This window comes from Desulfocurvus thunnarius (assembly GCF_055390965.1).
This window is the reverse complement of the sequence record NZ_AP042411.1, coordinates 3,252,501-3,308,000: the sequence shown is the minus strand read 5'-3', so window position 1 is coordinate 3,308,000 and position 55,500 is coordinate 3,252,501. Positions and strand designations below refer to the sequence as shown.

49 protein-coding genes and 1 tRNA gene (1 of these 50 cut by a window edge) are annotated in these 55,500 nt (G+C 67.7%); 19 read left to right on the top strand and 31 right to left on the bottom strand.

What is annotated here, in order from left to right; genetic code table 11:
- The 3 genes from ACZ5KV_RS14520 to ACZ5KV_RS14510 all read left to right on the top strand — a co-directional run.
- A protein-coding gene (locus ACZ5KV_RS14520) for a sigma-54 interaction domain-containing protein (protein WP_464240003.1) crosses the window boundary here: on the top strand, window positions 1–811 show its 3' portion. The gene continues 533 nt to the left of window position 1, outside the view; only the last 811 of its 1,344 coding nucleotides appear in the window; the start codon falls outside the window, past its left edge; the stop codon is at window positions 809–811.
- A gap of 220 nt (window positions 812–1,031) precedes the next feature.
- A complete protein-coding gene (locus tag ACZ5KV_RS14515) occupies window positions 1,032–1,742 on the top strand; it encodes a NifB/NifX family molybdenum-iron cluster-binding protein (protein WP_464240002.1) in 711 nt (236 codons plus the stop codon).
- 270 nt (window positions 1,743–2,012) lie between these two features.
- Entirely contained in the window at window positions 2,013–2,873 is an 861-nt protein-coding gene (locus tag ACZ5KV_RS14510) for a P-loop NTPase (RefSeq protein ID WP_464240001.1), read from the top strand.
- 120 nt (window positions 2,874–2,993) lie between these two features.
- On the opposite strand, the gene ACZ5KV_RS14505 is transcribed toward ACZ5KV_RS14510, so the two are convergent.
- From ACZ5KV_RS14505 to ACZ5KV_RS14480, 6 genes are all read right to left on the bottom strand, one after another.
- Window positions 2,994–3,200 carry a hypothetical protein gene (locus ACZ5KV_RS14505; RefSeq protein ID WP_464240000.1) on the bottom strand — a complete coding sequence of 69 codons (207 nt, stop codon included), beginning with the start codon at window positions 3,198–3,200 and terminating at the stop codon, window positions 2,994–2,996.
- A 187-nt stretch (window positions 3,201–3,387) separates the two neighbouring features.
- Window positions 3,388–4,398: a signal peptide peptidase SppA gene (sppA, locus tag ACZ5KV_RS14500; RefSeq protein ID WP_464239999.1), complete on the bottom strand. Its 1,011-nt coding sequence runs from the start codon at window positions 4,396–4,398 to the stop codon at window positions 3,388–3,390.
- A gap of 259 nt (window positions 4,399–4,657) precedes the next feature.
- On the bottom strand, window positions 4,658–5,428 hold the full coding sequence (locus ACZ5KV_RS14495; protein WP_464239998.1) for a FlgO family outer membrane protein: 771 nt from the start codon (window positions 5,426–5,428) through the stop codon (window positions 4,658–4,660).
- Entirely contained in the window at window positions 5,421–6,113 is a 693-nt protein-coding gene (locus tag ACZ5KV_RS14490) for a hypothetical protein (protein WP_464239997.1), read from the bottom strand. Before ACZ5KV_RS14490 ends, ACZ5KV_RS14495 begins: the two co-directional genes overlap by 8 nt.
- 241 nt (window positions 6,114–6,354) lie before the next feature.
- A complete protein-coding gene (locus ACZ5KV_RS14485) occupies window positions 6,355–6,780 on the bottom strand; it encodes a hypothetical protein (protein WP_464239996.1) in 426 nt (141 codons plus the stop codon).
- A 226-nt stretch (window positions 6,781–7,006) separates the two neighbouring features.
- Window positions 7,007–7,867, bottom strand: coding sequence for a glutaminyl-peptide cyclotransferase (locus ACZ5KV_RS14480; protein WP_464239995.1), 861 nt, complete (start codon window positions 7,865–7,867; stop codon window positions 7,007–7,009).
- A gap of 234 nt (window positions 7,868–8,101) precedes the next feature.
- Here ACZ5KV_RS14480 and ACZ5KV_RS14475 point away from each other — a divergent pair, with 234 nt between their 5' ends.
- On the top strand, window positions 8,102–8,371 hold the full coding sequence (locus tag ACZ5KV_RS14475; protein ID WP_464239994.1) for an RNA recognition motif domain-containing protein: 270 nt from the start codon (window positions 8,102–8,104) through the stop codon (window positions 8,369–8,371).
- A gap of 93 nt (window positions 8,372–8,464) precedes the next feature.
- On the opposite strand, the gene ACZ5KV_RS14470 is transcribed toward ACZ5KV_RS14475, so the two are convergent.
- On the bottom strand, window positions 8,465–8,935 hold the full coding sequence (locus ACZ5KV_RS14470; RefSeq protein WP_464239993.1) for a hypothetical protein: 471 nt from the start codon (window positions 8,933–8,935) through the stop codon (window positions 8,465–8,467).
- Window positions 8,932–9,468: a hypothetical protein gene (locus ACZ5KV_RS14465; protein ID WP_464239992.1), complete on the bottom strand. Its 537-nt coding sequence runs from the start codon at window positions 9,466–9,468 to the stop codon at window positions 8,932–8,934. Before ACZ5KV_RS14465 ends, ACZ5KV_RS14470 begins: the two co-directional genes overlap by 4 nt.
- A 221-nt stretch (window positions 9,469–9,689) precedes the next feature.
- On the opposite strand from ACZ5KV_RS14465, the gene ACZ5KV_RS14460 reads away from it, so the two are divergent.
- Window positions 9,690–10,694, top strand: coding sequence for a glycosyltransferase family protein (locus ACZ5KV_RS14460; RefSeq protein ID WP_464239991.1), 1,005 nt, complete (start codon window positions 9,690–9,692; stop codon window positions 10,692–10,694).
- Window positions 10,695–10,794: 100 nt separating this feature from the next.
- Complete coding sequence (locus ACZ5KV_RS14455) at window positions 10,795–11,301, top strand: peptidylprolyl isomerase (protein WP_464239990.1); 507 nt, start codon at window positions 10,795–10,797, stop codon at window positions 11,299–11,301.
- Window positions 11,302–11,614: 313 nt separating this feature from the next.
- Here the strand turns inward: ACZ5KV_RS14455 and ACZ5KV_RS14450 are convergent, their stop codons facing one another.
- From ACZ5KV_RS14450 to ACZ5KV_RS14440, 3 genes are all read right to left on the bottom strand, one after another.
- Complete coding sequence (locus ACZ5KV_RS14450; RefSeq protein WP_464239989.1) at window positions 11,615–12,376, bottom strand: class I SAM-dependent methyltransferase; 762 nt, start codon at window positions 12,374–12,376, stop codon at window positions 11,615–11,617.
- Window positions 12,377–12,625: 249 nt separating this feature from the next.
- Window positions 12,626–13,972 (bottom strand): aminoacetone oxidase family FAD-binding enzyme, encoded by a 1,347-nt coding sequence (locus ACZ5KV_RS14445; protein ID WP_464239988.1) that lies wholly within the window; start codon window positions 13,970–13,972, stop codon window positions 12,626–12,628.
- Between the two features lie 457 nt (window positions 13,973–14,429).
- Window positions 14,430–15,458: a phosphotransferase gene (locus tag ACZ5KV_RS14440; protein ID WP_464239987.1), complete on the bottom strand. Its 1,029-nt coding sequence runs from the start codon at window positions 15,456–15,458 to the stop codon at window positions 14,430–14,432.
- A gap of 487 nt (window positions 15,459–15,945) precedes the next feature.
- On the opposite strand from ACZ5KV_RS14440, the gene rarD reads away from it, so the two are divergent.
- Complete coding sequence (gene rarD / locus ACZ5KV_RS14435) at window positions 15,946–16,860, top strand: EamA family transporter RarD (protein ID WP_464239986.1); 915 nt, start codon at window positions 15,946–15,948, stop codon at window positions 16,858–16,860.
- 634 nt (window positions 16,861–17,494) lie between these two features.
- Here the strand turns inward: rarD and ACZ5KV_RS14430 are convergent.
- Complete coding sequence (locus tag ACZ5KV_RS14430; RefSeq protein ID WP_464239985.1) at window positions 17,495–18,340, bottom strand: GNAT family N-acetyltransferase; 846 nt, start codon at window positions 18,338–18,340, stop codon at window positions 17,495–17,497.
- Between the two features lie 326 nt (window positions 18,341–18,666).
- Here ACZ5KV_RS14430 and ACZ5KV_RS14425 point away from each other — a divergent pair, with 326 nt between their 5' ends.
- The 4 genes from ACZ5KV_RS14425 to ACZ5KV_RS14410 all read left to right on the top strand — a co-directional run bounded on the left by ACZ5KV_RS14425 (window position 18,667) and on the right by ACZ5KV_RS14410 (window position 22,515).
- A complete protein-coding gene (locus tag ACZ5KV_RS14425) occupies window positions 18,667–19,092 on the top strand; it encodes a DUF2784 domain-containing protein (RefSeq protein WP_464239984.1) in 426 nt (141 codons plus the stop codon).
- A 173-nt stretch (window positions 19,093–19,265) separates the two neighbouring features.
- A complete protein-coding gene (locus ACZ5KV_RS14420; RefSeq protein WP_464239983.1) occupies window positions 19,266–20,546 on the top strand; it encodes a DUF401 family protein in 1,281 nt (426 codons plus the stop codon).
- A gap of 116 nt (window positions 20,547–20,662) precedes the next feature.
- The gene (locus tag ACZ5KV_RS14415; protein ID WP_464239982.1) at window positions 20,663–22,024 is read left to right on the top strand and encodes a dihydrolipoyl dehydrogenase family protein; all 1,362 of its coding nucleotides are present in this window, start codon (window positions 20,663–20,665) and stop codon (window positions 22,022–22,024) included.
- Window positions 22,025–22,125: 101 nt separating this feature from the next.
- Window positions 22,126–22,515: a hypothetical protein gene (locus ACZ5KV_RS14410; protein WP_464239981.1), complete on the top strand. Its 390-nt coding sequence runs from the start codon at window positions 22,126–22,128 to the stop codon at window positions 22,513–22,515.
- A gap of 118 nt (window positions 22,516–22,633) precedes the next feature.
- On the opposite strand, the gene typA is transcribed toward ACZ5KV_RS14410, so the two are convergent.
- From typA to dgt, 3 genes are all read right to left on the bottom strand, one after another.
- A complete protein-coding gene (gene typA, locus ACZ5KV_RS14405) occupies window positions 22,634–24,475 on the bottom strand; it encodes a translational GTPase TypA (protein ID WP_464239980.1) in 1,842 nt (613 codons plus the stop codon).
- A gap of 162 nt (window positions 24,476–24,637) precedes the next feature.
- A complete protein-coding gene (locus ACZ5KV_RS14400) occupies window positions 24,638–25,618 on the bottom strand; it encodes a hypothetical protein (protein WP_464239979.1) in 981 nt (326 codons plus the stop codon).
- Between the two features lie 23 nt (window positions 25,619–25,641).
- Entirely contained in the window at window positions 25,642–26,997 is a 1,356-nt protein-coding gene (gene dgt, locus ACZ5KV_RS14395) for a dGTP triphosphohydrolase (RefSeq protein ID WP_464239978.1), read from the bottom strand.
- A 195-nt stretch (window positions 26,998–27,192) separates the two neighbouring features.
- On the opposite strand from dgt, the gene ACZ5KV_RS14390 reads away from it, so the two are divergent.
- A complete protein-coding gene (locus ACZ5KV_RS14390) occupies window positions 27,193–29,343 on the top strand; it encodes an adenylate/guanylate cyclase domain-containing protein (RefSeq protein ID WP_464239977.1) in 2,151 nt (716 codons plus the stop codon).
- Window positions 29,340–30,104, top strand: coding sequence for a substrate-binding periplasmic protein (locus tag ACZ5KV_RS14385; RefSeq protein ID WP_464239976.1), 765 nt, complete (start codon window positions 29,340–29,342; stop codon window positions 30,102–30,104). Before ACZ5KV_RS14390 ends, ACZ5KV_RS14385 begins: the two co-directional genes overlap by 4 nt.
- Window positions 30,105–30,201: 97 nt before the next feature.
- On the opposite strand, the gene ACZ5KV_RS14380 is transcribed toward ACZ5KV_RS14385, so the two are convergent.
- Window positions 30,202–31,809, bottom strand: coding sequence for a peptide chain release factor 3 (locus tag ACZ5KV_RS14380; RefSeq protein WP_464239975.1), 1,608 nt, complete (start codon window positions 31,807–31,809; stop codon window positions 30,202–30,204).
- A gap of 454 nt (window positions 31,810–32,263) precedes the next feature.
- Complete coding sequence (locus ACZ5KV_RS14375) at window positions 32,264–33,067, bottom strand: DODA-type extradiol aromatic ring-opening family dioxygenase (protein WP_464239974.1); 804 nt, start codon at window positions 33,065–33,067, stop codon at window positions 32,264–32,266.
- Between the two features lie 423 nt (window positions 33,068–33,490).
- Here ACZ5KV_RS14375 and ACZ5KV_RS14370 point away from each other — a divergent pair.
- Window positions 33,491–33,566: transfer RNA gene (locus tag ACZ5KV_RS14370), tRNA-Thr, on the top strand.
- Between the two features lie 115 nt (window positions 33,567–33,681).
- On the opposite strand, the gene ACZ5KV_RS14365 is transcribed toward ACZ5KV_RS14370, so the two are convergent.
- From ACZ5KV_RS14365 to ACZ5KV_RS14355, 3 genes are all read right to left on the bottom strand, one after another.
- Window positions 33,682–36,936, bottom strand: a complete 3,255-nt coding sequence (locus tag ACZ5KV_RS14365) for a DEAD/DEAH box helicase (RefSeq protein ID WP_464239973.1) — start codon at window positions 36,934–36,936, stop codon at window positions 33,682–33,684.
- Entirely contained in the window at window positions 36,936–37,622 is a 687-nt protein-coding gene (locus ACZ5KV_RS14360) for a hypothetical protein (RefSeq protein WP_464239972.1), read from the bottom strand. The genes ACZ5KV_RS14365 and ACZ5KV_RS14360 overlap by 1 nt, the downstream gene beginning before the upstream one ends.
- A 105-nt stretch (window positions 37,623–37,727) precedes the next feature.
- On the bottom strand, window positions 37,728–38,258 hold the full coding sequence (locus ACZ5KV_RS14355) for a hypothetical protein (RefSeq protein ID WP_464239971.1): 531 nt from the start codon (window positions 38,256–38,258) through the stop codon (window positions 37,728–37,730).
- Between the two features lie 1,055 nt (window positions 38,259–39,313).
- Here ACZ5KV_RS14355 and mobA point away from each other — a divergent pair.
- The 3 genes from mobA to ACZ5KV_RS14340 all read left to right on the top strand — a co-directional run bounded on the left by mobA (window position 39,314) and on the right by ACZ5KV_RS14340 (window position 42,084).
- Complete coding sequence (gene mobA / locus ACZ5KV_RS14350; protein WP_464239970.1) at window positions 39,314–39,940, top strand: molybdenum cofactor guanylyltransferase; 627 nt, start codon at window positions 39,314–39,316, stop codon at window positions 39,938–39,940.
- A gap of 270 nt (window positions 39,941–40,210) precedes the next feature.
- The gene (gene moaA, locus ACZ5KV_RS14345; RefSeq protein ID WP_464239969.1) at window positions 40,211–41,206 is read left to right on the top strand and encodes a GTP 3',8-cyclase MoaA; all 996 of its coding nucleotides are present in this window, start codon (window positions 40,211–40,213) and stop codon (window positions 41,204–41,206) included.
- An 8-nt stretch (window positions 41,207–41,214) separates the two neighbouring features.
- On the top strand, window positions 41,215–42,084 hold the full coding sequence (locus ACZ5KV_RS14340; RefSeq protein ID WP_464239968.1) for a transposase: 870 nt from the start codon (window positions 41,215–41,217) through the stop codon (window positions 42,082–42,084).
- Between the two features lie 81 nt (window positions 42,085–42,165).
- On the opposite strand, the gene murI is transcribed toward ACZ5KV_RS14340, so the two are convergent.
- On the bottom strand, window positions 42,166–43,017 hold the full coding sequence (gene murI, locus ACZ5KV_RS14335) for a glutamate racemase (protein ID WP_464239967.1): 852 nt from the start codon (window positions 43,015–43,017) through the stop codon (window positions 42,166–42,168).
- A gap of 200 nt (window positions 43,018–43,217) precedes the next feature.
- Here murI and ACZ5KV_RS14330 point away from each other — a divergent pair, with 200 nt between their 5' ends.
- Entirely contained in the window at window positions 43,218–43,427 is a 210-nt protein-coding gene (locus tag ACZ5KV_RS14330) for a TOBE domain-containing protein (RefSeq protein WP_464239966.1), read from the top strand.
- A 131-nt stretch (window positions 43,428–43,558) separates the two neighbouring features.
- Here ACZ5KV_RS14330 and ACZ5KV_RS14325 read toward each other — a convergent pair whose 3' ends face one another.
- From ACZ5KV_RS14325 to ACZ5KV_RS14310, 4 genes are all read right to left on the bottom strand, one after another.
- Window positions 43,559–44,275, bottom strand: a complete 717-nt coding sequence (locus tag ACZ5KV_RS14325) for an STAS domain-containing protein (RefSeq protein ID WP_464239965.1) — start codon at window positions 44,273–44,275, stop codon at window positions 43,559–43,561.
- Window positions 44,276–44,287: 12 nt separating this feature from the next.
- Window positions 44,288–46,306, bottom strand: coding sequence for an ATP-binding protein (locus ACZ5KV_RS14320; RefSeq protein WP_464239964.1), 2,019 nt, complete (start codon window positions 46,304–46,306; stop codon window positions 44,288–44,290).
- Window positions 46,307–46,315: 9 nt separating this feature from the next.
- On the bottom strand, window positions 46,316–47,644 hold the full coding sequence (locus tag ACZ5KV_RS14315) for an ABC transporter substrate-binding protein (protein WP_464241844.1): 1,329 nt from the start codon (window positions 47,642–47,644) through the stop codon (window positions 46,316–46,318).
- A 191-nt stretch (window positions 47,645–47,835) separates the two neighbouring features.
- Complete coding sequence (locus ACZ5KV_RS14310) at window positions 47,836–48,561, bottom strand: hypothetical protein (RefSeq protein ID WP_464239963.1); 726 nt, start codon at window positions 48,559–48,561, stop codon at window positions 47,836–47,838.
- Between the two features lie 375 nt (window positions 48,562–48,936).
- Between ACZ5KV_RS14310 and ACZ5KV_RS14305 the strand changes: the two genes are divergently transcribed.
- Window positions 48,937–50,112: a GAK system CofD-like protein gene (locus ACZ5KV_RS14305; protein WP_464239962.1), complete on the top strand. Its 1,176-nt coding sequence runs from the start codon at window positions 48,937–48,939 to the stop codon at window positions 50,110–50,112.
- Window positions 50,113–50,286: 174 nt separating this feature from the next.
- On the opposite strand, the gene ACZ5KV_RS14300 is transcribed toward ACZ5KV_RS14305, so the two are convergent.
- The 6 genes from ACZ5KV_RS14300 to ACZ5KV_RS14275 all read right to left on the bottom strand — a co-directional run bounded on the left by ACZ5KV_RS14300 (window position 50,287) and on the right by ACZ5KV_RS14275 (window position 54,850).
- The gene (locus ACZ5KV_RS14300; protein WP_464239961.1) at window positions 50,287–50,601 is read right to left on the bottom strand and encodes a hypothetical protein; all 315 of its coding nucleotides are present in this window, start codon (window positions 50,599–50,601) and stop codon (window positions 50,287–50,289) included.
- A 110-nt stretch (window positions 50,602–50,711) separates the two neighbouring features.
- A complete protein-coding gene (locus ACZ5KV_RS14295; RefSeq protein ID WP_464239960.1) occupies window positions 50,712–51,182 on the bottom strand; it encodes a hypothetical protein in 471 nt (156 codons plus the stop codon).
- 155 nt (window positions 51,183–51,337) lie between these two features.
- The gene (locus ACZ5KV_RS14290) at window positions 51,338–52,096 is read right to left on the bottom strand and encodes a hypothetical protein (RefSeq protein WP_464239959.1); all 759 of its coding nucleotides are present in this window, start codon (window positions 52,094–52,096) and stop codon (window positions 51,338–51,340) included.
- 393 nt (window positions 52,097–52,489) lie between these two features.
- Window positions 52,490–53,542 (bottom strand): OmpA family protein, encoded by a 1,053-nt coding sequence (locus tag ACZ5KV_RS14285; protein ID WP_464239958.1) that lies wholly within the window; start codon window positions 53,540–53,542, stop codon window positions 52,490–52,492.
- 88 nt (window positions 53,543–53,630) lie between these two features.
- Window positions 53,631–54,317: a TetR/AcrR family transcriptional regulator gene (locus ACZ5KV_RS14280; protein WP_464239957.1), complete on the bottom strand. Its 687-nt coding sequence runs from the start codon at window positions 54,315–54,317 to the stop codon at window positions 53,631–53,633.
- A gap of 149 nt (window positions 54,318–54,466) precedes the next feature.
- Window positions 54,467–54,850, bottom strand: coding sequence for a DUF3568 family protein (locus ACZ5KV_RS14275; RefSeq protein WP_464239956.1), 384 nt, complete (start codon window positions 54,848–54,850; stop codon window positions 54,467–54,469).
- Between the last annotated feature and the right edge of the window lie 650 nt (window positions 54,851–55,500).

Here is a 55,500-nt window from a genome sequence, read left to right as displayed (position 1 = left end):
GCACAACCTCTCCCCGCGCAAGGACGGGCCCTTCGTGGCCGTGAACTGCGGCGCCCTGCCCGAAACCCTGCTGGAATCCGAGCTCTTCGGCTACAAGGCCGGGGCCTTCACCGACGCCCGGCACGACAAACCGGGCCGCTTCGACGCCGCCGCCGGGGGCACCCTGTTCCTGGACGAAATCGGCGACATGCCCCCGGCCTTGCAGGTCAAGCTGCTGCGCGTGCTCCAGGACGGCACCTACCAGCCCCTGGGCGACACGGCCACGCGCCGGGCCGACGTGCGCGTCGTCGCGGCCACGAACCAGGACCTGGAAGGGCTGGTGGCCGCAGGGCGCTTCCGCAGCGATCTCTACTACCGCCTGGACGTGGCCCGGCTGCGCCTGCCGCCCCTGCGCGAGCGCCGCGAGGACATTCCCCTGCTGACCGCCCACTTCGTGCGCAAGTTCGCGGCCCTGCGCGGCAAGGCCATCCAGGGGGTGGACCGGCAGACCCTGGCCGTGCTGTTGCGCCACCCCTTCCCGGGCAACGTGCGCGAGCTCGAGAACGTCATCGAGTTCGCCTTCATCCTCTGCCCCGGCGGGCTCATCCAGCCCGGGCACCTGCCCGAGACCCTGCGCCCGGAGCCGCAGCCCGCGCCCGGCGCCTGCGCACCCGACGCCCCGCAGACCATGGAGCAGGCCAAATGCCTGGCCGCCCTGGGGGCCATGGAGCGCAACGCGGGACGGACCATGGCCGCCTGCCGCGAGCTTGCAATCTCCAAGGACACCCTGCGCCGCCTGCTGCACCGTGCGCAAGAACTGGGCTTAAAATAAGCCCATGAGCTTCTTTTGGGCGCTTTTCTAGCCTAAAACATTCCGTCCCACAGTTGCCATCCCCGCACAATACCGCGTTTTCATTCATCTTCATATTTCGGCCCTGTTCTTGCTTTCCCTGAGGCAGAACAGGCGCCCCGGGCGCACCAGCGCGCCATGCGCGCCGTGTCCGCATTCTTCCCCCTCCCCGAGGACGCGCCTGAAACCGGAGGTTTGCATCATGACTGTTTGTCTGGCTTGTTACGAAGACCGCTTGGCGTCGCTGTTCGAGAACGCGCCGTCCTTCCGACTGTTCGATGTGGACGACACGGGCGCCGCGGCCCGGGGCGAACTGGACGCCCCCCGGGGCGACGCCCTGGCCCTGGGCGCGGCCATGGCCGCCCGGGGCGTGGACACCCTGGTCTGCGGAGGTATTTCCGGCGCGTCCCGGCGCCTGCTGCTGCAACACGGCGTGACCGTGCAGCCCTGGATCAGCGGCACGGTGGATGAAGTGCTGGCCGCCCTGGGCCAGGGCACCCTGGCCGCGCTGGCCATGCCCGGCGTCCCCTGCGCGGGGGGCGGCATGGGCCTGGGGCGCGGCATGGGCGGAGGCCGGGGCATGGGCCTGGGCGGCGGCCGCGGCATGGGCACCGGGCGCGGCGCGGGCATGGGCGGCGGCGCGGGGCGCGGCATGGGCATGGGCGGCGGCGGTCGCAAGGCCACGGCCAGCGGCCCCGGCCTGCCCCCCGCCGCGGGCCTGGGGCTGGGCCTGGGCCCCTGCGGCCAGGGTCTGCGGCGCGGCCCCGCCGGGCGCGGCGCCGTTCCGCCTTCGGGAGCCCCGGACGTTCCCGCCGCACCGGGCTTCGGTCCGGGCTTCGGCCCGGGCCGGGGGGCGGGCTTGGGCTCCGGCATGAACCGGGGCCTGGGCCGGGGCGGCCGCCGGGGCCGTTGAGCCGGAGTTTTCCGGCCCGGCGGCCCACCTCCTGGCCCCGGGCCCGGGGCCGCAACTCCCCGGCCCCGTCCGGCGCCGGGGGCGGCAGCGCCTCATTGCCGCCCCCGGCCACCCCGGCAGCACAAATTGACATTGCCCGGAAAAGGGTTAACTGACTGTATCGGCGCCGCGCACGGTCCCCCGGGCCCTGCGCGGCGCCGCAACGCGGAACGGCCGGGCCTGCAAGCCCGGCAAAACAGGTCCCCATATCCCCGCAGCAAGGAGAATCCCATGAGCGACGCATGTGCAGGCTGCTCTTCCGCAGGCAGCGGCTGCAACCCCGAAACCTGCGGCACCAACCCGCAGGACGAAAAAATCAAGAAGACCCTGGGCCGCATCCGCCACAAGCTGGTGGTCATGTCCGGCAAGGGCGGCGTGGGCAAGTCCACCGTGGCGGCCAACATCGCCGTGGCCCTGGCCCTGGCGGGCAAGAAGGTCGGCCTGCTGGACGTGGACGTGCACGGCCCGAGCCTGCCGCGCCTGCTCTCCCTGGCGGGCACCCAGCCGCACATCGAGCGCGACTACATCGAACCCGTGGCCTACAACAACAACCTGCTGGTCATGTCCCTGGGCTTTTTGCTGCCCAGCCCCAAAGACGCCGTCATCTGGCGCGGCCCGGTGAAGACCGGCCTGATCCGCCAGTTCATTTCCGACGTGGCCTGGGGCGACCTGGACTACCTGATCCTCGACTGCCCCCCCGGCACGGGCGACGAGCCCCTCTCGGCCCTGCAGGAAATCGGCCCCGAAGCCCAGGCCATCATCGTGACCACGCCCCAGGGCGTGGCCGTCGACGACGTGCGCCGCTCGGTGACCTTCTGCGCCCAGGTGGGCAACAAGGTCTTCGGGCTGGTGGAGAACATGAGCGGCTACGCCTGCCCCAACTGCGGGCACGTGGAAAACATCTTCAGCACCGGCGGCGGCGAGGCCCTGGCCGGGGAAATGGGCGTGCCCTTCCTGGGGCGCATCCCGCTGGACCCCGAGGTCGCCCGCTCGGGCGACGAGGGCTACCCCATCGCCAAGCTCGGGCAGGACAACGCGACCTCCCGCGCCCTGGGTGAAATCATCAAGCCCATCCTGGCCCTGGCCGACTAGGCCCGGGCGCCCCGCCGGGGGCCGGACCATGACGAAAAGCCGGGGGCGCAAGCCTCCGGCTTTTCTCGTTGCTGCCCTTTCCGGCGTGCTCCCGGCGTGCTCCCGGGCGGGCAGCCGAGCCTAGAATTCGCCCGGGGTGCCCTCGAAATAGCTGATCAGCGCCCGGCTGATCTCCACGCGCACGCCGCCCTGCTCGTCCTTGACCAGCCGCACGTTGGCCTCGGGATACAGGGCGATGTCCTCGCACACGTCGCTCCAGCGCTTGAACTCGTGATAGGCCTCATCGTTGTAGTCGGGGTAGGTGCCCATGACCTTCCAGTCGTCCATGCCGTCCTCCTTGGGCCACGGCCCGCCGTGGCGTTAGCTGACTGTTGAAAAAATCAAAATCCGCAGGCCGTTCCCAGATGGTGCACTGCAAGGAGGCGGAAAAATCCAGGGCGCGCCGTGTATTTTGCAACACGAGCGGTCTGGATTTTGCCATCGGCGCGGCAGACCGCCGTTTCGGGACGACCCGTCAGCGGGGAGCCGCCCCGTACTCGGGAGCCCACAGGGCGTAGAACCCCGCGCGCGGCACCCCCAGCAGATGCGAAAGCCCCAGGTCCAGCCCCGGGGCGGCGTCCGCCGCCGCCATGGGCGGATTGTACAACGTGTCGTCCTGCATGACGCGGCGGCGGTAGACGACCACCCGCGCGTCTTCGGGCAGCCCGGCCAGGGCCCGGGCCTGGGCCAGGGCGTCGTGGGCCGAGCCCACCGCGTCCACCAGCCCCAGGCCCAGGGCCTGGGCGGCGGTCAAGACCCGCGCATCGGCTACATCGTCCAGCGCCTCGCGGTCAAGCCCCCGGCGCGCGGCCACCAGGGCCAGAAAGCGCCCGTTCATGTCGTCGATCATGCCCTGGATGATGGCCCGCTCCTCGGGGGTGGACCCGCGCAAGGGCGAGCCGATGTCCTTGTGGCGCCCCGAGCGCGTGACCTCGGCGCCCACGCCGAGCTTGCCCATCAGCCCGCTCACGTCGGGGCGCAGGAACACCGTGCCGATGGACCCGGTGATGGTCGAGGCGTGGGCCACGATGCGGTCCCCGGCCAGGGCGGCCTGATAGCCCCCGCTGGCCGCCACGGTCATCATCAACGTCACGGCGGGCAGGTCGCGCTCCGCGCGCAGGCGCATGATCTCGGCGTAAAGGATGTCGCTGGCGACCACCGTGCCGCCCGGGCTGTCCACCTGGATGAGCAGCGCGCGCACGTCGGGGTCGTCCCCGGCCTTGCGCAGCATGGCCGTGACCTCCTGGACCACGCTGGGCCGCCGCGCGGCCAGGCCCTGGTCCGGCTCCAGGTCGATGAACCCGCGCACGGGCAGCACGAGGATCTTCTCGCGGGCCCGGCCCGAGAGCACGTGCTCCCGCAGGGGCGTGTCGTAGTCCCGAAAGGCGTTGACCTGCACCGAGCATCCGGCCAGCAGCGCGACGGCGCACAGCAGCAGGCCCAGGCAGAGGGTCGGAACGCACGGAAAGACACGGGGGCTGGGCATGACGGCAAACCTCCTGCGCGCACTCTGGCACGGGCCACGCGGAGCCGCAAGCCTTCGGCACAAGGCGGCCCGGACATCCGCCGGATGCGGGCGGCCCGGCCCGAAGGCAACGCCCTGCCGCTCCGCCCTCCCCGCTTCGCAAGACAGGGCAAAGACGCAAAAACGCCCGCCCCGGCCCTGCGACCGAAGCGGGCGCCTTCCCGCCCGGGCCACCGCACGCGGCCCGGCCCGGCGGCGGGCCCGGTCCCCCCCCCCCGCGCTACTGTTTGCTCGTCGGCGGGAACAGCCGGATGGGCGCCACGGCCTCGGCGCCCGTCGCCGCCGGGGTCGCGCCCTTGGCCGCGGGCTGGCCCTGGGCGGCTTTGATCTCGGCGGGCGTGGCCAGGGCGGTCACGGCGCGCGGGCGCAACAGAGCGTCGAAACCGGCCCCGGAAGAGGCCCCGTCCTCGCGCACCAGCCGGGCCACCAGCCCCCGGTTGGGCACGGCGTAGTCGTAGGCCGCCACGGCCACGCCCGAATCCAGGCGCACCACCTGCCCGGAGACGAACACCGCCGCGCTGTCGGCCACGTAGCTGCCCACGAGCACGGCGTGGGCGTCGTAGCGCTCGCGCAGGAACTGGGCGGTCTGGCGCGTGAGCAGGAACTCACCCTGCCCGTCGCGCACGCCCATCTCGGCCCGCAGGCGGAACTCGACCACCGAATACCCGGCCTGCACCAGCCGCGAGGCGAACTGCGCCGAGGTCAGCCGCCCGAAGGCCGAGGTGCTCTCCAGGTCGTCCTGACGCACGAAGGTGGCGCAAAGAATGCGCGCCGCGCGCGGCAGCCGGGCTTCGAGGTTCTCGACCAGCCCGTCGGCGGCGGTGTGGTTCTCGGCGATGAAGGCGTCGCCCTCCCAGTCGGCGTGCAGGGGCTGGCGGAAAGGTTCGGGCGCCTCGGGGTCGCTCATGCCGAAACTCATGCACCCGGCCAGGGCCCCGGCCAGGGCCGCCCCGGCCAGCAGCAGGCACAGCTTGCGCGGCGATCTATTCATTGCGCACCCCCATGGACGTGGCCCCGACGCCGTCCATGCCGCCCGGGCCGGAACCGGCGGCGCGCAGCGGCTGGCCGTAGTGCAGGTAGTCCTCGTCGTTGATGTAGTAGATGTCCGAAGCGTGTACCACATAGCGGTTCTTCCAGACCAGCTTGGTGGTGATGACCACCTCCTGGTCGGAGTGGCTGGTCAGGTGCCCGGCGGCCACGTCGGCCAGCAGGCCTGCGGGCCCGGCGCCGTAGATGAACTCGGTGGTCACGTCGCGCGAGACGGAAATGCCCGCGCCGATGAGCGTCAACAGGCCCGGGGTCGGCCGCTGGATGCGCGCGCCGTGGCGCAGCACCTGCACGGTGTAGACCAGCTCCAACTGGTTCTCCTCATGCTCGGCGACCTGGATGCCGCGCTGCACCAGGTTGGAGACAAGCAACTCGCGGAAGACCTGATGAAAGGGCCCGGGAGGCTGGTCCGTATCCACGTCGATGGCCAGAAGGCGCAGCTCCACGCGGTCGTCCAATGCGGCGCGCACGCGGTCGGCCACGTCGGCGGCCAGCACGTCCCAGTGGTGTGCGGCCTGCATCTTGTGCTGCCCGGTCATCTTATAGGTGGTCGCGTAGGGCAACTGCGACTGGCAGCCCGCCAGGAGCACCAGCCCCAGGGCGGCGACGGCGAAAAATCCGTTTTTCATGTCGGCTTCCTTGCCCGTCCGGCTGGCGGCGCCACGCGACGCGCGCCCCGGGCCGGGTTCACGCGTCTTATCGGCGGCCCCGCGCCGGGACTTAAGGCCCCCCGCCCCACCCCGCCCGCCCCCCGGGCGGTGCAACAAAAAAGCCGCCCAGGGCGGGCCCTGGCGGCGGAAGCGACAACGCGAACGGAAAACGGCAACGACGGAAAGGGCAGGGACGGAAAGGCGAAACCGGCGGCGGGCCTCAGCTCACGTCGCGCACGTAGTCGTCCATGTCGATGTCCTTCCACTCCTTGGAAACCCAATAGGCCGTGGCCCAGATCATCAACGCGGCGGCCTGGGTGTCGTTCAGGCGCTTGATCTTGGCTTCCAGGTTGGCCTTGCTGGCGCCGTACTTGGTGTTGACCATGCCCAGCTCGCAGGCGTCCTGCACCCGCAGTTGCAGGTAGGCCAGGCGCGACTGGTCCGGCAGGAGCTTCACGTCCTTGTGGGCTTCGAGAATGGTCTTGAGTTCGGCGGCGGAGAACTGGCCGCGCACGGAATTGATGGAACGGAAAAACGTATCGACGGCCCAGGGAACCACGAATTCGGCCCCCGCGCTTTTGGTGCGGAAGTATTCCTTGAGCCACTGTTCGTGCTCGTCGGACACGCGCGCTGCGACCTGCGGCATTCCTTGTCCCCCTTGCCGTTTTCCGGGCCGGGAGGGCGCTCCCGGAATTCTTCAATCCATGCTCTTTTCTTTCTAGAGCATGGAATCCAGACTTTGTCTAGAAAAAATGGCATCGCGGCGCGTTTGTCACAGTGGGGCGCGGCGTTGCGGGCGGGCGCCACCCTGGAAGGCCTTCCAGGCATCCGGGCGGCCGCTTTCGCGCCGCCCACTCTGCGGGAGCCGGAACTCAGGGCACCGGGGCCGGGTCCAGTTCCAGGACGTACACGGCGGGCCAGAGCTTGCCGGTGACGTAGAGCCTGCGCGTGGCCGGGTTCCAGGCCAGACCGTTGGCCACGGCTTCCGGGCCCAGCCCCGGGGGCACCAGGGGGCCCAGGTCCAGCCAGCGGCGCACCCGGCCCGTGGCCGGGTCGATGACCGCCACCCGCGCGCTGTGCCAGACGTTGGCGAAAACCGCGCCGTCCGCCCATTCCAGTTCGTTCAGCCGCCCCACGGGCTGCGCGCCGTCGCGCACGGCCAGCCGCCCCAGCGCGGCGAAGCTGCCCGGGTCGCGCAGGGTCAGCACGTCCGAGCCGTCGCTCATGTAGAGCACGCGCCCGTCGTATGCCAGCCCCCAGCCCTGGCCGGAATAACGGAACTCCCCGCGCGGGGCGAAATCGTCCAGCCCGAGCACGAAGGCCCGGCCCGAGGTCCAGGTCAGCCACAGGGCAACGCCGCCCACCGCCGTGGCGCCCTCGCCGAAAAAGCGCGCGGGCAGGGCCGCGCGGCGCAGCTCGCGCCCGCTGGCCGGGTCCAGTTCCATGATCCGCGAGGCCCCGCGCAGCCCGGTGGTCTCGAACAGCCGCCCCCCGGCGAAGAACAGGCCCTGGGTGAAGGCTCCGGGGTCGTGGGCCAGGACGGCTTCCAGGCGCCAGGGCAGCGGCGGCGCCTCCGTGCCGCCTCCGGCCCGCACGGCACCGCCCCCTTGGGCCCGGGCCGGCCCTCCGCCCCCCGGCGGGCCGAGCACGGCCAGGGCCGCGCCCAGCAGGCACAGCCCCAAAAGCCACGCCCCGCGCGGCCCGCGCGCCCAACGGGCGCTCTCGCGCCTCATGCCGCCTCCCGGCGAACCCTCGCGGCGCGCCCTGTTTCCCCTGCGTGCGCAAGGCAGCCGCCCTTCACGCATCAGGGGCCAAAATCCACACGGGCTTCGCATTTTCTTATAAAAAATAGTTTGACATTTGATTCACGACCATCCATGAGGACTGCATAGTCCATACGCCGAGGAGGGGTTACCCTCGGTGTGATATGGGCGCGCGACTTTTTCCCTGCAAGGAGTTTTTGCACAATGCCCAAGTCCATCTATGTCGGCAACCTGCCCTGGAGTGCCACCGAAGAGGAACTCCGCGATCTGTTCGGCCAGTTCGGCGGCGTCACTTCCGTCAAGCTCGTCTCCGACCGCGAAACCGGCCGTCCGCGCGGCTTCGGCTTCGTGGAAATGGAAGACGCAGACGCCGCCAAGGCCATCGAGGCCCTGGAAGGCGCCGAGTTCGGCGGCCGCACGCTGCGGGTCAACGAGGCCAAGCCTCGCGCGCCCCGCCCGCCCCGCCGCTGGTAACCGGCGCCCCGGCGGCACCGCGCAACGGAAAACACCCAAAAAAAGCCCGCTCCCGCCGCAAGGCAGGGCGGGCTTTCCGCGTCCGCGGCCCGGCTACTCCCCGTCCGGAGCCTTGAGGGCCGCGCCCAGCCGCGCCATGCGCGCCCGGATGTACGAAGCCGCCAGGTCCCCGGCGTCGTCCGCCCCGCTCATGCGCGCGGCGTATTCGAGCAGGTCGCGCTCGCGCCGCTCTTCCATGCGCGCCGATTCCAGAAACATGACGTAGACCAGACACAAGGTCGCGTCGTTTTCCGCCCCGCCCGCGCAGAGCACGTCGAGCTGCTCCCCGGGCACGGTTTCCAGCAGCCGCTCCGCGAACAGGTCCACCCAGCGGGCGTGCAGTTCGTCCATGAGCGGGGGCACCAGCGCGGCCGTGCGCCGCGCCGTGCCCGGGTCCGCCCCCAGGGTCACGGTGAAGAACTCCGAGAGCGCCTCGCGGCGCAACTCCTCGCGCCCCAGGCGCTCCAGCCGCCCGAGGACCACCGCGCGCACGTGCGCGCGCCGCCGCTCCCGCTCCGGCGTCATTGCGGAACCTGCGAGCCGAATTTCGAGTTGGGGCAGGTGTGCGACTGCATGCAGACCTCGCAGCCGCCCCGGTAGGGCATGGGCGTATACACGGCGTACTGCCGGTTCAGCGCCCCGAGCTGCGGGTTCCACTCCAGGTCCATGCGCTCCATGAAGTCCAGTACCTCCTCGCCCGGGCGCGGCAGGGGCGTGCAGTTCTCCTCCAGCTCGGGCACGAGGCTGCGCGCCGCGCTCATGACCAGGGTGATGGCCAGGTTGTGGAAGAACATGCCGTTCTTCTCGCCCTCGGCCCAGCCCTGCTCCACCGCGTCCTCCACGCCCTCGGTGAGCCAGATGAGCAGGAAGCCCTCGTCGGGCCCGGAGGTGGAAGGAATCAGGTGGTAGGCGTGCAGCCGGTCGCGCCAGTCGTTCCACGCCGCTTCCAGCCGGTCGAGCAGCACGCCGTCGATGCGCGATTCACCGCAGATCTCCAGAAAATACATGAAGTCGAAGGCCGGGCTGGGCTGCACGGGCTTGACCTGCAATTCGCTCATTGTCGCCTCCTTGACGTTGCCGGGCGCGCGGCCCGTGCAGGAGTGCATAAACTCTTTTGCCCCCGGGCTCAACCCGCCGCGCCCGCCCCGGGCGCGGGAGCCCTGATTCCCCCAGGGCGGGCCGGAGCGTCGCCCCGGCCCGCCCCGGCTCCGCCCTTCCCCGCGCCGCCCAAAGGGCGTATGCTCCCCGAAGCGGGAACCGCCCGCCAGGACCGCCGCCCATGAAACACCTCTGCTGGATCGGCCACCCCTACTTCGGCGCCGGGCTCGCCGCCCACGGGTGGGAAGTCACGCCCATCAAACGCCGCAGCCCCGGGTTCGTCACCTGGGAGGAGGTCGTGGCCGCCTGCGGGGAGGCGCCGGACGCCGTGGTCATGGGCGACGCCAGCCTGCCGCCCGTGCTTTTCGGCGTGGAGCGCTGGCCCTGCCTGACGGTCATGCACTTCGTGGACTCGCACATCCACTCCTGGCATCCGCTCTACTCCCGGGCCTTCGACCTGTGTTCCGTCAGCCTGCGCGACCACCTGCCCCGCTTCGCCGCCCTGCGCGCCGACCCCTCCCGGGTGCTCTGGCTGCCGCCCTGGGCGCCGGACCACACCGGCCCCCGCCCCGGCCCCAAGCAGTGGGACCTGCTCTTCGCCGGAACGGTGGACCCCGAAACCACCCCCGGGCGCCACGCCTTCCTGCACGAACTCGGAGCGCGCTTCCCGGGGCTGCACGTGGCCCGGGGCGACTTCGGCGCCCTGTTCCCCCGGGCGCGCGTGGTGCTCAACTACTGCGAACGCGGCGACCTGAACTTCCGCGTGTTCGAGGCCCTGGGCACCGGCGCCTGCCTGCTGACCCCGGAGGTCGGCCACGGCCAGGACAGCCTGTTCACCCCCGGGCGCGACCTCTTCACCTACCCGCCCGGCGACATGGACGCCCTGCTGGCCACGGCCCGCGCCCTGCTGGCCGACCCGGCCGCCCGCGCCCGCGCCGGGGAAAGCGGCCTCGCGCGCATCGACGCCGCCCACCGCGCCGCCCACCGCGCCCGCGACTACGCCGCGTGGATCGCCGCGCACGACGCCCCGGCCCTGGTGGCCGCGCGCCGGGTCAGCGCCCCGGCGCTGCTGCGCTCGGTGCTGCGCGTGCTCTATCTGCACTTTGCCGAAACCACGGCCGACCCCGCCCTGCGCGCGGGGTTCCTGGCCATGGCGAACGGCGAGCCCGCGCCGCCCCGGGGGTGACAGCCGCGCCGATTTTGCCTATGACCAGCAACCACGAACCGCAACCGACGCCCGGCCCCGCAAGGCCGGGCCCCAAAATCCCAGCAGCAAGGAGACCCCCATGTCCAACCCCATGGTCCTCATCGAAACCTCCAAGGGCGACATCCTCGTCGAGCTTTTCGAGGACAAGGCCCCCAAGACCGTCGCCAACTTCCTGCAATACGTGGACGACGAACACTACGCGGGCACCATCTTCCACCGCGTCATCGAGAATTTCATGATCCAGGGCGGCGGCATGACCGGGATGATGAAGGAAAAGGCCACCCGCGCGCCCATCGAAAACGAGGCCGACAACGGCCTGAAAAACGAGCGCGGCACCCTGGCCATGGCCCGCACCATGGACCCGCACTCCGCCACCGCGCAGTTCTTCATCAACGCCGTGGACAACGACTTCCTCAACCACAGCGCCAAAACCGACCAGGGCTGGGGCTACTGCGTCTTCGGCAAGGTCGTCGAGGGCCTGGATGCCGTGGACAAAATCCGCAAGGTGCGCACCAAATCCATGGGCGGCCACCAGGACGTTCCCGGCGAACCCGTCTACATCAACTCCGTCTCGCGCTTCGAGTAAGGGAACGCCGGGGCGCCGCGGCAACCCGCCGGGGCGCCCCGGCTTTCGGTCCGGGCGGCAGCGTCCCTCGGGCCGGGCACGTTCGAATAAAGGAGCATCAAAACCAATCATGGACCATTGAGAAGATACGAACCGCCGGAGCGGCTGTACACGACACGGGCCAAAGCGACACGCAATGAAAATATGTGAACTGAAAACACAAGGCAGAACCGTTTTGGATGGCCAACACAAACAGGAAAATCCAAGATAAAAAGTTCATGGCCAGCCCAGGCAGGGGAAATCTCCAGGCCGAGATCATCCCAGTCACATATTATCAGATCTTCCGCCCCCTGCATTCCGCTTGTTTCCTCGCCCTGACAAGCAAGAAATTCGGCTTGTGCATATCCTTTCCATAACTCGGCAATCTTTCGATTATTTCATTTCCAGGGATCGGCTCCAGAACCTTCTCCACAACGAATCCATTGCATATCACCGTATTTATTAATTCTGAAAACGTCCTGTGATACTTGACGACACCATCAACTATCCAGCGAGTCTTTCTTTCGCCGCTTCTGGCGTAGTCTGTCAGTTTATAATGAATCGCATCTCCCTCCTCGTTTATTGCCCAGGATGCCCCCCCAATCGGCGACGTGGTCAATGGGTGTTCCTGAGAAAAGACAAAATATCCATCATTGCCGATCAAATTGAACACAGAACGCACGAAATTGTCAAAATCCTCAATATAGTGAACTGCGAGTGAACTGAAAACAACATCAAACTTCTGACCGGAGAACGACAAGTTATTCATATCCATAATGATAAAATGAATATTCGGATTTTCAAATTTTGCGGCTTGAATCATTTTTTTTGATATATCAATACCGACAACTTTTTTTGCTCCCATCCTATAAAAAGTGGCACAGTTTTCACCATACCCACAGCCCAAATCCAAAACAGATTTCCCTCCCAAGTCGGGCGACAAGGCAAAAAGAGCCGGCTTCTCCTGTAACGCGTTTGCACTGTCCGGATTTCCTCTAAGCTTTCTATAGCCTTCAAAAAATACAGGGTCATCATAAATATTCTGTACAACTTTCATTCCACTTCCCCCCGCAAGCATAAAATACGCCGCGTTTTACCCTGCGCCACCAAACGACAGTCCTGCATCCAGAAGGCATTGTGCATAAATCAATAACTAGGAATCGCCGAGACAACTCTGCCCAAACAAGTACATTATGAGAAACATGCGAAACAAACATCACTCTTTGCGAAACATCAACACAATACAGGCACTTTCAGCGATCCGCTCCCTCTTGAAAAACAAGCAGTCAGACTTCCAGCCTCCCCATCACCCCACGGCCAGCGCTGCGGCATGGGCCGAGGCCCAGGCCCAGTGGAGGTTGTAGCCGCCGAGATGGCCGGTCACGTCCTGGACCTCGCCGAGAAAGAAGAGGCCGGGGATATGGCGGGCGGCCATGGTTTGGGAGGACAGGGCGGCGGTGTCCACGCCTCCGGCGGTGACCTCGGCCTTGGCCCAGCCTTCGCTGCGCGTGGGCAGGACGGTCCAGGCGTTCAGGGCCTGGGCCAGGGCGTGCAGTTGCGGAGCCGTGAGGTCGGCCAGGGGCGTGTCGGCCAGGGAAAGCGGCTGGGCGCCTGGCTTTGGGGCCGACTGGCCGCTGGCGGGGCCGCCGACTGCCGCGCGGGCCGTTGCGGGGCCCACCGCATGGCCGGACTGACGGGCGGGCGTCCGCGCGAGCGCCGAGGTAGGCGCCTGGGCAGCGACCTGGGCGGCAAGGCGCGCGGCCAAGCGCCCAGGCAGATGCGCGGCCAGGAAGTTGCGCACCAGGGTCCGGCCCCGGCCCTTGGCGCTGCGGGCGGCGGCCAGCAGCGCGGCGGCGTCCTGCCCGGGCAGCAGGTCGATGGTCAGCGCCTCGCCGCGCCGCCAATAGGTCGAAATTTGCAGAATCACCGGGCCGGAGAGGCCCTTGTGGGTGAAGAGCAGGTCGTCCGTGAAGGCCACGCCCGCGCAGGCCGCGCGCACGGGCAGGGCCACTCCGGCGAGGTCCGCGTAGGGCCAATTGCCCCCCTTGTTCCCACAGACAAGGGGTACCAGGGCCGGGCGCGGCGGCACCACGCGCAGCCCCAGGGCCGCCGCGACCTCGAACCCCAGGCCCGAGGCTCCCACCGCGGGCCAGGACAAGCCCCCCGTGGCCACGGCCACGGCCCGGGCGGCCAGGGCGCCGCTCTCCGTCCGCACCAAAAACCCGTCGCCCGCGCGCTCCACGCCGCGCACCGGGCGGCCCAGCTCCAGGCGCACCCCGGCCCCGGCGCACTCGGCCTCCAGGGCTCCGGCCACGGCGGCGGCGCCCTGGGCGCAAAAAAGCTGGCCCGGGGCCTTTTCCTCGTAGCCCAGGCCGTGCTCGCCCAGCCAGGCCACGGCGTCCCACGGCGTGAAGCGCGCCAGGGCCGAGCGCGTAAAGTGCGGATTGCCGCACAGGTAGCGCCCGGGGTCCATGTCCAGGTTGGTGAAATTGCAGCGCCCGCCGCCGCTGACGCGCACCTTGCGCGCCGCGCCGCCCATGGGCGCCCCCGGGTCGAGCACCAGCACGGCCAGCCCCCGCCGCGCGGCCCGCGCGGCGAAGAACAACCCCGAGGCCCCCGCCCCGGCCACGATCACGTCCCAGGGCTTCTTCATGACCGCGCGGCCCCCTGCCCTGCCGCGCGGAGCATGCGGGCCGCATACGGCGCATGCACGGCGGTGGCAAAAGGCGAAAGGAACGCGCGCGGGAAAAGGCGGACGCGCGGCACGGCACGCGAGGGACGCCCCGAAAAAACACTGCGACTCCGCCCCGGGGCGTACCCCGGAAAAAACGTATCCGAAGCGTTCAAGGCATACGCCCAACGGCCGCCCGGGCGCCGGGGCGGACAGTGCGGCGGGCACCGGAACGGGAGCGAAGCCGCGCGATGCCCCCGGCCCGAAGCCGGGCGCCAATTCCGGCACGCCCCGCCAGACTCTCCGCCACGCGCCCCGCAACCCTTTTCCCGACACGCCTGATGACGCGCCGGGCGACACGTCGGGGCGCTCTTCCCGCCGCACTTCCGGCGGTGCCCCCAGCGGGGATCGCAGGGGCCCGCACCCGGGCGCAAGGCGATCACGCCAGCCCCCAGGCCCGTTCCAGGCCCTCGCGGTTGCGCGCGAGCAGGCGCAGGTAGGCCAGTTCCATGTCCAGCATCTCGCGGTCGTCCTTGCGCAGCCATTCCGAAAGCCAGGCCAGGCGCACGGCCACCAGCAACGGATGCAGCCAGGGGGCGTTGTCCGCACGCAGCACGCCATGCTCGCGCAGCCCGGCCAGCAGCGCCGCGCACAGCCCCCGGCCCAGGGCCGAAGGGTCCTCGCTGCCCACACAGCCCAGCAGGTTCGCGGCGTCGTAGAGGTCCGGCCCCTGCCCGGTGAATTCCCAGTCCACCACCGCCGCCACCTCCTGCCCGCGCCAGATGACGTTCAGGGGATGCAGGTCGCCGTGGGCCAGGGCCTGCGGCAGGTCGGCCCAGGCGGCGAACAGCGGCGCCAGGGCGGCCAGGATGGGGTCCAGCGCCGCGCCCAGGGCGGGCCGGGTGCGGCCCACGGTGGCCCGCAGTTCGCGGGCGAAGGCGGGCAGGTCCGCCGCCGGGGCGGCCTGCTCCAGGGCCGGATCGCCCCCGGAGCACGCCCCGGGCGCAGCCTGGGCCGCCGCGCGCAGGGCGCCCAGGAAACGCGCCAGGGCCGTGCCCCGCGCGGCGTCCTCCACATAGGCCGGGCGCGGCAGCGGGGCCCCGGCCACAAAAGGCGCGACCTGCCAATGCCGCCCCCCGGCGGCGGCCACGTGGCCCCCGGCGCAGGCGGGCAACCACGCGGGCACCCCGGCCAGCCCGGCGCCGACCAGCGCCCGCTGCACGCGGGCCACGGCCTCGCGGCGGGCCAACTGCCCGGGGAACAGGCGCTCAAGAACCCACAAGGCGCCGCAATGGTCCTCCACGGCGGCCCGCAGGGCGCAGCGTTCGGGGCTGGCGGCCAGGGGCAGATCGGGCCGCAGCCGCGCGCAGCCCAGGCCGAAGGCGTTCAGGGCCTCCACGGCCCAGGGCGGCGGAGCGGAAACGGCGGAAGGGCCTGCGGCGGCCCCGGGGCGAAAGGAATCGTGCATGGCGCCCTCATAGCAGACCGTGCCCCGGCGGGGAAGCGCCGCGCGGCCCCGCCGCAAAGCCAGCCCCGGCGCGGGCGCCCGACGCCCGCGCCCCCGTGCGCCACGGCGGGACGAACCCGGTGCAAGGCCTGCTCACTCCATGCAAGAAGCACCAATGCGGATCGGGCCAACGGAGCCCGGTCCGGAGCGGCCCTCCACAGAACAGCAGGCCGGGGCCTCCACCCGGAGCGCGCAACGGTCACCCCGGCCGCCCCGGCACACAAGCGGAAACCGCGCCCGCACGGGCGTCCCGCTCTCGTTGATGCCCCGACGCCCGCACGCACGCGGGAACCGCTGCCCAACCGCACGCCGGGGGCGCGGCGTACCGTGGCGCACCGGACGAAACTCCCGCCCCGCAGGGCTTGCGGCCCCTGCCGGGCCTTGACGCCAGGGCGCGAAGGGGTAGAGTGCGGACGCCTGCCCAACCCCCAGCCACTGCGGAAAACACATGCCTTCGCCCCTTTCCCCTTCGCACACGGGTATCGCCGCGGGTCTGCTCGCGTTCCTCGTCTGGGGGCTTCTGCCCATGTACTGGAAGGCCCTGGCCGCCGTGCCGCCCATGGAACTGCTCTGCCACCGCATCGTGTGGTCCCTGGTCTTCCTGGCGCTGCTGGTCACGTTGCGGCGCGGCTGGTCCGGGGTGCTCCACGCCATGCGCTCGCGGCGCGACGTGCTGCTGCTCATGGTTTCCAGCATGCTGGTGTCGGGCAACTGGTTCCTCTACATCTGGGCGGTGAACAACGGCCACGTGGTGGAGTCCAGCCTGGGCTACTACATCAACCCGTTGGTCAACGTGCTGCTGGGGTTTCTGGTCTTCCGCGACCGGCTGCGCCGGGTGCAGACGGTGGCCATCCTGCTGGCCACGGCGGGGGTGCTGAACATGGTCTGGCACTTCGGGCGCGCGCCCTGGCTGGCCCTGGCCCTGGCCGTGAGTTTCGGGCTGTATGGGCTGGTGCGCAAGGTCGCCGCCGTGGAGTCCATCAACGGCCTGTTCTTCGAGACGCTGGTGCTGACCCTGCCCGCCGGGGGCTACCTGTGGCTGCGCGAGGCCGAGGGCCTGGGCGCCCTGGGGCACCTGGGCTGGAGCACGGATCTGCTCCTGGCCGGGGCCGGAGTGGTCACGGCCACGCCGCTGGTGCTCTTCGCCTTCGCGGCGCGCAGGCTACGGCTGGCCACGGTGGGCGTGCTGCAATACCTGGCGCCCACGGGCATGTTCCTGCTGGGGGTCTTCGTCTACCGCGAGCCCTTCAGCCCGGCGCACATGACCACCTTCCTGCTCATCTGGGCCGGGGTGGCGCTGTACACCGCCGACGGGCTGCGCAGCCTGCGCCCGAGCCACGGCGGCCTGCCGCGCCGGGGCTGAAGCCGGGCGGGCACAAGGCCGCGCGCCCCACCGGCGCGACCAGGACCGGCATTGCCAGGGCATCGACGAAGCCGCGCACACCGCGCACCCTCCGGCGCAACGCCGCCCTCCCCGTACCGCCCTCGGGGCGCACGCCGCATACCCGCCCCAGGGCCGGACGCGCCCTCGCTCCGGGGCCATCCCCGTCCACGCGCCGCGCCCGTCCACACTCGGCGCCAACAGGAAAGAGGCCCGGGGAACCACTCCCCGGGCCTCTTTCTGCTGGTTGGTATGGAGGCTGTGTCCGGGGCCTTCGGCCCCGCAGTCCGTCATCCGCCTGGAGGAGGCGTGCGACAGGTCCAGAAATAACCTTGGTTGAGTGAACAATCAAGACAAAAAACGGTTCGCCACGTAATTTTCCCCTCCCAAGGGTAGGGATATGCGGCGGGGGATGCCTGCAAGGGAGCCGGGAGGGAAGATTCACACCCCGCGTTGGCGCGCCGGGCCCGCCCCTTCGGGCGCGGACAAGCTCCTGTGCGGGCGCCCCGGCCCCCGGTCGGCATTCCGCCGGAGCGGACGGGGCGCCCGCAGCCGCAATCCGGCCAGCCGGAGCCGGGGCGCAAAGCCGCGCCCGGCGCCGCGCGCACGGGCCGGGTCAGCCCAGATCCAGGCTGGCCAGACCGAAAATCTTGAACAGGTCCACGTCGGGCTCGGGGCCGTTGTCCATGCGCACCACGCGCGAGACCTCGCGCATGCCCCAGCGCTCGGCCATGCGCACGCCGCGCACGTTGCACACCGGCATGTCCAGGAACACCGGCAACTGCTCCGCCGCCGCGCCCAGCCCCAGGAGCAGGGTCTCGGCGGTGTCGCAGTCCTCGGCGAAGAGCGGGCCGATGGTGCTGCCCTCCCAGCAGGTGCGCACCACGCCGTAGCCCAGCAGTTCGCCGTCGTGGGCCACGGCCAGGCCCCGGGCGTTGGGCATGGCCAGCCAGCGGCGCAAAAAGGCCGCGCGCGCGCCGGGAAAACCGATGCGGTCATAGGCCGCCACGTCGGCCAGGGGCACGTCCTCCAGGGGCACCAGCCGCTCGGCCACGCAGGGGTCCGGCGGCTGGTCCCAGCAGAAGCGCGCCAGCTCGTAGGACGGGGTAAAGCCCTGGCCGCGCAGGGCCTCCACCTGCCCGGGCAGGGCGTACAGGCCCACGCCCAGGCCCGCCAGCCGGGCCGTGGCCTTGCGCCACAGCAGCCGCCCCAGGCCCTGGCCGCGCCTGTCCGGGCGCACGAAATACAGACCCACGAAACCGAAACCTCCATGGGCCACGGCGGCCAGGCTGGCCACGGGCTCGCCGTCCGCCTCGGCCATCCAGAAGCCCTGCGGATCGGCGGCCCAGAGGGCGTCGGCGTCGCGCAGCCCGGGGTTGCGGCCCGCCTCGGCGGACCAGCGCAGGGCGAGGTCCAGTTCCTCGCGGCGCATGGGGCGGACGACAGGGGCGGAATCGGCCATGAATCCTCCAAGATGACGGCCCGGCGCGGGCCGGGCCTGTGCTGTGCGGGTCAGATCGGGGCGGTGCGGCGCGGATGCCGGGGCGGGCTGCCGATGCCCGCGGGCCGCGGCCACGGCGCCCCGGGGCGTCGCGTGCGGGAGCCACTGTAGCGGAAGAGCCGAAGCAATGACAAGCCCGGCCGCAAGGCGCGCCATCCGTCGCTTGCCGGGCCATCGCCCCGGCGGCGCCGCCCCGACTTCCCCCCGCCCGGGTTCCATCCGCCCCGCGCCCCCGGGCGCACCCCGCGTCGGCTTGCCTTCGGCCGGGCCCCGGGGCATGGTGGGCCATGGCACCTTCCGCCCTGCTCTGGCTGGCCGACGCACTGCTGGCGCTGCATATGCTTCTGGCGGCGTTCATCGTCCTGGGCCTGCCGGTCATCTGGGCCGGAGCCCTGGCGGGCCGGAGCTTCGTGCGCCGCCGGGGCTGGCGGATGGCCCATCTGGGGGCCATGGCCGTGGTCGCCGCCGAGGCCCTGCTCGGCCTGGCCTGCCCGCTGACCACCTGGGAGGACGCCCTGCGCCGGGCCGCCGGAGCCCCGGGGCGCCACGCCTCGTCCTTCGCCGCCTTCTGGGCCGAGCGCGTGCTCTACTGGGACCTGCCGCCCCGGGCCTTCACCCTGCTCTATCTGCTGCTGCTGGCGGCCATACTGCTGACCTGGCGGCTGGTGCCCCCGCATCCGCACGCCCGGCGCCCCCGGCGCCCCCCGGTCTGACGCCCGGCCCCGCAAATGCTCCCCAGGGGTTCCGCGCACTGCCCAAGAAAAGCCGTTGCCAGAGCAAACAAGTCTGAGTATGCATACCTTTCGCGCCCGGGTCTGCCCGGAGCGCGCCCCAGCCCACCCGGAGCCCCGGCCCGCCGTCGCCCCGCAAGCCACAGCCAGAAACCATGGAATCCATCCTCGCCCTGCTGCCCCTGGTCAAGATTCTCGCCGCCTTCACCGCCATGCTCGCGGGCATCCGCCTGCGCCTGGGTCTCGGCGCCTCCATCCTGTGCGGCGCGGGCCTGACCGCCGTGCTCTTCGGCCTGCCCCTGGAGCGCTGGCCCCACGTGGTGGCCGCCGCCCTGGCCAGCCGGACCACCCTTTTCCTGGCGGGCATCGTCGGCCTGATCATGGCCCTGTCCACCACCATGGAAAAAACCGGCCAGTCGCGCAGGCTCATGGACGCCCTGGCCGTGCGCATGCGCTCGCCCCGGCTGCGGCTGGTGTTCTTCCCGGCGCTCATCGGGCTGCTGCCCATGCCGGGGGGCGCGGTGTTCTCGGCGCCCATGGTCGGCGAGGTCTCGCGGCGAATGAGCCTGGACGGCGCGGACAAGGCCCTGGTGAACTACTGGTTCCGCCACGTCTGGGAGCTGGGCTGGCCGCTGTACCCGGGCATCATCCTCACGGCTTCCCTGGGCGGGCTGCCCATCCACCGGCTCATCGCCTGGACCTTCCCGGCGGTGCCGCTGATGCTGCTGCTGGGCTGGCTCTTCGTGCTGCGCCCGGGGCGGCTGCGCATCGAGGAGGCGTCCATCCCCGTGACCACAGCGCCGACCTCCCTGGCGGGCATCGTCGGCCTGGGCCTGCCGCTCATCGTGGCCATCGTCGGAGCCGTGGTCCTGGAGGGCGGCATCGGCCTGCTGCTGCCCGGGGCGTCCTTCGAGTGGGGCGTGCTGGCGGCGCTGCTGGCGGCCATCGTGGTCCTGCTCGCCCAAAACGGCTTCCCCCTGGCCCCCGTGCGCCAGACGCTGACCAGCCGCCACCTCTACTCCATGCTCTTCGTCATCGTGGGCATCTTCGTCTTCAAGGAGACCATGGAGGCCGCGGGCGTGGTCCGCGATCTGGCAGGCATGGCCGGGGGCGGGGTGGCGCTGTTCACCTCGGCGGTGTTCCTGCCCTTCCTGGTGGGCGCCATCTCGGGCATCAACGTGGCCTTCGTGGGCGCGACCTTCCCGCTGCTGCTGGGCATCCTGGACGGCCTGGGCATGCAGGGCCAGACCCTGCCCTATCTGGTGCTGGCCCAGTTCTTCGGCTTCACCGGCGTGATGATTTCGCCCATCCACATCTGCTTCATCCTCACCTGCCAGTACTTCCAGGTGGAGCTGTCGCGCGTGTGGCGCAGGCTGGTCGTGCCCTGCACCATCGTGGCCCTGGCGGGCACGGGCTACTTCCTGCTCATCCGCTAGCCGCCGGAGCGAGGCGCCCCCGGCCTTGCCCCCCTTCCCCGGCCGCGCCGGGTTGCCAGACCGGCCGCTTCATGTTCTGATGGCGGACGCTGGAAACCCTTTGCGCGGAGGAAACGATGACCAGACGCTACGATCTGGTGGTGGTGGGCGCGGGCGTGGCGGGCGGTGCGGCTGCCCGAGCCTGCCGCGACGCGGGCCTGACCGTGGCCGTGGTGGAGTCCGACCGCTTCGGCGGCACCTGCCCCCTGCGGGGCTGCAACCCCAAGAAGGTTCTGCTGGGCGCGGCCGAGGCCGTGGCCCGCGTGCGCGGCCTGCACGGCCGGGGCCTGCGCGGCGAGCCCGAGGTCGACTGGGCCGCCCTGCAAGCCTTCAAGGCCGGGTTCGTGGACGACATGCCCGGGCGCATCGAGTCCGCCTATTCCCGGCGCGGCATCGACACCCTGCACGGCCACGCGCGGCTCACCGGCCCGCGCGGCCTGGAAGTGGACGGCGAACCCGTGGAGGCCGGGCGCATCTTCCTGGGCCCCGGCGCCCGCCCCGCGCCCCTGGGCATCCCCGGCGAAGAACTCGTCACCCTGTCCGACGCCTTCCTGGATCTTCCGGCACTGCCCGAGAGCATCGTCTTTATCGGCGGAGGATATATTTCCTTTGAATTCGCGCACATGGTGTCCCGCGCCGGAGTGCGGGCCACGGTGCTGCACCGTGGCCCCCGGGTGCTCGGCGGCTTCGAGCCCGAACTGGCGGAGGTCATCGTGGCGGCCTCGCGGCAGGCGGGCATCGACGTGCGGACCAACATGCCGGTCACGGCCGTGGAGCGCGCCCCGGACGGCGGGCTGACCGTGCTGGCCGGGCCCGGCGGGGCCCGGGCGTTCGCCTGCGCCATGGCCGTGCACGGCGCGGGGCGCGCCCCGGCCCTGGAGGGCCTGGGCCTGGAGGCCGCCGGGGTGGCCGTGGGCCCGCGCGGCATCCTGGTCAACGAATACATGCAGAGCACGAGCAACCCGGCGGTCTACGCCGGGGGCGACGCCGCGAGCACGCCCTTCGCCCTGACGCCCTCGTCCAACAACGAAGGGCTGGTGGCGGCGCACAACATGCTCCACGGCAACAGCCTGAGCGTGGACCAGGCGGGCATCCCGCGCGTGGTCTTCAGCGTGCCGCCGCTGGCCGCCGTGGGGCCCACCGAGGCCGAGGCCCGCGCCCACGGGCTGGACGTGGCCGTGCACCAGGGCGACATGAACGACTGGCTGCCCTGGCAGCGCCTGGGCGAGGAACACACGGGCTACAAGATTCTCACCGCGCCCGGCGGGCGCATCGTGGCCGCGCACCTGGCCGGACACCACGCCGAGGAGCTGGCCAACACCTTCGCCCTGGCCGTGCGCCTGGGGCTCACGGCGGAACAGGTGCGGCGCACCATCTGGGCCTACCCCACCAGCGGCTACTACATCCAGTACATGCTGCCGCAGCAGGAGCCGCAGTAGCCGCCGGGCGGCGCCCAAACGTCACGGGCCCGCCACGGGCCCATCACCGCGCCGTGGTTTCCTGGCTCCGGCGGGGCCGAGCGCCCCGCCGGGGGGAAACCATGACCGGATGGACGACGACACCGCCGCACACGGCGGGCCCCGGCCGGGAAAGCGCCGGGGTCCGCCTGCACAGGATGATCAAGGCCTACGCGGGGGCGCACCGCTGCGAACTGGCCGCGGGCGGGCTGACGCTGGCCGCCCGGCTCATCGACATCAACGCCGCGTCCTCGCGTATCCGCCTGGACGCGCCCCCGGCGGACCACGGCCTGCGCCTGGACCAGTCCGCCCTGTTCCACGCCCGGCTCAGGGCCTCGGGGCGCCTGCTCGACGCCCTGCCCTGCCGCGTGGCCTGGCTCATGGGCCACGAAGCGGGCCTGGAATTCGACTTCCATCTCGGCCTGGGCATCACCGATCTGCAACGGGCCCTGGACTCCGTGCGCGCGGCCTAACGGGCCGCCCCGAAACGGCGATCCGTCGCATCAGTCAAAAAAACCAGGCCCCCGCGCGGTCGTCCGCCGCGGGGGCCTGGTTTTTCGTTCCGGCTTGCCGGTGCCTTCGCCCGGGAGCCTAGCCCTTTTTCTTCTTGCCCGCGGCCTGGTGGCGCAGGGTGGCGGGCAGAACGGCCTTGCGCAGGCGCACGGATTTGGGCGTGACCTCCACAAGCTCGTCCTCGCGGATGAAGTGCAGGGCGCGCTCCAGGGTCATGGTCTGCACGTTGGTCAGCACCACGGCCTCGTCCTTGCCCGAGGCACGCAGGTTGGTCAGCTTCTTTTCCTTGCAGGGGTTCACGTCGATGTCGTTGTCGCGGTTGTGCTCGCCGACGATCAGGCCCTCGTAGATCGGGTCCCCGGCGCGCACGAAAAGCTGGCCGCGCGGTTCGAGGTTGAACAGGGCGTAGGGCACGGCGCTGCCGGGCCTGTCGGCCACGATGGACCCCGAAAACCGCGTGGGGAAGTCGCCCCGGTGCTCCTCGTAGCCCGAGAGGTACGAGTTCATGATGCCCGTGCCCTTGGTGTCGGTCAGGAACTCGTCGCGGTAGCCGATGAGCCCGCGCGAGGGCACGGAGAACTCCAGGCGCACGCGCCCCGAGCCGTTGTTGACCATGTTGGTCAGCCGCCCCTTGCGGATGGCCAGCTTCTCGGTGACCACGCCGGAAAAGGCCTCGTCGCAGTCCACGTAAAGCTGTTCGATGGGCTCCAGCACGCGGCCCTGCTCGTCGAGTTTGAGGATGACCTCCGGGCGGCCCACGCTCAGCTCGAAGCCCTCGCGGCGCATGGTCTCGATGATGATGGCCATCTGGAACTCGCCCCGGCCCTTGACCACGAAGGCGTCGCGCTCGTCGGTGTCCTCCACGCGGATGGCCACGTTGGACAGCGCCTCGCGCATCAGCCGCTCGCGGATCTTGGAGGAGGTCACGTTCTTGCCCTCGCGCCCGGCCAGGGGCGAGGTGTTGATGGAAAAGCGCATGGACACGGTGGGTTCGTCCACGGTGATGCGCGGCAGGGCCCGGGGCTCGGCGGCGGTGCAGATCGTGTCGCCGATGCGCACGTCCTCGATGCCCGAAAGCACGATGATGTCGCCGGGCTCGGCGCTTTCGGCGTCCACCAGTTGCAGGCCGCGATAGGTTTGCAGGCGCGTCACGCGCAGGGGCTTGGGCGTGCCGCTCTCGCCGATGCGCACCAGGCTCTGGTTGCCGCGCACCGTGCCGCCCAGCACGCGGCCCACGGCCAGCCGCCCCAGGTAGTCGGAATACCCCAGGTCGGACACCAGCATCTGGAAGGGCGCGTCGGCGTCGTACACCGGGGCGGGCATGTCGGCCACGATGGCGTCCATGAGCACGTGCAGGTTCTGCCCGGGCTCGTCCAGGCTGCGCGAGGCCACGCCGTCGCGGCCCACGGCGTAGAACAGCGGAAAGTCGAGCTGCTCGTCGCTGGCGCCCAGGTCGATGAGCAGGTCGTAGACCTCGCTCAGAACCTCGGCGGGCCGGGCGTCGGCGCGGTCGATCTTGTTGATGACCACGAACACGGCCAGATGCGCGGCCAGAGCCTTTTCGAGCACGAAGCGCGTCTGCGGCAGGGGTCCCTCGGAGGCGTCCACCAGCAGAATGGCGCCGTCGGCCATGGACAGGGCGCGCTCCACCTCGCCGCCGAAATCGGCGTGGCCGGGGGTGTCGATGATGTTGATCTTCACGCCCTGCCACTCGATGGAGCAGTTCTTGGCGGCGATGGTGATGCCGCGCTCGCGCTCCAGGTCCATGGAATCCAGCACGCGGTCCTGGACTTCCTGGTTGTCGCGGAACAGGCCGCTTTGGCGGAACATCTGGTCCGTGAGCGTGGTCTTGCCGTGGTCGACGTGGGCGATGATGGCGATATTGCGAATCTTTTCGTTGCGGGCTTTGTTTCTGGGCATGGTGGTTTCCTCGTGATGATGGGCCCGGCGATACGCCGGGACCGCTCTCCTACGCTGTTTGCCCCCCGGGCGCAACATGGCGCGCAGGGCCGGGGGCGGAGGGGAAAACCGGGCGGGGCCCGGGGCACGCGCGGGGCACGCGGAGGCGCGGGAATCGCGCGGTCAGGGCAATTCCGGGTCGAGGCTATCGGAGAAACCGGAGCCCGGCAGGCCGTCGCCGGGAGTCATGGTGCCCAGGTCCTCGTGGACCACGCCCGGGGCGGCGGCGGGCACGCCGCACAGGATGCGCGAGAGCCGGTCGGCCGCGCGCATCTCGCGGCGCAGGGCCTCGGGGTCGGCGTGGGGCGCACGCTCGCCGCGCAGGGCCAGGGTCTCGAAATTCTGGGCCGCCAGCCGCCCGGCAAAGCGCTGGTGGGCCTCCAGGTGCCGCAGGGCCGCAGCGTGGGCCCGGGCCAAAGCCACGGCCAGGTCCGCACCCTCTTCCAGGCCCGGCAGCAGGGCGCAGGCATAGGCCAGCAGCGCGGGCAGCTCCGGCCCGGCCAGGGGCGAGGCCGCCAGCCGCGCGAGCAGGTCCACGTTGCGCGCGGTCCACGGGCAGCGGCTGTGGCGCAGGGCCGCGCGGGCGGCCAGGGCGGCCTGCGGGGCCAGGGCGGCGTCCACCGCCCGGGCCAGGGCCGGGGGCGCGCCATGCCCCGGGCGCAGCCGCCGGGCCACCCCGGCGCAGGCGGCGGCGTCGGGGGCCAGGGCCACCGCGCGCCCCCCGGGCAGCAGGAAACGCGCCCGGGGTGCCAGGGCCGCCAGGGCCCGGCCCAGGGCAGCCGCGCCGTCCGCCCTCCCCGCTCCTTCCCGCCCTTCCTGGCCCGCTTGCCCTTCCTGGCGGACAAAAGCCGTATCGGCCTCGGCCAGGGCCGGTTCCAGGGCCTGTTGCATTTCACGCCCCGGGAAGAGCAGCAGCTCGGCCAGCAGCGCGGCGTCGGAGTCGTCGCCCGCCTCGCCCGCCGCGCCGAAGCGGGCCAGCAGTGCGGCCAGGGCCGCGTCGTCCGCCCCGCCCAGGGCCGTGCGCGCGAAGCGCTCCACCTCCGGCCCGGCCGGGGTTTCGCGCTCCAGCTCGCGGGCCACGGCCCGGGCCAGGGTCGGGACCATGTCCCGCGCCGCCGCGTCCATCCTCAGCCCCCCAGCCCCAGGAGCCTCCGGCTCAGGCCCGTGGCGTAGTGGTCGGTCATGCCCGCCAGATAGTCGAGCACCAGGACGGCGGCCTCGTAGGGCCCCGCCCCGGGCACGCGCAGCGCGTCCGCCCGCTCGCGGCCCAGGATGGCCGCCGCCTGATCCGGGGTGCAGACGCTGCGTCGGGTCGCCTCGGCCCCCGGGCACAGCCCCAGGGCTCCGGGCATCAGGGTATCCAGCAGGAGCCCCAGGGAGCGCTGGGCGCCGAGCTCCAGCTCCACCTTGCGCCGGGACAGGAAGAGATCCCCGGATATCCGCCTGTACACCCCGGTCAGCCTGCGGCACGCGGGGTGCGCGGACACGTCCAGCAGGCCGTCCGCCATCTCCGCGCGCATGATCGCGTCGTAATGCTCCCTGAACGCCGCGATGCAGGCCCCGATGGTCCGGGTCATGATCGCCGCGCGCAGGCTGCCGTTGCGGGCGCGCATGGGCCGGGCGGCGTAGTCCGCCGCTTTCGCCGCGTCCAGCTCCAGGGCGTCCTTGAACTCCGTCAGCAGGAAATCGCCGGGCAGGATGCCCAGCTCCATGGCGTCTTCCAGGTCCATGACGCGGTAGCAGATGTCGTCGGCGGCCTCGGTGAGAAAGGCCAGGGGGTGGCGCCCGTAGTTGCCCGCCGCGCCCGGCAGCCCCAGCCGCCCGGCGACCTCGTCCAGCACTTCGGCCTCGGATTGCAGGCAACTGAACTTGTCCTTGCCCGCCGGGGCGTTGACGGCGGTGCGCGGATATTTCATCAGCGCGCCGAGCACGGCCAGGGTCGGGCGCATGCCCGTGCCGCCCTCCTCGAACCCCGTACGCACCAGGATGCGCAGGGCCATGGCGTTGCCGTCGAAACGCGTCAGGTCGGCCAGCCGCGCACCGGACACCCCCGCGAACAGGCCCGCGTTGTCCGCGAACCAGGCCTTGATGGCCTCCTCCCCGCTGTGGCCGAAGGGCGGGTTGCCGATGTCGTGGGCCAGGCAGGCCGCCTGGACCACCTGGCCCACGTGCTCGGGGTCGCACCCCGCGGGCAGCTCTCCGCGCTCCCGCAGGAAGCGGCCCACCAGCACGCCCAGGCTGCGGCCCAGGCTGGCCGACTCCATGCTGTGCGAAAGCCGGGTGTGGATATGGTCGTTCTCGTTCAGCGGGTGGACCTGGGTCTTGCGGCCCAGCCTGCGGAAATGCCCGGAAAAGACGATGCGGTCGTAGTCGCGCTGGAAGGGACTGCGCGGGTCGTCCCCGGGGGCGGGCTCGGGCCTGTCGGTGCCGTGGCGGCGGCCGCTGAGCAGCAGTTCCCAATGCATGGAGTCCGGTGGCGTCATGGTGCCTCGCTTGGTTCGTGGCGGCCCGGGCGGGCCCGCCGGGGGCGCAGGGTCCAGCATACGGCCAGCGCGCCCCGGGCACAACCCGCCCGTACGGCTCCGCCCGAGTTGCCGCATGGCAAGAATATTCTTGCCTTTTCATCAGGCTGCCAGCATAGAGAGAAGTAAATATTCACCTTCGGCCTGGGAGCCGCGATGCCTCCTCGCTTCCGCATCAGCCTGAGCGTCTCCATCCAGAGCATCTTCTTCGCGGTGGCCCTGACTCTGGCGGCGCTGCTGACCTGGTACAACTACCAGAAGAACTTCCAGGCGGCCCTGGTGCTCGCCGAGGACCTCATGCGCGAGGTCAACGGGGCCATCCTGCGCGACCTGGACACCATCTACGCCCCCGTGCGGACCCTGGGCGAAACCCTGCCCCTGGTCCCGGAAACGGGCGTGAAGCCCGAGGGCACGGCCCACCCCCTGGCCGGGGCCTTCCTGGCCGCCCTGGACGCCAACGAGCACGTCTACAGCATTTTTCTGGGCTGGGACGACGGCGAATTCTACCAGGCCATCCACATCCGCGACGTGGCCTCCGTGCGCCAGGCCCTGCGGGCCCCGCCCCTGGCCAGCTACGCCCTGCGCCACGTCAGCCCCGGGGCGTACGGCAGCGCCAGCCAGCAGTGGATGTTCCTGGACGCCGGGCGCCGCCCCCTGGGCGGGCGCACGGAAGCCACGACCTTCGACCCGCGCAAGCGCCCCTGGTACAAGCTGGCCCGCCCGCGCGAAACGCTGGTGAAAACCAAGCTCTACGTCTTTGCCAGCACCCGTGACCTCGGCACCACCGTGGCCCGCAGCTTCGAGGCCCCCGTGGGCGGAGTGCTCGGCATCGACCTGACCCTGGGCGGGGTTTCGCGGTTCCTGGACCGGTACCACCTGGGCGACCGGGGTCAGGTGTTCACCTTCGCCGCCGACGGCCAGCTCACCGGGCACCGCGAGCCGGGAAAGGTCGTCCAGCGCGTGGTGGACCGCGACGGCCGCATCTGGAACCTGCCCGCGCGCATCGGCGTGCTGAACGACCCGGTCGTCCGCGCCGTCTACGAGCAATACACCTCCGGGGCGGACATGGAGAACGCCATCGCGGCCTTCGACGTGGACGGCCGACGTTTCCTGTCCATGCTCACGCCCATGGGCGGCGGGCTGGGCAGCCACGAGTTCGTGGCCGTGGCCGCGCCCGAGGAGCATTTCATCGCCCCGCTCATCCGCGTGCGCAACCACCTGCTGCTCTTTTCCCTGGCGGCCCTGCTTGCGGCCATGCCGGTCATCGTCTTCGTGGCCCAGCGCATCGCCCGCCCGCTGAACATCATGGCCGCCGAGGCCGAACGCATCAAGCGCTTCGATCTCGGGTCGACCCTGGAACTGCGTTCGCACATCATCGAGGTGGACAACCTCTCCACCTCCATGAGCCGCATGAAGGGCGCCCTGCGCTCTTTCGGGCAATACATCCCGCGCGACCTGGTGCGCAGGCTCGTGGAGTCCGGCGCCGAACCGCGACGGGGCGGCGACCGCCGCGAGCTGACCATCCTGTTCACCGACATCGCCGACTTCACCACCCTGTCGGACACCATGGCCCCCGAAGAACTGATGGAACTGCTGTCCAACTATTTCAGCGTGCTGGGGGCCACCATCAGCACAAGGGACGGCACCATCGACAAGTTCATCGGCGATTCGGTCATGGCCTTCTGGAACGCCCCGACCCGCGCGCCGGACCACACGGTCCAGGCCTGTCTGGCGGCCCTGGGCGGGGCCCGGGCCCTGGAAAGCTGCTGCGTGCCCGGGCCGCAGGACTGCCGGATGCTGACCACGCGCTTCGGCCTGCACCGGGGCGAGGCCGTGGTGGGCAACATCGGCTCGTCGGACCGCCTGAACTACACGGCCATGGGCTCGGCGGTGAACATCGCCTCGCGCCTGGAGGGCATGAACAAATTCTACGGCACCTCCATCCTGGCCAGCCAGGCCGTGGTGGACGCCGCCGGAGCGAACTTCGTGTTCCGCGTGGTGGACGTGGCCCTGCCCAAGGGGGCCCTCACGCCCGTGACCGTCCACGAACTGCTGGGCACCCGCCCGGGCGGGGCCCACCCCGAACTGGCCGTGCCCCCGGGAACCATCGAGCGCCTGGAGGCCTGGAACGCGGCCTGCGCCGACTACCGCGCCCGGCGCTGGGCCCGGGCGCACGAAGCCCTGCTGGCCCTGCACGCCGCCGCGCCCGACCGCCTGACGGCGCTCTACCTGGAGCGCACGGCCCGGGCCATGAAAAACGAACCCGGCCCCGAGTGGACCGGCGTGGAGGAGTTCCACTTCAAATGAACGCCCCGCCGCGCCGAACCGCCCGCGCCGCCCTGTGCGCCGCCGTGCTGCCCCTGGCCCTGGCGGCCCTGGCCTGGGCCGCCCCGGCCCGGGCCCAGGAGCCCGAGCTGACCGTGGTCGGCAACCATGCCCCGCCGTTCCGGATCATCGAAAACGGCGAGTTCTACGGCATCTACTTCGACGCCATGCGCGAAATCGCCCGGCGCGCCGGGCTGCGCGTGCGTTTCACGGAGGCGCCCCTGTCGCGAGCCCTGGCGATGATGGAAAAAGGCGAAGCCGACATCATGCTCGGGCCCAACCGCACCCCCGAGCGCGAGGCCTTCATGACCTACACCGGGGTGCGCTTCCCTCCGGCGGACAAGGCTTTCTACGTCTACCCCGGGTCCCGCCCGGTGGCGGCCCACGCCGACCTGGCGGCCATGGTCGTGGCCGTGCAGCGCGGCGCGCGCTATTACCCGGAGTTCGACGACGACCCGACCCTGCGCAAGGTGGAATGCTTCGACCAGATCCAGGCCGTGGCGAAGGTGCTCACCGGCGAATGCGACGCCATGCTCATCCCCATCCAGGAGGCCGACTACCTGCTCATGCACCTGGGCGTGACCCTGGAACGCTCGCCGCTGATCATCCCCGGCAAACCGCCCTACCTGACCGTCTCGCGCGCCAGCCCGGAGGGCCGGATGCGGCGCGAGGCCATGGAGGACGCCATGCGGACCATGATCCAGGACGGAACCATGGACGCCATCCTGGCGCGCTACCGCTAGGTGTGGAGCGGAAAAAGCAACCCCTCGCGCTGCCAGACGGCCGCGAGGGGTTGCTTTTTTCAGCAGCAGGACGAATCCCCCTTTCCGGGGCGGCCCGTCAGGCCCCGTCCGCCGTGCCGCGCTGACACTCGCGGGTGGTGAAGAATTCGATGCCCGGCCAGAGTTCCTTGATGTGCCCGAGCTGCCAGGCCCCGGCGGCCAGCAGGGTCAGGTGGCCTTCGGCGTCGCGGGCGAGGTTGCCGCTCTGGCCCTTCTCGAAGGCCTTGAGCCGGGCCTTGTCCGCGCAGTCCACCCAGCGTGCGGTGGTGTACGACGTGGGCGCGTAGCTGGCCTCCACGCCGTATTCGTCCCGCAGCCGGGCCACGATGACCTCGAATTGCAGCACGCCCACGGCGCCCAGGATCAGTTCGCTGCCCAGCAGCGGCTGGAAGAGCTGGGCCGCGCCCTCCTCCACCAGTTGTTGCAGGCCCTTGCGCAGTTGCTTGGCCTTGAGGGGCGTGCGCAGTTGCACGGCGCGGAAGTGCTCGGGCGCGAAGTTGGGGATGCCCGTGAAGGCCAGGGGCTCCTTCTCGGTGAAGGTGTCGCCGATGCGGATGGTGCCGTGGTTGCGGATGCCGATGATGTCCCCGGGCCAGGCCTCCTCCACGGCGGTGCGCTCCTGGGCCAGGAACATGATCGGGTTGGCGATGACCATCTCTTTGCCCGCGCGGTGGTGGCGCACGCGCATGCCGCGCGTAAAGCGCCCGGAGCAGATGCGCACGAAGGCGATGCGGTCGCGGTGGGCGGGGTCCATATTGGCCTGGACCTTAAAGACGAAGCCCGAGAACTCCTGCTCCTCGGGGCGGACCACGCGGCTGGCGGCGGCGCGGGGCTGGGGCGCCGGGGCGATGTCCACGAAGCTGTCCAGCAGCTCGCGCACGCCGAAGTTGTTCACCGCGCTGCCGAAAAACACCGGGGTCTGGCTGCCCTTGAGGAAGGCGTCCATGTCGAAGGCGTTGCCCGCGCCCTGAAGCAGCTCCACGTCCTCGCGCAGGGTGTCGGCCTTGTCGCCCAGCAGGTCGTCCAGGCGCGGGTCCGCAAGGTCGTGGATGGTCACGGCGTCGCCGGCCTCGGGGCCGCGCCCGGGGGTGAACAGGGTCACCTCGCGGCGGTGCAGGTGGTAGATGCCGCGAAAGTCCCCGCCGCGCCCGATGGGCCAGGACAGCGGCGCGCATTCGATCTGGAGCATCTCCTCGATTTCGTCCATCAGCTCGAAGGGGTCGCGGCCCTCGCGGTCCAGCTTGTTGATGAAGGTCAGGATGGGCGTGTTGCGCATCCGGCAGACCTCCATGAGCTTGCGGGTCTGCGTTTCCACGCCCTTGGCGCAGTCGATGACCATCACCGCGCTGTCCACGGCGGTGAGCACGCGGTAGGTGTCTTCGGAAAAATCCTGGTGGCCGGGGGTGTCCAGCAGGTTGATCTCGAAGCCCCGGTAGTCGAACTGCAAGACCGAGCTGGTGACGGAAATGCCCCTGTCGCGCTCGATGGCCATCCAGTCGCTGGTGGCGTGGCGGTCGGCCTTGCGCGCACGCACGGAGCCCGCCATCTGGATGGCCCCGCCGAAGAGCAGCAGCTTTTCGGTGAGCGTGGTCTTGCCCGCGTCGGGGTGGCTGATGATGCCGAAGGTGCGCCGCCGGGCGATCTGGCGCTCCAATGTGCTCTGCATGGTCGTAACTTTCTCCTGGCGACGGTTCCGCCGCCGCGTAACCCCGGCCCAGGCCGGGGAAAATACCGGATGCCGCCGGATCGGGCTGTCCGCGCGGCTCCGCAGCCCCCCCGGCGGACGTACCGGCCGGAGGAACGCGAAACGGGAGACGGCGATGGGGGAAAACCAAAACGGTGCCCCCGCCGCGCCCGGCCCCCGGCAAACCGGACCCCGCGCGGGAGCCGCGCCACCGAAGCGGCGCGCACAGTACGAAGCCTGAGGCTCCGCGTCAATTCGTGAATGTGCAACGCAAAGAGACGGGCAGCGGCCTGCCCACAGAGGGAAAAAGCTTTTCGCCGCTGCGCGGCGTCGCCGGGCGAGTCACGCCCGTCGCCCCGAGCATAAAAGCGCTCCCGATGCGCGAGTTTCTCCGCGCCCGGTGATCGCCCCCAGGCCCGGGCCGGGGGCGGCGGCCCTACCACAGATAGGTACTGGCCTGCTTGCCGAAGATTTGCGGCCGGAAGACCTGGGAACAGGCACGACCCGCCGCCCCGTAGCAAACAAGCAGAGGCAGCAGGTGCTCCTCGCGCGGGTGGCAGTAGCGGGCGTGGGGGGCCTGCTCCCAGCGCTCCAGGCGAAGCCTGCGTTCGTTCTCATCCAGAGCGCCCGAGGAGCAGGTCTCGACCAGCCAGTCGTCGAAGGCCATGTTCCAGGCCCGGGTTTCTGCGGTTTCGGGCTGGAAGAAGGCCCGCATGTTATGGAAGGAGAACCCCGAGCCCACGATGAGCAGATTCTTTCCTTCCAGCGTGCGCAGGGCCTCGCCCAGGGCCAGATGCCGGGCGGGGTCGAGGCCGCTGAGGAGGGAAAGCTGCACGCAGGGGATGTCCGCCTCGGGATACATGAGCATCATGGGCACGAACAGGCCGTGGTCGTATCCTCGTTCGGCGTCGCGGGCGCAGTCGAACCCCGCGCGGGCCAGCGCCCGCTCCAGGTCGTCCTCCAGGCCCGGATGTCCGGGCGCGGGATATTCCAACTCGTAGGATTCCTGGGGGAATCCGTAATAATCATAGAGCAGCGGCGGATTGGGGCCGCTGGTGATGGAGGGGACCTCCGCCTCCCAATGAGCGCTGACCAGCACCACGGCGGAAGGCCGGGGCATGATGGTGGCCAGGTGCTTCAGGTTGGCGACCATCTCGGTGTGGCGCTCATCGCCGAGCACGGGCAGCGGGCCCGCGCCGTGGGAAAGGGAGAGGACCCTGTGTCCGTTGTCGCTGCACATGCTTGTATCCTTGCCTGCGCTTGCCGGGGAGGTGGCGGCACCTGTCCCGGTGCCGTTTCGCGTCGTCGGCGTTGCGGGATGCGGACAACGCCACCCCGGCTCCGGCCAGAGGCCCTGTAAAAGTGATTCGCCCCTGCTTCTGGCCGTCACCATTCGATGAATGCGGCACTGCCGATTGGCAGTCGTCATGGAGCCGGGCCCATGGAAGAATAGGGCTCGGACAGCACGTGGTCAATGGCGCAAGGCAGGCCGCAGGCAGGCGAAAGCTCCGGACGGGCTTGAGGCACCTGCCCTGCTCGGACCGCGAGTGTTCCCTTTGGACGCAAAGGGAAATATCCACGACCGCCCCCCGCCGCCCGGCCCGCCATGTTTCCTCTTGACGCCCGGCGGAGGCTTGGCTATCAAATCTCTCCGCATTACCGCGCCAGCGTAGCTCAGTTGGTAGAGCAGCTGATTCGTAATCAGCAGGTCCGGAGTTCAAATCTCCGCGCTGGCTCCAATAAAACTAAGCGCTTATGAGTGATCATAAGCGCTTTTTTGTGCATTGATATACACTTTAGTATACATTTGAACACGGGGACTTTACAAGTGTGGAAAAGAATTCAAACAATTAATTAGAATCGCGATCCATCAAAATCATCGCAAAAATGTCTCTTCTGGGCATCGCTTACCACCTTCAGTGCCTCCCGGAATGAAGCGTAAGTGTCGATCGCAGGGATTTCGTCAGCGATTTCTTGGAATAGCTGATGAGTTCTGGGACGAGTTAGTTGATATTCGTGAATATGTAAAAGGGCTAACTTTTCAGGGGAATCCATGCCATGGCGGATCAATGATGCAAGAGTTGCAAGACATAAAGGCATAGCAAGGTTCTCTGCATCACATTTGTATTTATACATCCTAGCAACAGACCCCAACGCGAACGCTACTTCTGGAGCCCATCGTATTGCAAGCTTCCTTGAATTTTTGCACCATGATCTTGTCCGTGCTGTTTCAAGCATGTGCTCGCTCAACTCGACTAAAGTCGAACCGCTACACCATGCCTTCACTCCTTTAATAAGCCGTCCGTATGCCAATGTATCGCTGTTGTCCATGCTGCGTTCTTGTGGCCGCGTAAGAGTCTTTACAATGTCTGTATACGAACTTTGACGGGAAAATAATGTCAATATTCCGGCTTTATTAGCCCAATCTAAGTAATCATATACATTATTTTCATGTTTTAGCTCATCTAATTTGCTGTATACAGCGGAAACAGAGTCTATATCAACGCCGATTTCAGTAGCAAGTGCAGCCATCCAAGGGGTGTCTGTGGCAGAATCAAAGCCACGTATTCTATAGCTTGCCTCAACTGTTGCCTCAACAGAAAGTTTAAATGCTTCTGTTTGGTTTCTTCTTTTTGCGACAAATGCAGCCAACGATTTGTTTAATGTGTCCCGAATGTTGTCGACGTCGGCATGATCATCCCTAAACGGCATACGCCTAAATAAGTAGTGCGCTGCTGCTTCATCTGACAATGTATTGTCTTGAACTGCGTCGAGCAGTTTTTCTAACGGATCGACAACAACAAGGCATTGATCGCTTTTAGAAAATGCTCTGTCCTTTAATGCTACCCATTCTCGGCCAATGGATGCACCACCATTATCTGAAAATTGCAATGAAACGACTCGTTTTGGAATAACGAGAACGAATCCTTTCGCGCTATGCCCTGCGCGACCAGCTCTGCCTGCTGCGTTTAATAGTTCGTGAGCCTCTAGATTTTCTTGGTCGTTTTGCTCAACATCCCAGCGTTCATCGCCAGCAAGAATCACGGCTTCGGCAGGCAGATTCATCCCTTGCGCCAGCGTTGGTGTTGCGACTAGGACTCCTACCCCATCAGGACGACGAAACCGTGATTCAACCAGCTCTCTTTCCTCTTTCAATAGCAATCCATGGTGGCAGGCGGCAACACCGCTTTGAGAAGCATAGGAGATGTCGAGGCTTCCAAGTTCATCGCCAATCTTTAGCAGTAGGTCATGTTCATAAGTGGTGGATTCGATATCGGTTCTAACTTGCCCTGAAATGTCAGCAACAATAGATTGAGTATGGTCAATTTGCTGAACGAAAATAAGGGTTTTCACCCCAGCCTCGAAAAGTATTTTTGCCAATGAGGCTGCCACTTCATTTTTGTTTGGGGCTAATTGCCAAAAACTATTGGCACTAAGCATGGTTTCTTCTGCTGATATTGGAAGCGCTAAATAGTCGATGACTTGGGAGGTGTTCCAAGTTTGATTCAAACCAAAGAATGCCCAAGGCTGAATGCCCATCTGTCTCTTTACTGTAGCACCAGGTCCTTTTCTATTTGCTTTTTTTGCTTCAATACGATCAGCATTAAGGCGTCCATGAAGGGTGTTTATGTCCGCTTGTTGATAAACAATGCATCCTTTTACTTGTCTTGTCGGTTTCCACTCATCTTGAATAGAAAGGCATGTTCTCGCAATTCTTTCTTCAATCCAACCTGCAATGTCGTCAGTGTTTTCAACCATTGCCGATAGCAAAAAGTAATCAGCTTGTGGAGCGTATTCAAAGAGACGATGTAGACACATCATGGAGTCGCTAGCACGGTATGAGTGAGCCCAGTCGCTGGCATGCAAAATATGACACTCATCAAATACGACTAGGCGAACTTGTTCAAATGCGGTTGGATAGAACATCAAAAAAGCAAGACATCTTTCAGGGGTCATGACAGCTATGTCTGCTAGGACAGCTTCCTCTGTTTCAACATATTCTCCATCAAGAATTGCATTTTTAATGGAATAGCGAGGGAATGTATTTCGTAAGTCATCGGATACCTGCTGTACGAGGGCATGAGTTGGAGCTAAGAATACGACTTTTCCTCCTCTGACAAGAGTAGATGCAATTTTCAAGTTTGAGAGGGTCGTTTTTCCTGCGCCAGTAGGCAGACTGAAAACAGCTGAGATGCCAGGCCTTAAAACTCCATTCGCATGAATTGCCCTAACGTGGTTGGGCCAAATGTATGGGCGGGTGCGAGACAAGAGTTTGACTTGCGCACTCCATTGTTCTGCATGTTGGGCATCTGGTGGTGGGACGCTTATGAGCGAATGCAGGGCGAGCCGTTCAGTTGTAATTGCTAGCAAGGAAGAAAGCATGAATGGGCCTGGAAATGTCGAAAATATTCCATTTCCAAGCTGGCTGCCTATAAATTCATTGCTGATATTTTCAACTGATAGGCGTTTGGCATTTCTAAGTGTTTTTAAAGCTCCATCGAAAGACCCAAAATCCTCACCAAGTAGAGCCCAACATAATTCTTGCATGCCACGCATGCATTTTTCGTAAAGCATTATCGTGGCAAGGGCATTCGGACCGCCATCAAAAGGAATAGGTATGGCTGCTTGGGTAATCTCAAATAATTGGCCGAGGGCAAGCTTGCGAACAAATTGAGAAATTCGATCGTGAACAGAATACGTGTCTTCAGTGTCTGGTATGCGGGTCGCTACTTCTGCTGCGTCGCTTACAGCGTCGGCAATGATGTAAAGCAAGGCGGAAGTGCATAATGGGCATACTGAGTCACGGTCAAAAGTGTCTGCTCTGATTTCGTTGCGATAAGAAGCTACTAAAGAATATGCTGATGCAGCAACGAATGCGATTGATTGGAAGTTTTCGTCTCGGCACGAGAGGAGGAGGGCTAAATATGTTTTTCCAATACGTTCTATTTTTTCTATTTCAGCCTTGAAACCTGCACTATTGTGATTTGCTACTCTGAATGAAACTATTTTTGCATATGCAGCAGTAAGTTCTTGAGGCAATCGATCTATGTTCACGCCATTTAATGGTGTAGCATGTTCAATGATTGAACGTGTAATATTATCAAACATTACATTTCTCGCAACTTATGGACGATTTTTGAGCAAAGCGAATCCATCCACTGGCGTAGATTTCCAACAACAAACGTTTCGGCACAGCGCCTTTCAATGGGGCCAGATGCAATTTTATTGAAGCCTTTGAATAGGCTTTTTCTTGTCTTTTCGTCTTTTGAATGCTCAACCGTGATGCATATTCGATAGGCCCTTATTTGGTTCCAGAACAAATTAATTAGGCATTCATCGACATTTAATTCTCCGTTGCTTCGTTCAAGTATTGGGGTGATTTCATTTAAAAGTTCATGATCACGTTTTCCTGTTTCGAATTCTTCCAATTCTGGCCAAACTTTGTCACGTATCGTGCTACGTTCATTTTCTGTTGCTTTGTCTTCTCCAATAACGACCTGTGTGATCTTGTTGCCCTCTGTTCGGACAAAAAGATTGTCAAGTCCAGGCATCGCCGACTGAGACTGAGGCGGTGCTGACATTAATCCAGGCTCAATCAGTTTTGCCGCAATCCATGTGATCATTTGGAATACCCAACCATCACGGTGATACTTGTCATACTCAGTGGAAGCCGTCATCTTTTGTATAAGGTCGTCAATCCCCGCAGCTCCAATCAGTGCCGCATCTTGCGGATCGTCGTTTGCAAGGATTTTTTGAACGTGGCGATACTGTCCTAAAAGAAGTTTAGCTACCAAATATGCAAGATAGTCCTCATGTTTGACGAGCCACTGATATCCGTAGCACTCTTCGCATTGAGGACATAATGTGTGTTGTAGAGGCATCTTTGTTGAGTGGTGTGCCTAGAATTTGGATGGAGTATCTTTTCTATTGTTGCAGTAAGCTGCAACAATACACACACTGATGGCACCTAAAAAAAATGCTGCTAGCAAGGCTAAAGCGCGTTTGCCAAGATTATTTGAAAATTCTTGAATAGCCATGTTGTTTTCCTTTTGAATTTTTGCTATTGTATTGCAAATTTCCAAAACGACGTTTTGTATATTTTCCGCTAGAGCAATACGCTCTTCTTTAGATTCGCACTGTTTCGCCAAGGTGTTTAGCGGTTCAACAAAAGTTTTAACAATTTCCAATGATTTAACTGCATTCTTATGGGCCTCGCTTAACTCTGAAGCTGTCTTTGCCATGGTCTTCACTGTGTCGACGAAGCCGTTCACAAATGTTGGTGATGTTTGTATTATTGCCGCAAGTTGTTCTTTGCTCAACTCGCGACGTGAAATCTTCTCATATATTATTGCCGTTTGATCATCGGAGAGGCCGTCAAATTTTTCAGAGCCAATATCTCTTAGGGTGTCTGCCAACTCTGTATTGCTCACACGCGCCTCCTTTGTTTTTTTCCTTATCAATTTCGCCTGTGTCTGTGCATAAATGTCTCGACGCGTACCGTCTGTTTAGGTCGTGCGGAGGGTGAAATTTGCTTGAAGACTCAGACAGCTTGATGTCAATCGATGGCCAGACAGTAGGCGCATCGTCATTAGGAAATAAGATGATGTCAAGTTGAGCCTTGCAAAGTTTTGAGCTCAACAACACTGTTTCACTTAGCGTGAAGGGGAACTGATCAAAAGTCAGTAGGTGTAGCCTGTAAGAATCTGAAATTACAGATGATATTGAAATCATTGGGTGTTATATTTGTATTAGGAATAAAAAGTAAACGGCCTGAATAATTTAATTTTTCTTTGGTATACACGATGTATATCCGGGTGTGCCAGGAATAGGCTTGGGGCTGCTGTGTGTCAAATATAATCAATAATTACGCAGCATAGAAAGCCAGTCAGGTTCTTCGTAATCAGCAGGTCCGGAGTTCAAATCTCCGCGCTGGCTCCAGGGAAAATTCAAGGGATTGTGGCCGCCGGGCAGGCGGGCACAGTCCCTTTTTCTTTCCCCGCAAGCCGCCCGCAGCGCCAGCGCCCGGGGCAAAAGCGCAACCGGGCAGGGCGCCCCTGGAAGAGGCACATGCCCACAGGGCAGCCGACCCGACGCCCTCCTTTGGTGAAATTGACAGGACCCGGGGCGACCCCTAGAATCCGTATCCGCGAAGGCGCGGAGCCCGGCCAGCCGTGGCCCCCGAAACCGTGGGGCAGATACGGAAGTGGGCCCCAAAGCGGACACGACGCCAAGCCTGAAACGAAATGCGAAGCCTCCGTCCCTGGCGGCAAGGCCAAACATCGCCCCAAATGGCGCCGAACGCCGGGTCGGGCACAGGGTTGAACCCGAACTCGAAGCCCCCAGGCAGGGACCAGACCGGAGCCCCTGCGAGGCAGCCGGAAAGATCGCCGGGCCACCCCGGTCACGCCACCCCGGCCCACGCGGCAGCCTGCGGCGGGACCAAGGCCCCTCCCCCGCCCGCTTCGCAACCAAGACGAAGGACGCCATGAGCGAAACCGTCAACGCACTGGTGCTGGCCGGAGGCCGCAGCACCCGCCTGGGCCGGGACAAGGTTGCCCTGCCCGTGGACGGCCGCCCGCTGCTGGCGCGCATGGTCGCCCTGGCAGCGCGCCACGCCGCGCGGGTCTGGGTGTCGGGGCGCGACCCCGGGCCCCTGGGGCTCGCCGCGCCCTGGCTGCCCGACGACAGCCCCGGCATGGGCCCCCTGGGCGGCATCCTGACCGGGCTGCGCCGCGTGGGCGGGCCGCTGCTGGTGCTCGCCTGCGACCTGCCCCTGCTGGACGACGCCGCCCTGGCCCGCCTGCTGGCCGGGCGCGCCGCCCGCCCCGGCGGAGCGGTCATGACCACCTTCCGCCAGAGCGCCACGGGGCGCATCGAGCCGCTGGTGGCCGTCTACGAACAAGCCGCCGCGCCGCTGCTGGCCGCCGCCGCCGCCCAGGGGCTCTACAAGCTCGCCCGCGCCATCCCCCCCGAGGCGCGCCACGACCTCCCCTGCGCCGCCCACGAGGCCGACGCCTTCCTGAACATCAACTTCCCGGCGGACCTGGAGCGCCTGGAACGGCTGCAACCCCAGGCCCCCCAGCCCGGAACGGGCGGCCCGACCAAGGGTTGACGCCCCGCCGCGCACACCACCCCCGCCCGGCGCCCCCCGCACCCGGACGCGCCGAAAAGGCGCACAAGACCATCGACGCCGCCCCGCGCGGATGATAGTGGTGGATTCCCGGGCCGGGCGGCCCTGGCGCCGGAAACGCCCGGCGCCGCAGCCTTGCGGAAGGCACCCCGCCGACCCCGGCGCTCCGCGCCCGCGGCACGGGCCACCGGGCGCCCCCGGCCCCACGTCCCGCCTTCCCGCGGGCCCCGGGCAGCAACAAGGAGTGGACCCATGCTTGTGGATGGATACGGCCGCGAAGTCAGCTACCTGCGCCTGTCGGTTACCGACCGCTGCAACCTGAACTGTTTCTACTGCCGCGCCGGGCAGCAGGACATGGAATACCTGCCCCACGAAAACATCCTGACCTACGAGGAGATGGTCGCCCTGGCCCGCGCGGCGCGGGCCCTGCGCGTGGAAAAGCTGCGCCTCACGGGCGGCGAGCCCTTTGCCCGGCGCGATTTCCTGGCCTTCCTCGGCCTGCTGCGCGAGCACTGCCCCGAGCTGGACGTGCGCATCACCACCAACGCCACCCTGCTCGCGGGCAAGGCCGCCGCGGTCAAGCACCTGGGCATCCGGCGCATCAACATTTCCATGGACACCCTGGACCCAGCGCGCTTCCGCGACATCACCGGGCGCGACATGCTCGACCGCGTGCTGGCGGCCATCGACGAGTGCCTGGGCCTGGGCCTGCGGGTGAAGATCAACGTGGTGGCCATGAAGGGCGTCAACGACGCGGAGCTGCCCGCCTTCGTGCGACTGGCCTGCGACAAGCCTGTGGACGTGCGCTTCATCGAGTTCATGCCCATCGGCGCCACCACGCGCTGGAGCGACGCAACCACCTGGACGGCAAAGGAAATTATCGAACAGGCCGGAGCCATGGTCCGCCTGACCCCCGTGGAACGCCACCACCGCACCGAGGGCCCGGCGCGGCTGTACACCATCGCGGGCGGCCAGGGCCGCCTGGGGGTCATCTCGGCCCTGTCCGACCATTTCTGCAAAAGCTGCAACAGGTTGCGCGTCACTTCCGACGGCCGCCTGCGCACCTGCCTGTTCTCGGACAAGGAATACCGGCTGCGCCCGGCCCTGCGCCACCCGCGCCTGGGCCCCTCCCACGTGGTGGAGATCATGCGCCGCGCCCTGCGCAGCAAGCCCATGGGCTACGAGCTGCTCGAAATGCGCAGGCGGGCCCAGGTCTGCGACCGGGTCATGTCGTCCATCGGCGGGTAGGGGGAGCCATGCTCATGGACCGGGACCAGTTCGACGCCCTGGTGGCCGACGAGGCCAGCGCCGAGCGCTACCTGCTGCGCCACTGCTGGGAGAACCACCAGCGCTTCTGCCCGCGCTGCAAAAGCCGCAAGAACTACCGTCTAAAAAGCGGGCGCAGACGTTGCGCCCGCTGCCGCTACACGTTCCACGACTTTTCGGGCCGCTGGATCAACAACTGCAACCTGACCAGCCGCGACTGGCTCCAGGTCATGCGCCTGTTTGCCGAGGAGGCCACGGCGCGCCAGGTCTCGCGCGAGCTGGGCCTGTCGTACAACACGGCCTACAAGGCCGTGAACACCCTGCGCTTCGCCATCCTGGCCCGCGCCCTGGACGCCAAGCAGCTCCTGGGCGAGCAGTCCTGCCTGGGGCTGACCCTGTCCGGGCGCATGCTCAAGGACCGCCCCGGCCTCTGCGGCAAGGTGGAAACCCCCGTCTTCGGCATCATGGACCGCCGCGAATGGGTTTTCGTGGACCTCGTGCCCGGTTTCGACGCCGAAACCATCCTGCACTTCCAGCTCAACTTCCAGATGAGCGTCGTGCGCCAGGGCAACGTGGCCTATACGGACCGCTACCAGCGCTACGACACCCTGATCTGCTGCCTGGGCAACTCGGCCGCCGCCGACTACATCAAGACCTCCCGGCGCGGCGTAAGCATCGACACCGCGCCCGAAGGCTTCTGGAGCTACGCGGGCCAACGCCTGCTCAAGTACCACGGCGTCACGCCCCAGCGCTTCCCGCTCTACCTGAAGGAACTGGAGTTCCGCTACAACTCGCGCACCAAGGACCTGCTGCCCCTGCTGGCGACCGCCGTGTGCGACTTCGTGCCCGAATTTTCCTAAGCCCCGCCCGGGAACGGCCAAGGTCCGTCCGCCCCGCGCCCGGCGCCGCGGCCATGCCGCGCGGAAGCCTTCGGGACCGACCTACAGGTCCACCACCGCCACGTCCTCGCGGGCCAGGGTCCGGCCCAGGAACAGGCCGCCCACGCGGGCGAAGCGCTCGGGGTCGTCGGTGGCCAGAAAGCGCGTGGGCGCCGGGGTGCCCTGGGGCGCCGCGAGGCCCGTGCGCGCCAGGGTGTCGGCGACCTCGGTCGCGGCGGTGCGGGCCGAGTCGATGACCGCCACCTCCGGCCCGACCACCCGGGCCACGGCCCCGGCCAGCAACGGAAAATGCGTGCAGCCGAGCACGAGGGTGTCGGGGGCCTCCTCCGGCACCGGAGCCCCTGCGGCCCCGGAAGCCGGAAACAGCGGCGCCAGATACTCGCGGGCCACGGCCTCGGCCACGGGCCCGCTGGTCCAGCCCTCCTCGGCCAGGGCCACAAACAGCGGACAGGCCTTGGCCACGATGTGCGCCTCGGGGCACAGCTCCTGGATGGCCCGCTGGTAGGCCCCGCCACGCACGGTGCCTTCGGTGGCGATGACGGCGATGCGCCCGCTGCGCGTGGCCGCGCACCCGGCCCGCGCCCCGGGGCGCACCACGCCCACCACCGGCACCTCGGGCCAGGCCTGGGCCAACGGCTCCAGGGCCACGGCCGAGGCCGTGTTGCAGGCCACGACGAGCATCTTCACCCCGCGCTCCACGAGCTGACGCGTGCATTGCAGGGCATAGCGCACCACGGACTGCGGGCTCTTGCTGCCGTAGGGCAGGCGCGCGGTGTCGCCCAGGTAGAGGAAGCTCTCGGCAGGCAGCCGCTCGCGCAGGGCACGCAACACGGTCAGGCCGCCGACGCCGGAATCGAAAACGCCGATGGGCAGACGGGAGATGTCGTTTCGCATGGGCAGGAGGTACCCCTCTTGCCCGGGCTTGTCCATGACGCAGGCCCTGCGGGCCGCAGGGGCCTCGCGGGCTGTGCGGGCATGCGAAACACCCCGGGCCGGGAAATTGCCGAAACGGTTTGACGCACCTCGCGCGAAGACCTATTCTGTCCAAATGGAAGAATTTCTCTTCCGCCCAAAATCAAACAAGGAGAGCCACCATGCAACTGAGCGCCCGCAACCTGATCCCCGGCAAGATCAAGGATCTGACCATCGGCATGGTCAACGCCGAAGTCGTCATCGAAGTCGCCCCCGGGGTGGAGATCGTTTCCGTCATCACCAAGAATTCCGTGGAGCGCATGAAGCTCAAGGTCGGCGACAAGGTCCAGGCCATGGTCAAGGCCAGCAGCGTCATGGTCGCCAAGGACTAGCCCGGCGCGACGTGACCCGGCTCAGGCGCCCCTCGCGGGCGCCAGGCACCAAAGCGCGCCCCTTTCCGGATGGAAAGGGGCGCGCGGCTTTTTGCAAAAAACCGGCTCCTGGCGCCGGACCGGTGCCCGGGCTAACGGGCGGCCAGGGCGGCCACGGCCTCGTCCTCGGTGTCGAAGATGGTCGTAAAACGCGTGATGCCCACCAGGTCGAAGACCTTGCGGAAGTTCTCGGACAGGCCGGCCAGGGCCACCGCCGTGCCGTGGCGCTCGCTGTCGGTCAGAAGCTGGATCAGCACGGCGATGCCCGCCCCGTTGATGGACGAGTTGTCCTCGAAGCGCAGGACGACCCGCCCTGCGGGCCCGATGCGCTCGAAGGCCGCCACCAGGAACGGCTCCGACCGCGCGGTGATGTTGCCGCGCACGTCCACGAAGGTCACCTCGCCCACCGTGCGCACGCCGACCTCCTCTTCCTGGTCGCGCATGAGTTGCAGGCGCTCCTTGGCCCGGCGCAGGGCCGCGTCGAGGTCGGTCTTCTGGATGGGCTTGTTGATGAAGTCCGTGGCGTTGAGGTTCAGGGCCTTGATGGCCACGTCCATGTCGCCGTGGCCGGTGATGACGATGACCTCGGCCAGGGGATCGATCTCCTTGATGCGCTTCAAGACCTGGAGCCCGTCCATGCCGGGCATCTTGATGTCCGTCAGCACGATGGGCGGTCGCTCGGCCTGGAAGACCTCCAGGCCCTCCTCGCCGCTTTCGGCGGTAAGCACCTCGTAGCCGTAGGCGCCCAGGAACAGCTTGAACATGGACAGCGTCGGCTTTTCGTCGTCGATGACAAGAATCTTGCTCATGGCCGTTCCTTTCTAGTGCGCCGGCGGGAAGGCCAGCCGGAATGTCGTGCCCGCGCCGATGCGCGAGGTCACGGAAATTTCGCCCCCGTAGTCTTTCACTATTCCGTACGAAATCGCAAGCCCGAGGCCCATTCCCTTGCCCGTTTCCTTGGTGGTGTAGAAGGGCTCGAATATCTTTTCCACCTGCGACTGGTCAATGCCGCAGCCGGTGTCGGCCACGGTGATGACCACCTGCCCGTTCTCCCGGAAGGTGCGCAGGGTCACCTGACGGTGGTCCAGGTCGCCGTCGTCGGGGTCGGACCACATGTTGATGGCGTCGCGGGCGTTGGACACGAGGTTGAAGAGCACCTGTTGCAGGCGGTTGTCGTGGGCGCGGATGGGCGGCAGGTCCTCGGCCAGGTCCAGGGCCACGCCGATGCGCTGGATCTCCAACTGGCGCCCGATGATCTTGAGCACGGAGCGTACCGAGCGGTTGGGGTCCAGGGTTTCGGGAGTCATGCCCGACTTGCGCCCGAACTGGCGCAGGGTGTTGATGATTTCCGTGGCGCGGTCCACCTGGAGGCTCATTTCGCGGGTGACCAGGGCAAGCTGCTCGCCGGGCACCTGCCCGCCCTGGTCCACGACCATGCCCAGAAAATCGCTGCCCATCTTGATGGCGTTGAGCGGCTGGTTGAGCTCGTGGGCGATGCCCGCGCTCATTTCGCCCAGGGTGGTCATCTTGCTGGCCTGGATGAGCTGGGCATCCTTTTCGACCATGTCGGTGATGTCGGTGGTCGAGACGATGAGCGCCTCGCGGCCGCCGTAGCGCGTGGCGCAGGCGTGCATGTTCACGAAGAAGGGCTGGCCGTTCTTCTTGTGGTGGATGGCCTTGGGGTAGAACACGCACTGCCCGGGCCCGGTTTCGTGGTCGGCGAAGGTCGCCAGCGAGCCCATGGAGTCCTCGGCCTCCAGGGCGTGGAAGGTCATGCCCAGCAGCTCGCCTTCGGTGTAGCCGTATATCTCCTCGGCGCGGGGGTTCACGTCGAGCACGCGCAGGGAGCTGCGCGCGAGCACGAAGATCGGGTCCGGCCCGGCGTCGAACAGCGAGCGGTACTTGGACTCCGACTCGCGCAGGCGGTTGCGGTAGAGCTTGATGGACCGCACCATGTAGACGAAGGAATCGGCAAGCTGGAGCACCTCGTCGCCGGTCTGCTTGCGGCGGATGACGCACTCGCGGCAATAGGGCGGCTTTTCGGGCTGCGGCCCGCCCGGGGACACGGGGCCCAGGGTGCGGTCCACGTGCCAGCAGGGCAGGTCGGAATTGTGGTAGGCCGGGCAGCGCTCCTCGCGGGCGTGGTCCGAAAGGATGCCCTCGTATTGCCTGCCCAGGTCCAGCCGGAAGTTGAGGTTGCCCTTGCTGATCTCGTCGGACATTTCGATGAGCTTGGTCACCGGCAGGGTGATGTAGCCCGACAGGCGGTGGCTGATCCAGGAAATGATGATGACCACCAGGGCGATGAAGCCCAGGAAGGTGATGCGCAGCTTGGAGACCAGACGGTCGATGTGCAGTTGGTTCAGCCCGACGTGGACCGTGGCGATGCGGTAGATGCCTTCGAGCACGGGCACGGCGATGTCCAGCGCCGGTTCGCCGCCGACCTCGATCTGCCTCACGGCGGCGGCGGGCCGATCGCCGACCAGGGGGTTCTGGTGGCGCAGGCCCTCGGGAAAGGGTCGGGTGAAGGTGTGGGCCAGGACCTCGTTCTCCGGCCCGGTGACGAACGCATAAGACACCAGATCGCGCCGCTCGCCGAGCTTGCTCATGTCGAAGAGCAGCGCCGTCAGCGCCGGGTGGTTGCCGTCGAGCACGAAGCCGCTGCCCTGGTCGGCCACGGACTGGGCGATGGCGATGCCCCGGTGCTGCAACTCCGCCGTGAGGCTGGAAAGCAGAATCCAGCGCGCCAACAGGGCGATGGCCACGCTGATGCACATGATCACCGCCAGAATGGAGAAGGTGATCTTGCGCTTGAGGGTGATGCCGCGCAGCCGCTTCATGGCCGGTGCCTACTGCGCTCCCGCGGGGGGGGCGGGTGCCATGGGTGCAGGGGCCCTGCGGGGCGACGCCACTGGCGCGAGCCCCAGGCTTTGCCCCAGTTCGTTCCAGTCGCTGATGAGCACGAAGCGGCCGTCCTGGAAACGGGTGAAGTACACGCTGTCGAAGCCCTGGTGGTCCGTGGCCGAAAAGCTCAGGGTATTGGCGATGCCCAACGAGAAGTCGTGGATGGATTCCAGGGCGTCGAGCAGGCCGTCGCGGGTCAGCTCGCGCCCGGCGCGGCGCAGGCCCTCGACCAGCACCTTGGCGTTGATGTAGCCCTCCAGGCCCACGGAGTTGGGCGGCTCGCCGGGGTAGTAGCGCGCCAGAAGCTCGGTGTACTCCCCGGCGCCCCACAGCAGGGTCTTGGATTCGGGCGACTCCGGCGGCGGCACGACCTGGGTCACGAAGACCTTGTCGCCGTGGTCCGGCCCCAGGCGGCGGGCCAGTTCCTCGGCGCCGACGAAGGACACGTTGTGGAACAGCGGGCGGAACCCGCTCTCGTGGGCCAGGCGAATGAACTTGGCACAGGGCTCGTAGGTGCCGATCATGACCACGGCCTCGGCACCCGAGGCCATGATCCGCGCCAGGCCGTCCTCCACGTCCAGGGTGCCCCGGGCGTAGCTGCCCCGGGCCACGGGAGCCATGTCGTAGCGCTTGAGGGCCAGCTCGGTGCCCTTGAGCCCGTCGAAGCCGTAGGCGTCGTACTGGTAGAACACGGCGATGCGCGTGAGCCCCAGGTCCTCCACGAAGCGGCGCACGGCCTCGGCGGTTTCCTGGTAGTACGAGGCGCGCACGTTGATGATGTAGCGGTGGAAGGGCTCGCGCAGGGCATTGGCCCCGGTGAACAGGCCGACCAGGGGGATTCCGGCCTCCTCGACCATGGGGATGATCTTCACCGCCGTCGGCGTGCCCACGTAGCAGAACAGCGCGAACACGTCGTCCTCGATGAGCAGCTTCTGGGTGTTGGCCACGCACAGGGCGGGCTCGTACTGGTCGTCGTAGGTGATGACGCGGATGGTCCGCCCGTGGACGCCGCCCTGCTCGTTGACGTGGCGGATGTAGCTCATGGCTCCGAGCAGGGTCTGGCGGCCCAGGTAGCTGGCGTGGCCGGACAGGGCCAGGGACGAGCCGAGCAGGATTTCGGAATCGCCGACGCCGGGCACGGGCGCCGGGAGGGCGTCCGTGCCCGGGGCGCCGCTGTCGCAGGCGGCCAGGGCCAGCACGCAGGCCAGGGCCAGGGCCGTCAGCAGCGCCGCGCGGCCCAGGGCACCCGGGGCCCCAGGCGTGGCGCGGGGCATGATGCGGGTCATGGCGGTGGTCATGACGCGTTCCAAGGGAGCCTCCTTCCCGTGCGCCGCCAAGGCGGCGGTACCCATGCCGGTTTCCGGGGCAGGATAGCACACTTCACGGGCGGGTCAAGGCCGATGGCTCCGCAAGGTGCCGGAAAGAAAACGTATCCTGCTCCAAGGCGCGGGCGGACGGCTTCGGGTCAGGCCCGTCCGGCGTAGTGGGCCAACAGGGCGTCCAGGGCCGGGCAGACGCAGCGCAGGTCCGGATCGCGCTCCGGGCGCAGGTGCAGCCCCGGGGTCGCCAGCTCGCGCAGGGGCATCTGCCCGGTTTCGATGGGCACGCGCGAAATCTCCACCCGCGCGCGGCGCTCCAGGTCCGCCCCGTCGTAGCCCTCGGGCAGGTCGCGCACGGCGTCCAGGCCGATGTCGATCTGCACCGCGCCGCCGTAGAGCGTTTCGCCGTGGGAGGTCTCGAAGCCCACGCCGAGCACGAAGCGCACCAGCACCGGGAAGGAGTCGGGGTAGACCACGCGCAGCAGTTCGGCCATGGAGAAGCGCCGGGCCGAATCCTTGGCGCGCAGCACGTCGGCCATGCCGCACAGCAGGTCCGGGATGCAGCTTTGCGGCCCGCCGGGCACGGGCGGCACGCAGCAGTCGCCGAAGAACGACAGCCGGGCGTAGGCCAGCTCGCGGTCCACGCGCTTGACCCGCGCGCTACAGCCCATGTCGAAAAAGGTGATGCCCAGGCGCTTGCGGAACTCGCGGAGCATGAAAAACATCATGTTGTATTCCGCAGTCTTGCGCTCGAAACCCATGGCCCGCAACAGCTCTTCCATGCGCGCGTACCACTTCAGTTCCTTCTGGTGGGCGGCCTTGGTCACGGGCGGGCGCGTGGCGTCGCCCTCCACGTTGCCCCGCGGCGCCACGGGCAGTCGGGTCCCACAGCCCTTGCACACCGCCGAGGCCCCGCCCGGCGGCACGGATGCCGGATTGAAACGGTATTTCCTCGCGCACGAAACGCACTGGACGTACATGGCGTCCTCCCTTGCTTGCGGATGGAGTTCCGCGCGACCATACAGGATTTTACCGCGAAGGAAACCCCGGGAGCCGAGGCGGCAAATCCCCCCGCGCCGCAACGCCGGAGCCGCGCGCCCGGCGGCCACCTCAGGCCTGCGCGCCGTGCACATGCCGCTCTCCTGCCCGCGCCTGTGCGCCGTGCGGGCCTCCCGCGGGCCACACGTCCCCGCATTCCCTCCGCGCGTGGACAGAGGCCGGGATTTGTGTTCTGCTTATCCCCTGCCATGCGCACCCACATCCTGCCCGTCCCGCGCCTCGACGGCCCGCTCCCGGCCCCGGCGGCCGAGCCCGCCCGGGGGCCGCGCATCCTGTTCTTCTCGGGCGGCACGGCCCTGCGCGGGCTCTCGCGGCGCCTGATCCGCCACACCCACAACTCCGTGCATCTGGTCACGCCCTTCGACTCCGGGGGCAGTTCCGCCGCCCTGCGCCAAGCCTTCGCCATGCCCGCCCCCGGCGATCTGCGCAACCGACTCATGGCCCTGGCCGAAGGCGGCCCGCAAATCATCGAGCTGTTCGCCACGCGCTTTCCCAAGGGCGCGGACCCCGCCGGGCTGGACGCCGAACTGGCCGAGCTGGCCACGGGCACGCACCCGCTGACGGCCCGGGTACCCGAGCCCCTGGGCGGCGTGGTGCGCCATTATCTGGGGGTTTTCCTCGAACACATGCCGCGCGGGTTCGACCTGCGCGGAGCCAGCATCGGCAACCTGATCCTGACGGCGGGCTACCTGGAGGCCCACCGCCGCTTCGGGCCGGTGGTCTTCACCTTCGCGCATCTGGCCGGAGTGCGCGGCACGGTGCTGCCCACGGTGGAGGACGACCTGCACCTGGCCGCCGACCTGGCCGATGGACGCACGGTGATCGGCCAGCATCTGCTCACGGGCAAGGAGGCTCCGCCCCTGACCGCGCCCATCCGCCGCCTGCGGCTGGTGGCCGACCTGGAAGGCCGCCCCGCCCCGCCCTGCGCCATCGGCGCCACCGTGCGCCGACTCATCGCCGGGGCCGCACTCATCGTGCTGCCCATGGGCAGCTTCTACACGAGCATCATGGCCAACCTGCTGCCCCGGGGCGTGGGCCGCGCCGTGGCGGCCAACCCCTGCCCCAAGGTCTTCGTGCCCAACCTGGGCCACGACCCCGAGGCCCTGGGCCTGACGCCCACGACCCAGACCCTGCTGCTGGACGACGCCCTGCGCGCCGACCTGCCCCCGGGCGCCGCAGCCCGGACCCTGGACTTCGTGCTCGCCGCCCCGGAGCACGGCGTGGACCCCGGCCCCCTGGCCGCGAGGGGCATCGCCGTGTGCCCCGCCGCACTGGTCAGCCCGGCCAGCGCCCCGCTGCTGGACGACGCCCTGCTCGCGGCGGCCCTGCTGCGTCTGGCCGCGCCCGGTGAGCCGTCGGCATAGCCCAACGACGCCGCGACGGACCGCTCGCGCGAGCCGGGACGCCACGCCCGCACCCACGCCAGACGCACCGGTGCCGACCACCGGACCCGGGCGCGGCATCAGGCCATGCGGGCACAACGCGGCAGGAAATCACGAAAAAACAAACCGGATGCGCCGCAGAGGCGCCTTGCGCCCCTAGCCGCGCTCTCCCCCGCCGTCCTCCCCGGGGCCGAAAAGGTCGCGGGTCAGGGCGGCGGCGCCGTCGTCGCGGGCCACGTAGTCGCGGGCGTCGTCGCGGGAATTGAAGCGCAGGAAGAAACTGCGCGCGCGGATCTTTTCGAAGCTGTCCAGGGCCAGGACGTAGCCGCCCGCCTCGGTGCGGTACAGGCGGTACTCGAAGACCGTGCTGCGCCGCCCGTCCCGGGCGATCTCGCGGCTGGAGCGCGCCACGAGGGTTCCCGAAAATTCGAGAACGTCCCCGTTGTCCATGCTTACGACCACGTGCTCCATACGACGGCTCCCGGCGGGCACGGCCACGCCTCCGACCCGAGCATGGCATAAAAACAAGACGGGCGGAAGGCTCGCGCCCACCGCCCGTCTGGCCAGAAAACATGCGCCCGCTATTGCTGCTGGACGGCGATCTCGGTCTGCACCTGCTGGAGCAGCTCCATGGCTTGGTGCAGCTTCTCGTTCTGCTCGGTGGTGGGCATCTGGGTGCCCAGGTAGGCCGTGCGCTGAGCCATCTCCTGAAGCATGGTGCCCATGACCATCATCCGGCTCTTTTCGGGCAGATTCTCCAACTCGGCCACCTTGCCTTCGATGCCGTCCATGCGGCCGTTCAGGTCGCCGGTGGTCAGGGCCAGTTGATCCACCGTGGCGGCGACGCCCTTCAGGTTCTGGTTCAACCCGAAGAAAAAGACCACCAGCAGCACCACGGCCAGAAGCGAGACGAACAGGGCCACCTTGCTCATGTCGCGGCGGGTGGTCTCGTCCGCCCCGCAGCAGGGGGCGGCGGGTGGCATGGAGCCTCCGCCGTTGGCGGAGTCGTCGCCGGGCTTGCCGATGTGGTGCACTTTTTCCGCTGCGCTCATGGAAGACCTCCAAAGGGGGGGAATTGCTGTTGACGGGATCGGCTTTCACCCTAGGCAAAAAACGGCCCAGGGGCAAGCCGCTCGCGCCGGGAGGAGCCGGGCGCCGGGCCGCGGAGGGCCGCAGGGGCCGGAAGAAGACGGGAAGAGCGGGCGGTTCAGTTGGTCCAGCGGCCGGAAACGTAGCGGAATATTTCCGTCACCCGCTGGGTCTTCACGCGGGTGAACGGCCCCCGGCGCGCCTCGTCCTCGCTGGAGGCGCGCGATTCGTAGTGGTGCTCCTGATAGCGCAGCACGCCTACAAAGGGGCAGGAGGCTCCGCCCGAGGCCGAGGGCTTGACCTGCATCTCCAGGGAATCGTGGTCCACTTCCATGAAGCTGGCGACAACCGCGCCGCCGCCGTCGCGTTGCAGGGCCATGTCCGCCGCCGTGTGGCGAAGGTTGCGGCTGATGCGCCCCACCCAGGCCCGGGCGAAGGTGTCGAACTGGGTGCGCACGGCTTCCGCGCCCGAGCCTTTGGCCGGGGCGGCCTGTTTGCCGTGGGTCTTGGCGACGGTCTTGCCCTGCTTGGCGGAAGCCTTGGCCATGGTTTTGCCCTTTTCCGCCGGGGCGGGCGCCTTGGCCACCCGGGCGGGGGGCGCGGCGGCGGCGCGGGCGGCGGCGGCCTCGGCCCCGGCCAGGGCGCTGGCGCCCACGCGCTCGGCCCAGGTCCGTGCGGCCTCTTCGGCACGCACGGTGGCCAGCCAGTCCGTGGCATTGACGCTGGCGGCCCAGTCCTGGCCGCGTTCGCGGGCCAAGGGGTCCGGCGCCTGGACGCTTTTTTCGGAGTCCGAACCGCAACCGCCCAGCCCGGCCAGGGCGAGGGTCAGCAAAACGCCGAGGGCGAGACGACGCAGGGGGCGCGAGGGCATATGCATGGTCTGGATTTGTATCCCAAGCCCCTGCCCCCCGCAACCTGTTGGTTCCACCAACCATTGGCACGCCGGGCAGAATGTCCCGGAGCACGCCCGGGCGGGCATGCGTTCGAACAGGCTTGGCAAAAGAGGCCCAGCCAGACAGGCATCCGCCAAAGATGCCCCGACAGTGGATTCGGCCAGGGAAACCGGCCAGAAAACCGGTTGGACATGCCTGACCGGGCATGCCTGACCGGACAGGAACACGCCGGGCCCCTCCCGCAAAGCTCGGCTCGATACGGTCGGCGCCCAGGCCGAAGGGGCACCGGCACGCGGCGGGCAGCCGCTTCCCCGCCGGACGCAAAAAGGGCCCGGCGCTGGCGCGCCGGGCCCTGAACTGGCGAACGTCCCCGAGGGTTACTCGAAGATGATCTCCACGCGACGGTTGAGCTTGCGGCCCTCGTCGGTGTCGTTGTCGTACTTGGGCATGCTTTCGCCCTTGCCCACGGTGGTCATGCCGGAACCGGCGATGCCCTGCTTGGCCAGATAGGCCTTCACGGAGGCGGCGCGGCGCTCGGACAGGCCCTGGTTATAGGCGTCGGTGCCGATGTTGCAGGTGTGGCCTTCCAGGGTCACGTTGCCGCCGCGGGTCTTGATCTGCTCGGCGGCCTCATCCAGGATCGGGGCCATGTCGTCGCGGATCTTGGCGGAGTCGAAATCGAAGTGGATGCGCAGGGGCATGACCTCGGCCACGGGCGCGGTCGCGGCGGGCGCCGGGGCGGGCTCGGCGATCTCGACCTCGTCGTAGAACACGTCGCGCACGAACTTGTCCAGGGCGGCCTCGCTGTTCAGCAGATCCATGGCGGAAGCCGACACGGAGCACTGGGAGAGCTTGCCGATGGCGTCCATGGTCGCCTGGCCCTCGGCCTTGTCGGCGAAGGACACGGCGTGGAAGCACAGGCGGCCGCCGAAGGCGTTGTACAGCTCGGTGGCGACGGGCACGGGATTCTTGCCCTGGTTGCTCTCGCCGTCGGAGAAGACGATGACGGCGATGCGGCCCTTGAGGGAATCCAGGGTCGGACGAATGTCCTCCAGCCCGCCGCCCATGGGCGTCATGCGACCGAAGATCTCGTAGCCGGAGGCCAGGGAGCCGATGGCCTTGCCCATGGCGTCGCGGTCAAAGGTGCCCGCGTAAAGCTTGGAGGTCGGGGCGAAAGTCGCCAGCCGCGAGTCGTAACCCAGGGCCGGAATCTTGGCGTTCATCTTCTCCAGCAGGTCCTTGGCCATCTCGATCTTCTCCTGCTTGGCGTCCGCATTGGACATGGCCATGGAGCCGGAGTAGTCGACGAACAGCACGAAGCTGTCCACCTTGGACACCAGTTCGGTCTTCGCCTGGGCGCCACCAGCGGCAAGCAGGACGGCGCACAGCGCAAAGGTCAGGGCCAGCAGCCCGGATTTCTTGTGCATCATGATAGATTCCTCGCATTCATGTGGTTGCGGCCCCGGCACCCGCCGGAGCCTTACAGACGGTATAAGACTAGCACTTTCCCACGCACTTTCAACACTTTTCATCATTCTTCGCCGAGCCCGCGCCGCCGTGGCTTCGCGGGCGGGCCGAGGCGCCGTCCAGGGCCCCCACCAGCAGAAGATCGAGCGCGGCTTCGATGCGCTCCCAGCCTGCGGGGGAGTCCAGGGCGATGCCGCCCAGGCTGCGGTCGTGCAACGAGCGGATGCCCACCGAGCCGATGGCCATGGCCATGAGCAGGATCACGGCGGACAGATCCAGCTCCGGAGGCGGGTCGCCCTCCAGGGCCGCCTCGAAAAACTCCAGGGCCCGCCGCTCGCGGACATAGCCCAGGGCGTGCGTCAACTGGCAATACTCGCCCCGGGCCTCGGCCTCCATGACCGCCAGGGTCCAGGGCCGGGCCAGGATGGCCCGCAGGTAGCCCCGGAAAAAATGCGACAAGACCTCGCCCAGGGGCCGCCCGCGCAGGGTGGCCGCGTCGCCGCCAGCCAGCTCGCCCAGCCCGGGCCAGAAGCGCTTGCTGTGGGCGAAGGCGTCCTGGAGCCGGGCCAGACCGCCGAAGGTGCGCCGGATGAGGGCTTCGTCCAGCCCGGCCCGGGCGGCGACGGCCGCCGAGGTCACCCGCGCCGGGCCGCCCAGGGCCAACAGGTCCGCCAGGGCGCCCAGAATGCGTTCGCGCACATCGTGCACCTCGTGCAGGGGGAGGATCCGCGCGGCCATGTCCGCTCCTTGGCCAAAGGATGAAAAGATGGAGGCCGACACCTCTGGCGGCGGAGCCTCCCATATAGAAACATAACGCCGCCCCGGGGCACGGGCAAGAAAAAACCCGCCTCGCGGCGGGTTGTCGTTGCTCCACGATGCGGGGGCGCTCACATCTGGTTGCGGATGGCCTGCTGGATGCGCTGGGTCGCCGGCTCGTCGCCCAGATAGCCCACGCGCACGCGAACCTTCGTGACCTTGGGATTCAGGGCTTCCATCTTGATCCAGACGGGCGTCTCGCCGTCCTTGGCGCTGATGGAGGCGTCGCTCAGGGAGCGCGACTTGGACTCCACGTGCAGGTTCAGGGCCGAACAGGCCCGCAGGGCCGCATCATAGGAGTCGGCCACATCCACGTTGTAGGACTGCTCGCCCCAGCCGGAAATGTAGGCATAGGTGCCCCCGCCCGCCACCGCCCCGGCGGCGACGACCATGCAGCCCGACAGGGCCGCGAGGGCCGCAAGGCCCAGCACAAGGCTAGCGATCTGCTTCTTCATGGCATCTCTCCTGTACAATTTGTCATGATTCTAGGGGTTCGCCCGAAGCCGCGCAACCCAAAATCCACTGCCGGTCACGATCCCCGGCCCGGCTGGCACCGCCTGGTGGCGTCGGCCCGCCCCGGCGCGGGGCCCGAAGCGGGCCCGGAGTATGGCGCCGGAGGCCGAAACTGAACGTGTTTCCCCTGTCTCCGGACAGGAGTCCCCTATGTTTCCGGTTGCGCTGGCAAAAGGCGCGCTTCGAGCCCCCCGGTTCCTCCCCGGCCCGCTTCGTCAGGGGCCGGGCGAAGCGCCCCCGGCCCATGCGCAACGTCGGGCACGGGGCGGACGTGCGGGGGGGAAGGAGCCGGGGCGCGCGGGGCCGGTTCGCCAAAGGCGGCCCCGGCGCCCTTGGTGCCGTCGTTGTCGGAAGAGAAGCGGTACCGGGCATGTTTCCTCACACAGTGCGGAAATACGGCACGTTGGAAGGGCGAAGGCGCAATGTCGGTACGTTTCAGGGGTCCGCGGCCTGATTTTCCGGGCCGGGAGCGTTGCCGGGAGGGAGCGTTGGGGGTGGGAGGAAGGACGCCGGGACGGGGCTGCGGGAGGGAACGGGCTCCGGGCGGGGCTGCTGGAGAGGGATGCGCCACGGCCTGATTTTCCAGTCTGGC

Coding starts and splice junctions, on each gene's coding strand:
- ACZ5KV_RS14515 (WP_464240002.1), top strand. CDS start 1,032: ATGACTGTTTGTCTGGCTTGTTACGAAGACCGCTTGGCGTCGCTGTTC.
- ACZ5KV_RS14510 (WP_464240001.1), top strand. CDS start 2,013: ATGAGCGACGCATGTGCAGGCTGCTCTTCCGCAGGCAGCGGCTGCAAC.
- ACZ5KV_RS14505 (WP_464240000.1), bottom strand. CDS start 3,200: ATGGACGACTGGAAGGTCATGGGCACCTACCCCGACTACAACGATGAG.
- sppA (WP_464239999.1), bottom strand. CDS start 4,398: ATGCCCAGCCCCCGTGTCTTTCCGTGCGTTCCGACCCTCTGCCTGGGC.
- ACZ5KV_RS14495 (WP_464239998.1), bottom strand. CDS start 5,428: ATGAATAGATCGCCGCGCAAGCTGTGCCTGCTGCTGGCCGGGGCGGCC.
- ACZ5KV_RS14490 (WP_464239997.1), bottom strand. CDS start 6,113: ATGAAAAACGGATTTTTCGCCGTCGCCGCCCTGGGGCTGGTGCTCCTG.
- ACZ5KV_RS14485 (WP_464239996.1), bottom strand. CDS start 6,780: ATGCCGCAGGTCGCAGCGCGCGTGTCCGACGAGCACGAACAGTGGCTC.
- ACZ5KV_RS14480 (WP_464239995.1), bottom strand. CDS start 7,867: ATGAGGCGCGAGAGCGCCCGTTGGGCGCGCGGGCCGCGCGGGGCGTGG.
- ACZ5KV_RS14475 (WP_464239994.1), top strand. CDS start 8,102: ATGCCCAAGTCCATCTATGTCGGCAACCTGCCCTGGAGTGCCACCGAA.
- ACZ5KV_RS14470 (WP_464239993.1), bottom strand. CDS start 8,935: ATGACGCCGGAGCGGGAGCGGCGGCGCGCGCACGTGCGCGCGGTGGTC.
- ACZ5KV_RS14465 (WP_464239992.1), bottom strand. CDS start 9,468: ATGAGCGAATTGCAGGTCAAGCCCGTGCAGCCCAGCCCGGCCTTCGAC.
- ACZ5KV_RS14460 (WP_464239991.1), top strand. CDS start 9,690: ATGAAACACCTCTGCTGGATCGGCCACCCCTACTTCGGCGCCGGGCTC.
- ACZ5KV_RS14455 (WP_464239990.1), top strand. CDS start 10,795: ATGTCCAACCCCATGGTCCTCATCGAAACCTCCAAGGGCGACATCCTC.
- ACZ5KV_RS14450 (WP_464239989.1), bottom strand. CDS start 12,376: ATGAAAGTTGTACAGAATATTTATGATGACCCTGTATTTTTTGAAGGC.
- ACZ5KV_RS14445 (WP_464239988.1), bottom strand. CDS start 13,972: ATGAAGAAGCCCTGGGACGTGATCGTGGCCGGGGCGGGGGCCTCGGGG.
- ACZ5KV_RS14440 (WP_464239987.1), bottom strand. CDS start 15,458: ATGCACGATTCCTTTCGCCCCGGGGCCGCCGCAGGCCCTTCCGCCGTT.
- rarD (WP_464239986.1), top strand. CDS start 15,946: ATGCCTTCGCCCCTTTCCCCTTCGCACACGGGTATCGCCGCGGGTCTG.
- ACZ5KV_RS14430 (WP_464239985.1), bottom strand. CDS start 18,340: ATGGCCGATTCCGCCCCTGTCGTCCGCCCCATGCGCCGCGAGGAACTG.
- ACZ5KV_RS14425 (WP_464239984.1), top strand. CDS start 18,667: ATGGCACCTTCCGCCCTGCTCTGGCTGGCCGACGCACTGCTGGCGCTG.
- ACZ5KV_RS14420 (WP_464239983.1), top strand. CDS start 19,266: ATGGAATCCATCCTCGCCCTGCTGCCCCTGGTCAAGATTCTCGCCGCC.
- ACZ5KV_RS14415 (WP_464239982.1), top strand. CDS start 20,663: ATGACCAGACGCTACGATCTGGTGGTGGTGGGCGCGGGCGTGGCGGGC.
- ACZ5KV_RS14410 (WP_464239981.1), top strand. CDS start 22,126: ATGACCGGATGGACGACGACACCGCCGCACACGGCGGGCCCCGGCCGG.
- typA (WP_464239980.1), bottom strand. CDS start 24,475: ATGCCCAGAAACAAAGCCCGCAACGAAAAGATTCGCAATATCGCCATC.
- ACZ5KV_RS14400 (WP_464239979.1), bottom strand. CDS start 25,618: ATGGTCCCGACCCTGGCCCGGGCCGTGGCCCGCGAGCTGGAGCGCGAA.
- dgt (WP_464239978.1), bottom strand. CDS start 26,997: ATGACGCCACCGGACTCCATGCATTGGGAACTGCTGCTCAGCGGCCGC.
- ACZ5KV_RS14390 (WP_464239977.1), top strand. CDS start 27,193: ATGCCTCCTCGCTTCCGCATCAGCCTGAGCGTCTCCATCCAGAGCATC.
- ACZ5KV_RS14385 (WP_464239976.1), top strand. CDS start 29,340: ATGAACGCCCCGCCGCGCCGAACCGCCCGCGCCGCCCTGTGCGCCGCC.
- ACZ5KV_RS14380 (WP_464239975.1), bottom strand. CDS start 31,809: ATGCAGAGCACATTGGAGCGCCAGATCGCCCGGCGGCGCACCTTCGGC.
- ACZ5KV_RS14375 (WP_464239974.1), bottom strand. CDS start 33,067: ATGTGCAGCGACAACGGACACAGGGTCCTCTCCCTTTCCCACGGCGCG.
- ACZ5KV_RS14365 (WP_464239973.1), bottom strand. CDS start 36,936: ATGTTTGATAATATTACACGTTCAATCATTGAACATGCTACACCATTA.
- mobA (WP_464239970.1), top strand. CDS start 39,314: ATGAGCGAAACCGTCAACGCACTGGTGCTGGCCGGAGGCCGCAGCACC.
- moaA (WP_464239969.1), top strand. CDS start 40,211: ATGCTTGTGGATGGATACGGCCGCGAAGTCAGCTACCTGCGCCTGTCG.
- ACZ5KV_RS14340 (WP_464239968.1), top strand. CDS start 41,215: ATGCTCATGGACCGGGACCAGTTCGACGCCCTGGTGGCCGACGAGGCC.
- murI (WP_464239967.1), bottom strand. CDS start 43,017: ATGCGAAACGACATCTCCCGTCTGCCCATCGGCGTTTTCGATTCCGGC.
- ACZ5KV_RS14330 (WP_464239966.1), top strand. CDS start 43,218: ATGCAACTGAGCGCCCGCAACCTGATCCCCGGCAAGATCAAGGATCTG.
- ACZ5KV_RS14325 (WP_464239965.1), bottom strand. CDS start 44,275: ATGAGCAAGATTCTTGTCATCGACGACGAAAAGCCGACGCTGTCCATG.
- ACZ5KV_RS14320 (WP_464239964.1), bottom strand. CDS start 46,306: ATGAAGCGGCTGCGCGGCATCACCCTCAAGCGCAAGATCACCTTCTCC.
- ACZ5KV_RS14315 (WP_464241844.1), bottom strand. CDS start 47,644: ATGCCCCGCGCCACGCCTGGGGCCCCGGGTGCCCTGGGCCGCGCGGCG.
- ACZ5KV_RS14305 (WP_464239962.1), top strand. CDS start 48,937: ATGCGCACCCACATCCTGCCCGTCCCGCGCCTCGACGGCCCGCTCCCG.
- ACZ5KV_RS14300 (WP_464239961.1), bottom strand. CDS start 50,601: ATGGAGCACGTGGTCGTAAGCATGGACAACGGGGACGTTCTCGAATTT.
- ACZ5KV_RS14295 (WP_464239960.1), bottom strand. CDS start 51,182: ATGAGCGCAGCGGAAAAAGTGCACCACATCGGCAAGCCCGGCGACGAC.
- ACZ5KV_RS14290 (WP_464239959.1), bottom strand. CDS start 52,096: ATGCATATGCCCTCGCGCCCCCTGCGTCGTCTCGCCCTCGGCGTTTTG.
- ACZ5KV_RS14285 (WP_464239958.1), bottom strand. CDS start 53,542: ATGATGCACAAGAAATCCGGGCTGCTGGCCCTGACCTTTGCGCTGTGC.
- ACZ5KV_RS14280 (WP_464239957.1), bottom strand. CDS start 54,317: ATGGCCGCGCGGATCCTCCCCCTGCACGAGGTGCACGATGTGCGCGAA.
- ACZ5KV_RS14275 (WP_464239956.1), bottom strand. CDS start 54,850: ATGAAGAAGCAGATCGCTAGCCTTGTGCTGGGCCTTGCGGCCCTCGCG.